Below are 57,671 nucleotides of genomic sequence, written 5' to 3'. Positions count from 1 at the left end.
GCCTCGACGCCCATGAACGCACCCGTGCCCGCCCTTGCCCTCGAGACACCGGAGATCGACATCAGCGACGATCCGCAGTGGTATCGCGATGCCGTGATCTACCAGCTCAACGTCAAGGCGTTTTTCGATACCAACGACGACGGCGTCGGCGACTTCAAGGGCGTGACGGCCAAGCTCGACTACGTCAAGGATCTGGGCGTCAACACGATCTGGCTGATGCCGTTCTATCCGTCGCCGCTGCGGGACGACGGCTACGACATTGCCGGATACGACGATGTGCATCCGCAGTACGGCACGCTGGCCGACTTCCGCGAAATGATGGCCGAGGCGCACAAGCGCGGCCTGCGCGTCATCACCGAACTGGTCATCAACCACACGTCCGACCAGCACCCCTGGTTTCAAGCCGCGCGCAATGCGCCGCCCGGCTCGCCCGAGCGCAACTTCTACGTGTGGAGCGACACCGACCAGATCTATCAAGGTACCCGGATCATCTTCACCGACACGGAGAAGTCGAACTGGACCTGGGACCCGGTCGCCAAGCAGTTCTTCTGGCACCGTTTCTTCAGCCACCAGCCCGACCTCAACTTCGACAACCCGGCGGTGATGGAGGCGGTGCTGAAGACCATGCGCTTCTGGCTCGACATGGGGGTCGACGGGTTCCGGCTCGACGCCATTCCCTACTTGGTGGAGCGTGACGGCACCAGCAACGAAAACCTGCCCGAGACGCACGCGGTCATCAAGCAGCTGCGCGCGGCAATCGACGCCGAATACAAGAATCGCTTCTTGCTGGCCGAAGCGAACATGTGGCCCGAAGACGTGCGCGAATATTTCGGCGACGGCGACGAATGCCACATGGCGTACCACTTCCCGTTGATGCCGCGCATGTACATGGCGATCGCGCAGGAAGACCGGCATCCGATCGTCGAAATCATGCAGCAGACGCCGGAGATTCCGGAAGGCTGCCAGTGGGCCATCTTTCTGCGCAACCACGACGAGCTCACGCTCGAAATGGTGACCAGCAAAGAGCGCGACTACATGTACACGATGTACGCCGCCGACATGCGCGCGCGCATCAACCTGGGCATTCGGCGCCGCCTCGCGCCACTGATGGAAAACGACATCGATCGCGTCAAGCTCATGAACGGCATGTTGCTGTCGATGCCGGGCTCGCCGATCATTTATTACGGCGATGAAATCGGCATGGGCGACAACGTGTTCGTCGGCGACCGCAACGGCGTGCGCACCCCGATGCAATGGAGCCCCGACCGCAATGCCGGTTTCTCGCGTGCCGACCCGCAGCGGCTGTATCTGCAGCCGATCATGGACGCGATGTACGGATACGAAGCGCTCAACGTCGAGGCGCAGGCGCGCGATAGCAGCTCGCTGCTCAACTGGACCAAGCGCATGCTGGCGGTGCGCAAGACCAGCTTCGCCTTCGGCCGCGGCAAGCGCATTTTTTTGAAGCCGGGCAACCGCAAGATCCTCGCGTACCTGAGCGTCCACGAAGACGAAACGCTGTTGCACGTGTTCAACCTGTCGCGCGCTGCGCAGCCGGTCGAGCTCGATCTGTCGGCCTATAAAACGCGCGTGCCGGTCGAGATGCTCGGCCGCACCTCGTTCCCGCCCATCGGCGAGCTGCCTTACATGCTCACGCTGCCGTCGTTCGGCTTCTACTGGTTCCGTCTGGCGAGCGATGCCGCGATGCCGAGCTGGCACCAGGAAGAGGTGGCGCTGCAAGACCGGCCGACGCTCGTGCTGTTCGACGGCTGGACCAGCTTTTTCCGGGAGCGCGTGATGCCGTGGCGCATGGGCATGGCCGACCGCATGCGCGTGCAGTTCGAGACCGACACGCTGCCGCGTCACATCGAAATCCAGCGCTGGTATGCGACCAAAGGTACCGCCGTGTCGCGCGCCAGGCTGGCCGACTACGCTGTCTGGGAGATGCCGGGGTCCAGCTGGATGCTGCCCATCCTGAAGCTCGACGGACCGCCGGACGACGACACTTATTTCATGCCGCTCGCGCTGGCATGGGAAGACACTGAAGAAGAACGCGTCATGCGCCTGACGCCGGCCGCACTCGCCAAGATCCGGCAACAGGCCAATGTCGGCGTCATGGCCGATGCGTTCTACGACGAGCCTTTCTGTCGCGCTTTGGTGCAGGCGATCGAGGTCGGCAAGGAACTGACCACCGTCGGCGGCAAGATGAAGTTCAGCGCTACCGCCGCCTTCAAGGCTGCCAACATCGACGTGCGCGAGATGCCGGTGTCGCGCCCGAGTGCGATGAGCAGCAATACCGTCGTCACGCTGGACGACACCCTGTTCCTGAAGGGCTATCGCCGGCTGCGCGAGGGTGTGAACCCCGAGCTTGAGATGGGTCGTTTCCTGACCGATGTCGTGCACTACCCGAACTGCGTTCCCGTGCTCGGCGCACTTGAATATTTCGGCACCGATGGCCGCGTGATGACGCTGGCGCTGGTGCAGTCGCATGTGCAGAACCAGGGCGACGGCTGGGACTACACGCTCGGCTATCTCGAACGCTATCTGGAAGAGTTGCGTACCGCGGGCGCTGCAGCCGGCGAGGAGCTATCGACGGTCAAGGCGCATGGTGGTTTCCTGGCACTGGCTGCGATGCTGGGCAAGCGCACGGCTGAGCTGCACCTGGCATTGGCCACGCGCACCGGCGATGCAGCCTTCGATCCCGAGCCGCTGGCGGCGGCGGACGTGGCCGGCTATCGCGACCGCGCCGTCGCCGAATCGAACGGCACCCAGGCCTTGCTGCGCGAACGCATCGGGCAGCTGCCGGCATCGGTTCAGGTGTATGCGCAGGCATTCCTGTCGAGCGGTGCGGCCCTGCACACACGGCTCGCTGCAGCGCACGGTGCCTCGCAGGTCGGCGGTATCAAGACGCGCTACCACGGCGACTACCACCTGGGGCAGGTGCTGGTCACGGCCAACGACTTCGTCATCATCGATTTCGAGGGCGAGCCGGCCCGCACCTTCCAGGAGCGGCGCGCCAAGGGCTCGCCACTGCGCGACGTGGCCGGCATGCTGCGGTCGTTCAACTACGCACGCTGGTCGGCACTGCGCCGCATCGCGCAGACCGCTGAAGAGCTGGAGCGGCTCGAGCCCGACGCCAAGGCCTGGGAATCCGCAACGCGCGATGCCTTTTTGCAATCGTATACGGCGACCCTGTCCGGCAAGGGCGCGGCATCGATCGATATCGAATTGCTGCGCCTGTTCGAAATCGAAAAGGCGCTGTACGAGCTGCGCTACGAACTCAACAATCGCATCGACTGGGCTCAGGTTCCGCTGCAAGGCGTGCTGGCACTGATCGACTCGAACGCCGCGCGCTGAGGCGCGTTCGTTCCTTCACTGGAGACACATCATGGAAAGCTTCGGCATCCAACTCGAACCCTTGCGCGCCGTACTGTTTCAGGTCGGTGCCTTCATCCCGCGACTGTTGATCGCCATCGTGGTGATCATCGGTGGCTGGCTCATCGCCAAGGTGGTGCGGCTGGTCGTCACCAAGGCGTTGCGCGCCATCAACTTCAACGTGCTCACGGAGCGCGCGGGGCTCGACAACTTCTTGCGGCAGGGCGGCGTGGCGAGCGACACCACTGCCATCTTCGGCATCCTGGCGTACTGGCTCGTCATCCTCGCGGCGCTGCTGATCGCCTTCAACGGCCTCGGCCTGACCTACATCACCGACTTGTTGGGGCGCGTGGTCTGGTTCGTGCCCAACGTGTTCGTCGCGCTGCTGGTGCTGGCCTTCGGCTCGTACTTCGCCAAGTTCGTCGGCGACACGGTGCTCGCCTATTGCCGCAACATCAAGCTGCAGGACGCGGCCTTCGTCGCCAAGCTGGCGCAGTACGCCATCATGGTTTTCGTGGTGCTTATCGCGCTTGACCAGGTCAGGGTCGGCGGCGACATCGTGCGGCAGAGTTTCCTGGTGATTCTGGGCGGCATCGTTTTTGCACTGGCACTGGCCTTTGGCCTCGGCGGCAAGGACTGGGCGGCCGAACGCATCGAGCAGTGGTGGCCGCGTGACAAGAAAAACATCAAGGACTCCGTGGACGACAAGCTCCGATGAAAAGCACTGAAACGACCAGAGCATGAAGCGCAGACACGCCATGCCTTTCGGCGCGACGGTGTTGGCCGAGGGCGGAGTTTCGTTTCGCCTGTGGGCGCCGTCGATGACACCTGTGGTGCTGGTGCGTGAGCCGCAGGCCGGTCATACAGAGGCGCCGGTCGAGCATCCGATGCTGCTGGAAACCGATGGGTTCCACTGTGTCACCGTGCCCGAGGCGAGTGCCGGCGACCTCTACCGCTTTCGCATGCCCGATGGATTGCGCGCGCCCGATCCGGCATCGCGCTACAACCCGAACGATGTGCACGGCGCCAGCCAGGTCATCGACACGGGGGCCTATGAATGGCGCGACGAAGCTTGGCGCGGCCGCCCCTGGTCGGAAGCGGTGATCTACGAACTGCATATCGGCACGTTCACGCCCGAAGGCACTTTCACGGCGGCCACTGCGCGACTTGCGGCACTCGCCGAACTGGGCGTGACGACGATCGAGGTGATGCCGCTCGCCGACTTCCCCGGCCTGCGCAACTGGGGCTACGACGGCGTGCTGCAGTACGCACCCGATGCGACCTACGGCAAACCTGACGAGCTCAAGGCGTTCGTCGACGCAGCTCACGGGTTCGGCCTGATGGTGCTCATCGACGTGGTCTACAACCACTTCGGGCCTGAAGGCAATTACCTGCATGCGTACTGCCCGCAGTTCTTCAATCCGGCACACCAGACGCCATGGGGCGCCGCCATCAACTACGACGGCGAAGCATCGCGCACGGTACGCGACTTCTTCGTCCACAACGCGCTTTACTGGGTCGAGGAATATCACTTCGACGGTCTGCGCATGGACGCCATCCACGCCATCCGCGACGACTCGCCACAGCACATCATTCGCGAAGTGACAGAGACCTTGCGCGTCGGTCCGGGGCGCACGCGGCATATTCACGTGGTGCTCGAAAACGAACTCAACGAAGCGTCGTTTCTAGAGCGTGACGACGGTGGCCGCCCGCGCGACGGCACGGCCCAGTGGAACGACGATCTGCACCACGCGGCCCACGTGCTGACCACCGGTGAAACCGATGGCTACTACGGCGACTACGCCGATGTGCCGGTCGCACAATTCGGCCGCGCGCTGGCGGAAGGCTTCGTCTACCAAGGCCAGCCTTCGCCTTACCGCGAAGGCGAGACGCGGGGCGAGTCGTCGATGCATTTGCCGTCGGCCGCCTTCGTGTCGTTCTTGCAGACGCACGACCAAGTCGGCAACCGCGCTTTCGGCGAGCGCATTCATGCACTCGGCGACGAGGTCTTGCTGCACGCTGCTTATGCCTGCGTGCTGTTGTCGCCGCATGCACCGATGCTTTTCATGGGCGAGGAGTACGCAGCGTCGACGCCGTTCCAATACTTCTGCGACTTCGGGCCTGAGCTGGCCGAAGCCGTGTCGAACGGTCGGCGCGAGGAGTTCGGCCGCTTCGCGACCTTCTCGACCGATGAAGCCCGCGCGCGCATTCCCGATCCGAACGCCGAGTCGACGTTCCTCGCGTCGAAGCTTCGATGGGACGAGCGCGAGATCGAACCGCATGCGCGGTGGCTGCGCTTCATCGGTGATTTGCTGGCCGTGCGACAGAGTGCGGTCGTGCCGCATCTGACGGGCCTGCGCGGTGCCGGCACCTTTTCGTGCGATGGAGATGGCGGGATTCTTCGAGTCGTCTGGCAGCTCGACGGCGGGCTTGCAGCGGCCACCACGCTTTATGTGCTGGCCAACTTCGGCCGCGACAGCGCTGACGGCATCGTCATGCCGCGCGGCCACATGATCTACAGGTCGGACGCAGAGCCGACCGGCGACGCCACCTTGCGCCTTGCGCGCGGTGGCGTTCTAGTCACCCTCGAGGAGCCTTCGAATGTCTAGTCCCCGCGCGCACAGTGATATCGAGGCCGTGCAACGCCTCTGCGCGCACTTCGGTATCTCGACCGACTATCACGACGTCTGGGGCAATCACCATCGCGTCGCGCGAGAGCATCTCGTGGGCTTGCTCGCGGAGTTCGATGTGGTGCTCGACGACACGCTCGATGCGACAGCGGCACTCGATGCAGCTCAACGTGGGGACTGGTCCGAGACGCTTCCGCCGGTGCTGGCCATGCAGGCGGGCGCCGCCGAATGGTCCATCGCGCTGCGCCTGCCGGCGACCGCGCACCACGTGCGCTGGCGGCTCGAAGAAGAGGGCGGCGCAGTGCACGGCGGCGAGATCGATGCGCGCGCGTTGCCCGATACCGCCTATGCGGAGCTCGATGGCATCGGCTGGTACGAACGTCGGCTGACGATGACGCTGCGTCTGCCCGCGGGCTACCACCGTTTCAGCATCGAGGGCGCCACCGCGCCGCATGGCGGAGCCGTCGCAGGCACTTCGACTGGCAAGCCAAGCGGGCCCTATGTTCACGCCACGACACTCGTCATCAGCGCGCCCGAGCACTGTCATCGGCCGGTCGCACTGCAAGGCGACGGCCGCATCTGGGGGCCAGCGGTGCAGCTCTATTCGCTGCGCTCCCAGCACAACTGGGGCATCGGTGACTTCGGCGATCTGGCGCAACTGGTCGGCATCATGGCCGAGCGCGGCGCCGACATCATCGGCCTGAGCCCGCTGCATGCGCTGTTCTCGCACAACCCCGCGCATACCAGCCCGTACAGCCCGTCGTCGCGGCAGCAGATCAATGTGCTGTACATCGACGTACAGGCGGTCGATGAGTTCAACGCGTGCGATCCGGCGCGGCGCCTGCTGCGCTCGGCCAGTTTCCAGTCACGCCTCGCCGACCTGCGAGCGACATCTCTGGTCGACTATCCCGGCGTGGCTGCCGCCAAGTTCGAAGTGCTCGAACTCCTGTTCGCGCACTTTCGCGCGCAGCATGTATCGGCCGACGGTAAGAGCGCTTCGACCGATTCGCGCAGCACGCGTGGCGAAGCCTTCTTTGCCTTTGTCGAAGAGCGAGGCGAGGCCTTGCGTCGGCATGCGCTGTTCGAGGCGTTGCAAGCGCACTTTCATCTGATCGACGACTCGATCTGGGGCTGGCCGGTGTGGCCCGATGCCTACCGCGACCCGGCTTCGCCCGAGGTCGCCGCATTCGCCTCGGAGCATGCCGATCGCGTGCTGTTCCATCTCTACCTGCAATGGGTCGCCGTCGAGCAACTGGTGCGGGTGAACTCGCGTTGCAAGGCGCTCGGACTCGGCATCGGCCTCTTCCTGGATCTTGCTGTGTCTGTCGATCGCGGTGGCTCCGATGTGTGGGGCGAGCCGTCGGCTTTCGGTGCTGGCGCCAGCGTCGGCGCGCCGCCGGACGAGTTCAATCCGAACGGCCAGAGCTGGGGCTTGCCGCCCTTGCGGCCAGACCATCTGCGCGCCAGCGGCTACCGCATCTTCATCGAGACCTTGCGCGCCAACATGCGCGGTGCGGGCGCCTTGCGTATCGACCACGTGATGGGGCTGATGCGCCTGTTTTGGGTGCCCCAAGGACGCACCGCACGCGATGGCGCTTATGTGCACTACGCGCTGCACGAGATGATGGCGATCGTCGCGCTCGAGAGCCAACGCAACCATTGCATGGTGGTGGGCGAAGACCTCGGCACCGTGGCCGACGAGATGCGCGCAGCGCTGTCCCGGTCCGAAGTGCATTCGTATCGCCTCTTGTACTTCGAGCGCTGGCCCAACGGCGACTTCAAAGCGCCTGCCGAGTACCCGCGTCATGCGCTGGTCGCCGTCAGCACGCACGACCTGGCCACGCTGGCCGGCTGGTGGTCGAGCCACGACCTGCGCCTGCGCTGGCAACTCGGCTTGTTCCCCGATGAGCAAACCTTCGAAAAGCAATTGCTCGATCGTGCGCAGGAGCGCGTGCGCCTGCTGCTGGCGGTGCAGCATGCCGGGCTGCTGACGGGCGAGCAGGTGGCCGAGGCGACCGGCAGCCAGACCTTGCCTTCGCTCGCGGTGCAGGCCGTGCACCTGTACCTGGCGATGGCGCCCTCGGCGCTGATGCTGGTCCAGCTCGAAGACGCTCTGGGTTCGGTCGAGCAGGCCAACCTGCCCGGCACGACCGACCAGCAGCCGAACTGGCGTCGCAAGCTGCCGATCGATCTCGATGCCGTCGGTGCCGATGGCGATGCGCGCAAGCTGTTCGACGCGATGGCCCAGGTGCGACCGCGTGCAGCCGTGGCGGGTTCCGCGATGGCCGCGGGCGTGCAGACACGCGTGCCGCGCGCCACTTACCGGCTCCAGTTCCACAAGGATTTCGGCTTCGACGATGCGGTCCGCATCCTTCCGTATCTCGCGCAGCTCGGCGTGAGCCATGTGTACTGCTCGCCGATCCAGCGGGCACGCGCCGGCAGCATGCACGGCTACGACGTGGTGGCGCACGACGAAGTCAACCCGGAGATCGGCGGTGCCGAAGGCTTCGCGCGATTCATCGGCGCCTTGCGGCAGCACGGTCTCGGGCAATTGCTCGACATGGTGCCCAACCACATGGGCGTGCTGGGCGCCGACAACGCATGGTGGCTCGACGTGCTCGAGAACGGCCAGGCGTCGCACTTCGCGCAACACTTCGACATCGACTGGCAACCGCTCAACATCGAGCTCACCGGCAAGGTGCTGCTGCCTGTGCTGGGCGGCCACTACGGCGAGGTGCTGCAGAACGGCGAGATCGCGCTGCGCTTCGACGCTGCCGAGGGCAGCCTGGCGCTCAACTATTTCGAGCATCGATTTCCGCTGGCGCCCGAGAGCTATACCGACGTGTTGCTGGCTGCATCGCGACACGTCGAAGACGCCGATGTCGCAGCGGGTGCCGCGAGCATCGCGTCGGCCTTTGGCCATCTGCCGGGTCGCAATGAAACCGAGCCGCAGGCGCGCGCCGAGCGTGCGCGCGACAAGGAGCTGCTGAAGGCGCGTCTGGCGCGTCTGTGCACCAGGTCGCCAGCGCTGACCGAAGCCATCGCAGCGTCGGTCGACACGGTGAACAGCGATGACACTCGCGATCGGTTGCACGCGTTGATCGAAGCGCAGGCCTATCGCCTGGCTTACTGGCGCGTTGCGGCGGACGAGATCAACTACCGTCGCTTCTTCGACATCAACGATCTGGCCGCGTTGCGCATGGAGCGCGACGAGGTGTTCGAGGACACGCAATCATTCGCTCTCGACCTGGCCGCAGCCGGCGTGGTGGACGGGCTGCGTATCGACCATCCCGATGGTCTGTACGACCCGGCCCGCTACTTCCTGCAATTGCAGCAAGGCTATGCGCGGAGGGCGCGCCTGACGTTGCCCGATGTCGATGTGCAGGGTCGACCGGCGCGCCCGCTCTATGTCGTCGCGGAGAAGATCGCGGCGGCCAACGAAGAGGTGCCGGAGAGCTGGCATGTGCACGGGACCACGGGCTACCGCTTTGCCAACGTCGCCAACGGCGTGCTGGTCGATGCCGCGGCGGGGCCTGAGGTCGAACGCATCTGGCGCGACTTCAGCGGTGTCGATGCGTGCTTCGAGGCGCTCTCGCATGTCGGCAAGCGCGACGTGATTCGCACCGCGCTGGCGTCCGAACTCAACGTGCTCGCGACAGAGTTGGTGCGCCTCGCGCGCGCCGATCGCAGCACGCGCGACTACACGCTCAACGCGCTACGCCGCGCACTCGCCGAGGTCGCGGTGTGCCTGCCGGTGTACCGCACGTACTTCGTGCACAGCGCTTCGGAGCAAGACCAGCACTTCATCGCGCGCGCGGTGGAAGAGGCGCGGCGGCAGAGCCAGGATTCGGACTTGTCGGTGTTCGACTTCGTGCACCAGAGTCTGCTGGGCGAAGCCGTGCCACTGGCATCGGATGATTTGCAAGGGCGCGTGCGCCACTTCGCGCGGCGCTTCCAGCAGTTCAGCGCGCCGGTGTCGGCCAAGGGGGTCGAAGACACGGCCTTCTACCGTTACTTTCCGCTGAGTTCGCTGAACGAAGTGGGCGGCGAGCCGGGCACCTTCGGCATGACGGTGACCGAGTTTCACAGCGCCAGTGCCGACCGCGCGCTGCGCTGGCCGCACACCATGCTGGCGACGTCCACGCACGACAACAAGCGCTCCGAAGACGTGCGCAACCGCATCGACGTTCTTTCGGAAATGCCGGCTGCGTGGCAAGCCGCGTTGACGCGATGGTCGGAGATGAACCAGCGCGTGCGCGACCGGCTTGAAGCCGAAGGCGCGCCGAGCGATTCACCTTCGCGTGCCGACGAATACCTGCTCTACCAAACCCTGCTCGGCACGCTGCCACCTGGTGGACTCGACGATGAAACGCTCGCGCCGTATGTCGAGCGCATCGTGCAATACCTGTTAAAGGCGGCGCGAGAGTCGAAATCGCACACGCGATGGACCGCGCCCGACGAGGCCTACGAAGCGGCGCTCGAAGGCTTCATACGCGGACTGCTGGCCGGCGTGCAGGGCAACGTGTTCCTGCGCGATTTGCAGGGTTTTGGCGATACCGTGGCCTGGCTCGGCGCGTGGAACAGCATCACGCTGATGTTGCTCAAGTACGGCTCGCCGGGCGTTCCCGATCTGTACCAGGGCAACGAGTTGATGGACCTGAGCCTGGTCGATCCGGACAACCGCCGACCGGTCGACTACGACTGCCGGCAACGCTGGCTGCAACAGCTCGATGACTTGCCGCAAGGGCGGGGCATGGCCGATGAAGTGGGCTCGCTGGCACGCGCACCGCACGATGGCCGGGCCAAGCTGTGGGTGGTGCGGCGCCTCCTGGCATTGCGTCGCGACAAGTCTGCTTTGTTCCGCGACGGCGGGTATGCCGCGCTCGGCATCGACGGCCCGAAGTCCGAGCATGCATTGGCGTTCGAGCGGCGGCTCGACGACGATGTGCTCATCGTCGCGGCGGTGCGCCGATTCGCAGGGCTCACTGCGACGACCGGGCCGGACAGCGGCGTACCTGCATTGCCGGGTGGCGAGTTCTGGCAGGGCACGGTGCTTCGTCTGCCGAATGCGCCCGAAGGCAGCGCGTGGGAAAACTTGTTGACCGGCGAACGCCTGGTCGTCGAGCAAGGCGCGCTGCAGCTCTCATCGTTGTTCGGCAAGTTCCCCGGTGCGGCGCTCGTGCCGTGGTCGAATCGTTCGGCCTGAAGCGTCGATGCTTCAGGAGATGCCGGGCGTCACAGCAAGTCGCTTGGCACGAACCAGGAGAAGAACAGCAGCTTGAGCCGCACGATCATGCTGGCCTCGGGCTCGTCGTTCAAGACGTCGCCCGTGCCGTCGGTGCTGAACCACTGAACCTGATCGGTGCCGGGCTTCAGCGCCAGCCGGTACACCCCCTGTGCTTCATCGATCTGAAACGCTTCGATGAGCTGGTGCGCCAGCTCGAAGCTTTGCACCCGAACGCCTAACTCGGTGTTGAGGCGGGCCGAACGCGGATCGAAATTCATCGAGCCGACCAGCACCGATTCGCGATCGATCAGCGCGAGCTTTGCGTGCAGACGGCCTCGCGATTGTGCGAACGTCTTGCGCAAGTTGAGGCTGCGCTTGATCTGCACCGAGCTGACTTCGTACAGCTCGACGCCGAGCTTGAGCATCGCGACCCGATAGTTGTTGTAGTTGATGTTGACCAGTGGCTCGTCGGTGTCGGCAAGCGAATTGGTCCCCACTGTCATGTTGACGCCGCGCCCGCGCAGCCGCCGCATCTGATCGAGGCCGGCATCGCCGGGAATGAAGTACGGCGAGATCACCACGATGTCGGATTTGGCGGTGTCGAAGAGCGTGTGCGTGCGGTCGGCCAGCGTCTGCGGCGAGCTGAAGCGGCCGGTGATGGAACTGCCGCTGCCTTCGTCGAGCGCCTTCAATGGACTGTCGGCGGCCGCGGTCGCGCTGGCACGGATGAGTTCGATGCGGCCTTGCGCCAAGGCGGCGCCGATGGGCGCATCGCCGAACATGTCGGCGTCGGGCACGGGCGCCGGTTCTGGTGCCGAAGTCGGCGCAGTCAGCACGTCGAAGTTGGCGCGCAGCTGTTCTCGCGAGGCGTGTGGCACGACGATGCGCGCCAACGAATAGACCACCTCGCTGTTCCAGTAGGTGTCGAAGAGCGCCGACAGTTCGGTCACGACCGACCCGGCCATCATCAGGTCGAGGTCGATGAAGTTGTCGCCGGCACCGCGCAGGAAGTATTCGTCGGCGAGATTGCGACCGCCCGCGATCGCCATCGCGCCGTCGGCCACGAAGAGCTTGTTGTGCATGCGGTGGTTGAGTCGTCGGAACTCGCTGGCAAAGCTGATCCAGCGCGTCGCCATGCTCTCGCGGCCGGAGGCGAACGGGTTGAACAGGCGCACTTCGACATTCGGGTAAGACGCCAGGCCGAGGAGCATCGGATCGAGGCCGCCCGTGTAGAAATCGTCCAGCAGCAAGCGCACCCGCACACCGCGCAAGGCGGCGTTGCGCAGTTCTCGCAAGATCAATTTGCCGGTCTTGTCGTTGCCGAGCAGGTAGTACTGCAGGTCGAGCGACGACTGTGCGCGGCGGATGAGCTGCAGCCGCGCATCGAGGGCGAACTCGGGTTGCGGCAGGGCACGAATGCCCGACAGCGCGGTGCTCCCGTCGGGAGGCTCGGCACGGTAGGGCGCGGTGAGGCGCCCCAGTTCGGTCGTGGTCGATGCCGCGATTGCATGCACCGGTGGCGCGGTCGAAGGTGCGGGCAAACCGGCACAGGCGTTGAGCAGCAGCACGGCCAGGGCGAATGACCAGCGCCAGAGGGACGAGCCGCAGTGAAAGACGATGCGCATGCAGTTCCGGCGGTTGAAGACAATCAAGACGATGAGGGGGTCGGGATCGCAGTGGCCCGGGAACCGGAGCATATGCGGGTGTAGACACCTGCAGCAAAATCGATCCGATGAAACGACACATCCTGAAGGTCGCCGCTTTCCAGTCGATCGCTGCGCTGTTGGCGCAAGGGCTCGTGAGTGTGCCTGCCGGTGCCCAGACCGCGACGGATACGGCGCCCACGCTGTCCACGTTGCCCGCAATCACCGTGTCGACGCCCCGTGGCGCTGCCTCGCCTTTCGATGTCGCCGGCTCCGTCGACCGGGTCGAAGGCAGCGATCTGCGCAACGACAAGCTGCAGGTCAACCTCTCTGAAAGTCTGGGCGCGGTGCCCGGCCTGCTGGTGCAGAACCGCCAGAACTATGCGCAAGACCTGCAGTTGTCCATACGCGGCTTCGGTGCCCGATCGACCTTCGGCGTGCGTGGGGTGCGCATCTACGTCGACGGCGTTCCGGCCACGTTGCCGGACGGGCAAGGCCAGACGTCGAACATCGACATCGGCTCGGTCGATCGCGTCGAGGTGCTGCGCGGACCTTTCTCGGCGCTCTACGGCAACTCGTCGGGCGGCGTGATGCAGGTGTTCACCGAAAACGGAGCGGGACCACCCAAGCTCAGCTATTCGTTTGCCGCTGGCGCCTACGGTGCGTTGCGCCAAAGCACGATGGTCAGCGGCTCGTCCGGCGCCGTCGATTACTTGCTGAGCGGCAGCCACTTCAGCATCAATGGTTACCGCGCGCACAGCGCCGCGCAACGCGACATCGTCAACGGCAAGCTGGGCATCGCGCTGGACAACGGCGACAAGCTCACGCTGGTGGTCAACAGCGTCCACTTGAAGGCGCAAGACGCACTCGGCCTCACGGCGGACCAGTACGCGATGGCTCCCCGCAGCGCGCCACTCGCGGTGCAATACGACACGCGCAAGACGGTCGATCAGACCCAGGCCGGCCTGACCTACGAGCGGCGTATCGACGCGTCGCAAACGTTGCGTCTGATGGTCTACACGGGCGAGCGAAAGACGACGCAGTTTCAGGCGATCCCGCCATCGGCTCAATTGAATCCGCTGCAGTCGGGCGGCGTGATCAATCTGGCACGCGACTACGGCGGCATCGACTTGCGCTGGTCTGCCAAGCTGCAACTGGCTGACCGTCCCTTCGACATCGTCGCGGGCCTGGCGTACGACAGCCTGCGCGAATGGCGTACGGGCTATGAAAACTACATCGGTCGCATCACGGCGCCCATCCTCGGCGTGCAGGGCCGGCTGCGTCGAAACGAGCGCAACACGGTGTGGAACCTGGACCCCTACGCGCAGGCGACGTGGCAGTTCGCCGAGCGCTGGACGCTCGAAGCCGGCGTGCGACGCAGTGCGGTGCACTTCGATTCGCAAGACCGCTACATCATCGGCGCCAACGGCAATGACAGCGGCAGCGCCCGGTACGAAAAGACCTTGCCTGTCGTGTCACTGCGCTACGAGGTGACACCGGATGTGGCGGTGTACACCTCGGCCGGTCGCGGTTTCGAGACGCCGACGCTCAACGAGCTGTCGTACCGCGCTGGCGGCGCCAGCGGACTCAACTTCGCGTTGCAGCCGGCCGTCAACGACAGCTTGGAAGTAGGGGCCAAGGCCAAGGTCGGCGGTGGGTTGCTGACCGCCGCGTTGTTCCGCACCGGCACGCGCGACGAAATCGTCACCAACACCAACATCGGCGGTCGGGCCACCTTTCAGAATGCGGGGCGTACCCGCCGCGATGGGTTCGAGTTGGGGTGGCAACACGAGACCGCGAACTATTGGCGCACGCAGCTCGCCTACACCTTGCTCGACGCGCGTTACCGGGATCAGTTCTGCTCGCCGTCACCTTGTGCCGCGAACAACACCGTGGCGGCCGGCAATCGAATACCTGGCATCGCGAGGCAGTCGGTCTTCGCGTCGTTCGGCTGGGCGCCTCCGGAGGGCTGGCATGCCGGTGCGGAGCTGCGGGCACTGAGCCGCATCCAGGCCAACGATGTCAACAACGCGCGCGCGCCAGGCTACATGCTGGCCGCACTCGAAGCGGGCTATGCGAAGCGGCTCGAGCATTGGGAGTTGAACGCCTTCGCGCGCGTCGACAACCTGTTCAACCGACGCTATGTCGGCTCGGTCATCGTGAACGAAGGCAATGCGCGGTACTACGAACCGGCGCCCGGGCGTAACTGGACGGTGGGCGCGGGCGCTTCCTATCACTTCTGAGGCGATGCGCGCCGGCTTGCAAAGTCGGCAATGGGCTGCGAGTTGCAGGGACAAGGCGGCTGAGAGTCCCGCACACCAGCGCCACAGGCTAGGCTGCAACGCGAGCTCGCATTCCAGAGCCGTCAATGACCGCCGTGACTTACCGAGCCTGACGTTCCAACTTTTTAAAGACCTTCTATGCCAGACGACGAACGCTGTTGCGGAACCGGTACCTGCATCATCGATGCGCGGGGCCACTGCTGGTGCGGCCAACAATGGGACGGAGAAAAAATGTGCCGTCCCAGCCAGCTCGGAGCACCCTCTGGCACGCCCGAAGCGCCGCAAAAGCAGCTGGGCACCCAAGCAGAATCCCCTTGACCGCAACTGTCCCTCGGGGCCCGACCCGTTGGGCCCAGGTGCTTGGCTACGGCGGCTTGATGCCGTTCGCCGGGCTCGCGTTTGCGGTCTGGCTGCTGGAGCCGACCGACCGTGCCCGCAGCCTTTCAGCTCTGGTGGCCTACGGCGCTTCCATCCTCGGTTTTTTGGGTGCCGTCCACTGGGGCCTTGTCATGCGCGATGCGTCGGGTGGTCGGTCGACCGGTTCGCTCGTGTGGGGCGTGACACCCGCTCTGGTCGCCTGGATCGCGTTGCTGATTGACCCGGCAACGGGTCTCTGGGTGGTCGTCGCCGGACTTTGGGCATGTTTTGCGGTGGACCGAGTGACGTACCCCGATTTCGGAGTTCGCGGCTGGCTGCCGATGCGTCTGGTGCTGACTGTGGTCGCGAGTCTTTGCTGCGCTGCAGGTGCGATAAGGGTGATGCAATGAATGCGCTGCAACAAATTGCGCTGCGACCGAACACCAGGACCTGGCGCCGACCTTCCGCGACAGGGTCTACGTGATCCCGAGCCCTGATGCCGCCATGACAGGCCTCAACGATGCAGATATCTCGCGCATCGTTGAAATGGCCTGGGAAGATCGCACCGCATTCGAGGCGATCGCGCTGCAGTTCGGTCTGAACGACTCGGCGGTCGTCGCCCTCATGAGGCGTCAGTTGAAGCCCGGCTCGTTCAGGACCTGGCGCAAACGAATGGCCGGCCGGGTGACCAAACATGCGGCGCTGCGCAGCGCCGAAGTGCAGCGCCACCGCGCGACCCACACGCGGCAGTAGCGAGCGTCGCCCGCCTTACAGGCCAGCGGCTGCCCGCAGCTTGGGCGCGATGCTGGTGTTTTCCCAGGTGAACTCGGGCTCTTCACGGCCGAAGTGGCCGTAGGCGGCAGTCTTCTGGTAAATCGGGCGGAGCAGGTCGAGCATCTGGATGATCCCCTTGGGACGCAGGTCGAAATGCTCGCGCACCAGGGCGGCGATCTTCTCGTCGGAGATCAGGCCAGTGCCTTCGGTGTAGACCGTGATGTTCATCGGCTCGGCCACGCCGATCGCATAGGCCACCTGGATCTGGCACTGCCGCGCGATGCCGGCGGCCACGATGTTCTTGGCCACGTAACGCGCGGCGTAGGCGGCCGAGCGGTCGACCTTCGACGGGTCCTTGCCCGAGAACGCGCCGCCGCCGTGCGGGCAGGCGCCGCCGTAGGTGTCGACGATGATCTTTCGCCCTGTAAGGCCGCAATCGCCTTGCGGACCGCCGATGACAAAGCGGCCGGTCGGGTTGATCAGGTAGCGGGTGTTCTTCAGCCATTCCTTCGGTAGCACCGGCTTGATGATCTCTTCGATGATGGCTTCGGTGAACGAGGCCTTCATCTTGGTTTGCGTCTCGCTCTGGTCAGGATGGTGCTGGGTGGAAAGCACCACGGTGTCGATACTGTGCGGCTTGCCATCGAGGTAGCGCATGGTCACCTGGCTCTTGGCATCGGGGCGCAGGAAAGGCAGACGGCCGTCCTTGCGCAATTGCGCCTGGCGTTCCACGAGGCGGTGTGCGTAGTAGATGGGCGCGGGCATCAGCTCGGGCGTCTCGTCGCAGGCGTAGCCGAACATCAGGCCCTGGTCGCCGGCGCCGGTGTTCAGGTGGTCGTCCGATGCGTGGTCGACGCCTTGCGCGATGTCGTTGGACTGCTTGTCGTAGCAGACCATCACGGCGCAACCCTTGTAGTCGATGCCGTACTCGGTGTTGTCGTAGCCGATGCGCTTGATGGTGTCGCGCGCCACCTGGATGTAGTCGACGTGCGCGTTGGTGGTGATCTCGCCGGCGAGCACCACCAGGCCGGTGTTGGTCAGCGTTTCAGCGGCGACCCGGCTGCGCGGGTCCTGCTCGAAAATCGCATCGAGGATCGCGTCAGAAATCTGGTCGGCAACCTTGTCGGGATGGCCTTCGGAGACGGATTCGGAAGTGAAGAGAAAGTCATTCGCCATTTTTTGAAACTCCATCAAAGTTGAAAAGGCGCGTTGCCGATTCCTTTGGGATCTCTGGCGAACGCTTTAGCAGAATGCCGATATGGCAATGCACAATCGCCCGGCGCTTGTGCGTGTCGCCCTGCAAGTAGTTCCATTAACTCAGCGACAATTTGCATTCTATTCGAGCTGCGCCGGGTGCGCATCGCCTGTGAATTCCATGTGCCGATGCGCATGCTTCGTGTTTCAAAACCCCCCTCGTTTTCGATGATCACTCTGTTCCGCCTGCTCGCCCGCGTGCCGCTGCCATGGATGCATCGGATCGGCGCGGGGCTGGGCTGGCTGGTGTATGCGTGCTCTCCGACGTACCGCCGTCGCATCAAGGCCAACGCCGAGGCGGCGGGATTCACGCGTGCGCAATACCGGCCGGCCATCGGCGCGGCCGGCAAGATGGTCGCGGAGCTACCGTGGCTCTGGCTGCGACCACCCGGCGTCAGTGTGCTGACGCGTGTGCGCTGGTTCAATGAAGACGTGTTCGAGCAGGCACTCGCCACGGGGCGCGGCGTCATTCTCGCGACGCCCCATGTCGGCAGCTGGGAGATGATCGGTCAGGCCATCGCGGAGCGCTTCGCACCGGAGCACGGGCCGCTCACCGTGCTGTACCGCCCGGCGCGCAAGGCCTGGCTTGCGGACCTCACCGCAGGGTCGCGCGACCGGCCCGGCCTGAAGGCGCTGCCCACCACGCTGGCCGGCGTGCGCGGCCTGATGCGCGTGATGCGCAGCGGCGGCTACACCGGCTTGTTGCCCGACCAGGTCCCACCGCAAGGGCAGGGCGTGTGGGCGCCGTTCTTTGGCCGGCCGGCCTACACCATGACCTTGCTGGCCCGCCTTGCGCAGCAGACCGGCGCGCAGGTCCTCATGACCTGGTGCGAACGGCTGCCCGATGCGCGTTTTGTGATCCACTTCGAGGCAGTCGATGCGCCCGCGCTGCACGACGCCGGCGCGACACCCGAGGCCGCCGCCACTGCAATGAATGAGACCTTGATGCGACTGATCGAACGACTGCCCGGACAGTACCTTTGGGGCTATGGCCGCTACAAGCGACCGAGGGACGAAGCGTGAGCCTGGGTGCCAAGCTCGGCATCGGCTTCATGCGCATGCTGGCGCACTTGCCGCTGCCATTGATTCGCGGTTTCGGTGCCGCCATGGGCGTCTTGCTGCACACCGTCGCGCGACCGCGGCGGCACGTGGTCGACGTCAACCTGAAGCTCTGCTTTCCGGACTGGACGCCGCAACGCCGCCGCCGCGTGGCGCGCGAAACCTTCGTGCATGTGGCACAGGCCTGGCTCGATCGCAGCTGGCTGTGGCATGCGCCGCTCGCAGTGGTCCAGGCGCGGTTGAATCTGCACGGCGCCTTGAGCGAGCTCGAAGGCGAGGCGCCGACCATCGTGTTCGCGCCGCACTTCTGTGGGCTCGATGCGGGCGGCACGGCGCTGTCGATCGGCGTTCCGCGCCCATGGACCTCGATCTTCACGCCGCAGCGCAATCCGCTTATCAACGACTGGCTGGAAGTGGGCCGCACGCGCTTTCATCGCGAGGTGCGGGTGTTCGATCGCACCTCGGGCGTGAAGCCGATCGTGAGCGGCTTGCGCAAGGGCGGTTTGTTGTACCTGCTGCCCGACATGAATTTTGGGCCGCAGGAGTCGATCTTCGTGCCGTTTTACGGGGTGCCGGCGGCCACTGTGCCGTCGCTGTCGCGCTTCGCCCGGCTGGGTCGCGCGAAGATCGTGCCGGTGCTCTCGCGGATGACGAAGACCGGCTACGACATCGAAGTGCTCCCATCGTGGCAGAACTTTCCGACCGACGATGTGGAGGCCGATACCGCCTTGATGAACAAGCGTCTCGAAGGCTACATAGACACCATGCCGTCGCAGTATTACTGGGTACACCGACGTTTCAAGACGCGGCCTGACGGCGAGCCCGCGGTCTATTGACCGCTGGGTGGCCGGCTATCGATTCAGGAAAGTCTCGATCTCCCGTGCCACCAGCGCGGGCTGCTCGTGGACGATCCAGTGGGTCGCGTTCGGCACCTTCTTGACCGTCAGATTCGGCACGTAGTCTTCAAGCCCATCGAGCAGGCCCGGCAGCAGCGCGGCATCGTCGAGCGCCCAGAAGACGAAGGTCGGCACATCCACGGTGAAGCGCTCGCGCGGGAGCACGGGAATGCTGTCGATCCAACCCCCTGCCGCATCAGGCAAAGGCGGCTTCATCGGTGTCACGCGGTACAGGTTGCAAGCACCGGTCAGTCCGGCGCTCCACACCTCGCGGTACTGGTCCTTGACCGCTTCTGTGAGCCAGCCGAAGCCGTCCGGGCCTGCCTTCATCAAAGTGAAGAACGGCCACATGCGCTTGAAGTCGTCGGCTGCCAGCAAAACCTCGGCATCGGGACGCGACAGGAAGTGCATGTAGGCACTGGCCTTCTGCTGCGCCGGGTTGTCACGCAACTCCCGCATGAAGGTTCCGGGATGCGGCGAATTGATGATGACCAGCTTGCCGACCTGCGCCGGAAAGGCGTTGCCGTAACCCCATGCGAACGCGCCGCCCCAGTCGTGAGCGACCAGCGCGGCCATGCTGCCGTCTGCGCTTTCGGTGGCGACAAGTTGCTGGATGTCCTGGATCAACAGATGCGCCTTGTAGCTGGCCACGTCGGTCGGTGCGCTGGACTTTTCGAAGCCACGCAGATTGGGCGCGACACAGCGATAACCACCGTGCGCATCGCTCGAAAAATACGCGAGCAACTCGTCCCAGATGAACGCTGCCTCCGGGAAGCCGTGCAGAAATACCATCAAGGGCCGTCCCGGCTTGCCGGCGGCCCGGCAGCTCAGCGTGGTGCCGTTGGGCAAGGTGCGTTGAAAGGTCTCGATCATCAGTTCGTCTCCTGTTGTTTTGACTCAGTCTGGATCGGCGGGCGCCTCTTTCGCCGCCGGCTCGGGCACTTCAGGATGGGCCCAACGCCAGATCAACTCGGCCGCCTCGCCGACGCCCTGTTTTTTCAGGGCGGAGAACAGTTTGACCTCGCCGCCGCCGCTCTGCAGTCGCGCAATCGACAGCGCCTTGGCGCCTTCGGAGCGGGTCAGCTTGTCGGACTTGGTGAGCAGCACGAGAAACTTCAGCCCTTCCGCCACGCGGGGCCGGATCACGTCGAGCAGGATCTCGTCGAGCTCGGTCAGGCCATGTCGCGGGTCGCACATCAGCACGACGCCGCGCAGCGTTTCGCGCGTCATGAGGTAGTTGCCCATCACGCGTTGCCATCGCAGCTTGGCTTCTTTGGGCACGGCTGCGTAGCCGTAGCCGGGCAAGTCGGCCAGCACGGCATCGTCGACCTTTTGCTTGCCGAGGCCGAAGAGGTTGATGTGCTGGGTGCGGCCCGGCGTCTTCGAGGCGAAGGCCAGCCGCGTTTGCTGCGTCAGCGTGTTGATGGCAGTGGACTTGCCCGCGTTGGAGCGCCCGACGAAAGCGAATTCCGGGAGGTCGAGCGGCGGTAAGTGTTCCAGTTGCGGTGCACTGGTCAAGAAATGGGCGGTGTGCAGCCAGCCGAGCGCGATGCGTTCGCGTTCTGCTGTAGCGGGGTCCGGGCCGGGCCGGGTGTGGGCCGGCTTCGGCAAAGGGGTGGTCATCTGTTGGCTTTCGGAACGGGGCGCCATTGTAGAATCGCGCGGTTTTGCGCCATAAATTCGAGCCCCCGATATGAAGTTTGTTGCCCATTTTCTGCTTGCAGCCCTCATGGGCATCGCCGTCAGTCCGAGCTTCGCTGCAGATGAGCCCGCAGCCGCGCCGGCCAAGCCAGCCAAGCCGGATCTGGTCAAAGGCGAGGCGGCGTTCGCTGCCAAGGCCTGCGCTTCGTGCCATAACGCGGACGGTAACTCGGCGGTGCCGGCCAACCCCAAGCTGGCGCAACAACACCCGGAGTATTTGTACAAGCAGTTGGTCGAGTTCAAGGCCGGCAAGCGCAAGAACGCGGTCATGCAGGGAATGGCCGCCACGTTGAGCGACGGTGAAATGCGCGACATCGCGTGGTTCATGGGCTCCATAAAAATGAAGCCAGGCTTCGCTAAAGACAAGGCCACGGTCGCACTTGGAGAAAAGATCTATCGCGGCGGCATCGCCGATCGCCAGATCCCAGCTTGTGCCGGTTGCCACAGTCCCGATGGCGCGGGTATTCCCGCACAGTACCCGCGGCTCGGAGGCCAGCACGCCGACTACATCGCGACCGAACTCACCATGTTTCGCGATAACGTCCGCACGAACAGTATCCAGATGACGGGTGTCGCTGCCAAGCTCAACGACCGCGAGATCAAGGCTGTGTCCGATTACATCGCCGGATTGCGCTGAACTCGCCCATAGGTTGGCTCACTGCGTGTAGCCGCCCACCCCCTGACCGGGGGCAGCACCAGCGGCCCGGCTAAGCCGGTTCCGCGGTGCTTCACGAACAGAAGCGCATGACACGCAGTAGTCGTTTTTGAACTAACCGCCAATAAATCAGACCAACAGGCGGGCTTATCCAGGGGGATGGCCCGCTTTTTTGCTCTCATGTCCATCTCCACCCACGGTCTTCGTGTTCGTCGCGGCCCGCAATCGCTTCGCGCGGCGGTGGAACTGTTTTCGTCGATGCGGTTCGCGATCTCTTTGCTGACCATCATCTGCATCGCATCGATCATCGGCACGGTGCTGAAGCAACACGAACCGATCGGCAATTACATCAACCAGTTCGGCCCGTTTTGGTCCGAGCTTTTTCATGCCGCCAAGCTCGATTCGATTTACAGCGCTTGGTGGTTTTTACTGATCCTGCTTTTTCTGGTGATCAGCACGTCGTTGTGCATCGGGCGCAACACGCCGCGTATCGCGGCCGACCTCAAGACTTTCAAGGAAGACATCCGCGCGCAGAGCCTGAAGGCTTTCGGCCAGCGCGCCGAAACGGTGCTGGCTGAAACGCCGGAGGCCGCGGCCAATCGCATAGGGCAGTTGCTCGCGGGCGGCGGCTGGAAGGTGAAGCTGCAGCGGCGGGACTTGTCGGCGAGCGCCGCCAACGGCTCGCCGGATGCTTCAGGCTGGATGGTCGCTGCGCGCGCCGGCGGCGCCCACAAGCTCGGCTACATCGCGGCCCACAGCGCCATCGTCTTGATATGCCTTGGCGGCCTGCTCGATGGCGACCTCGTGGTGCGTGCGCAGACCTGGTTCAACGGCAAGAGCGTGTTCACCGGCGGCGGCATGATCGCCGACGTCGCGCCAGAGCATCGCCTGTCTGCCAGCAATCCGACCTTTCGCGGCAACATCCTGGTGCCCGAGGGCGGCCGATCGAGTGTCGCGATCCTGAACCAGTCCGACGGTGTATTGCTGCAGGAGCTGCCGTTCTCGATCGAACTCAAGAAGTTCATCGTCGACTACTACTCGACCGGCATGCCCAAGCTCTTTGCCAGCGAAGTGGTGCTGCACGACCGCGAAACGGGCAAGGAGACGCCGGCGCGCATCGAAGTGAACCACCCGGCGAGCTACAAGGGCGTCGAGATCTACCAGTCGAGCTTCGACGATGGCGGATCGAGCGTGAAGCTCAAGGCGGTGCCGATGGCGGCCGCCGCCAAGCCTTTCGAGGTCGAAGGCGTGATCGGCGGGCCGTCCGTCGACATCACCAACGGGGCCGACAAGCTCACGCTCGAGTTTGCCGCGCTGCGGGTTATCAACGTCGAGAACTTTGCCGACCCGCAGGCCAACGGCGCGGTCGACGTGCGCAAGGTCGACCTTCGGCACGATTTCGAGTCGCGCCTGGGTGCCGCGAACAAAACCGACAAGCCCAAGACGCTGCGCAACATCGGCCCGAGCATCGGCTACAAGCTGCGCGACGCAGCGGGGCAGGCACGCGAGTACCAGAACTACATGATCCCGGTCGACACGGGCGACGGCCAGCCGGTGTTCTTGCTCGGCATGCGCGAACGGCCCGAAGATCAGTTCCGTTACCTGCGCGTGCCGGCCGACGATCAAGGCTCGATGGATGGCTTCGTGCGCATGCGAAGCGCGCTGGCCGACCCGGCCCTGCGGGCCCGCGCCATCGATCGCTACATCGCGCGCGCCGCCGATCCGAAGCGGCCAGAACTCGGCGAGCAGCTGCGTACCTCGGCGACGCGCGCGCTGGCCTTGTTCTCCGGCGCTGAACGAGCACGCTCCGACGCGGTGAGCGCCGGCGGCTGGCAGGCCATCGCCGAGTTCATGGAGGTCAATGTGCCGAAGGCCGAGCGCGAGCGGGCCGGCGCGGTGCTGGTACGCATCCTGAACGACGTGCTGTTCGAGGTGCTCAACCTGAGCCGCGAAACGGCGGGCCTCGCTGCCTTGCCGCCCGATGACAAGTCGCAGGCTTTCCTGACGCAATCGGTGCTGGCGATAAGCGACGCGCACTTCTATCCGGCGCCGGTCGCGATGATGATGACGGACTTCAAGCAGGTGCAGGCGAGCGTGTTCCAGGTGGCGCGCGCGCCGGGCAAGAACGTGGTCTATCTCGGCTGCCTGTTGCTCATCACCGGCATTTTTGCGATGCTGTACGTGCGCGAGCGTCGGCTCTGGATCTGGCTTTCGCCGAAACGCGCCGAGGGTGACGTGGTGTCGGGCACCGACGCATCGATGGCCTTTTCGGTGAACCGCAAAACGCTCGACAGCGACCGTGAGTTCGAGCATCTGAAGCACAAGTTGCTGGCCTTCTCGAAGCAGAATCCGGTTTCTCCAGTTTCCCCAGTTTCCCCAGTTTCTCCAGTTTCCCCAGACTCCCCCCAGACTCCCTGACAACGCGGGTATCCAGGACAAAGCGCATGAACACGACGACCCTCACTCTCAACGACAGCTGGCGGTCGCGCCGCGATACCTTCGATTGGGTGTTTGCCGCGCTGGTGCTGGCCGGCGGGCTCTTCGCGTTCACGCGCTACGGCGCCTCGATGGACTATTACGAAAAGCCTATCCTGCTGGCCGCCATGGTCGCCGGCGTGTCGCTCGGCTGGTTCTGGCGGCCGCTGCGGGTGTTGGCCCTGGTCGTCGCCTTCGCGTCGCTGTTGGCGATCAGCTCGTACCAGGGTGACCTCGGGCGTGCCGATTCGGTGTTCTGGCTCAAGTACTTCCTGTCGAGCCAGTCGGCCATCCTGTGGATGAGTGTGCTGTTCTTCATGAGCACGACCTTTTACTGGCTCGGCTTGTTCGGTGGCCGTCAAGGCAACGCACTCGAACTCATCGGTTCTCGCATTGCCTGGGCCGGCGTCACCATGGCGCTGATCGGCACCATGGTTCGCTGGTACGAGAGCCACCTGCTCGGCCCCGACATCGGCCACATCCCTGTCAGCAACCTGTACGAAGTCTTCGTGCTGTTCAGCTGGCTGACGACCAGCTTCTATCTCTACTTCGAATCGACCTACAAGACCCGCTCGATGGGCGCCTTCGTGATGCTGGTGGTCAGTGCGGCGGTCGGCTTTTTACTCTGGTACACGCTGGTCAAAGGCGCACATGAGATCCAGCCGCTGGTGCCGGCGCTGCAAAGCTGGTGGATGAAGTTGCACGTGCCCGCCAACTTCATCGGCTACGGCACTTTCTCGCTGGCCGCGATGGTCGCTTTTGCCTACCTCATCAAGGAACAGGCGCAAGAAAAACGCTGGTACAAGCTCACGCCCATCTGGCTGCTGGGTGTGGCGCTCTGCTTCGTGCCGGTGGCGTTTCGCCAGCGTGTGCAGGAAGCCGGCGGCAGTTACTGGGTGGTGTATGCGGGCATCTCGGCGCTGATCGCCGCCGGCATTTTGCTGGGTCGCAAGCGCATCGCCGCACGGTTGCCGTCGAACGAGGTGCTGGACGATGTCATGTACAAGTCCATCACCGTGGGCTTCGCCTTTTTCACGATCGCGACGGTGCTCGGCGCGCTGTGGGCGGCGGACGCCTGGGGCGGCTACTGGAGTTGGGACCCGAAGGAAACCTGGGCGCTGATCGTCTGGCTCAACTACGCGGCCTGGCTGCACATGCGGCTCGTCAAGGGTTTGCGCGGCACGGTGGCGGCCTGGTGGGCGCTGGGTGGCCTGGCGGTGACCACCTTCGCGTTCCTGGGCGTCAACATGTTCCTGAGCGGGTTGCACAGCTACGGGACCTTGTAGGGTCGATTCAGCGTCCATCGAATCCGGGCAAGCGACTTGCGCGTAACCAAAGCAGGGTCGCGCACGAACTAACTTTGCAACAACGATTCCGCGAAAGGTTTCCATGTCGATCGGTTCACGTCAAGATGGCTTCATTCACTCGTCTTCCAGCGAGATCACCCCACGCAGCATCTACGAGGGCCGGCGCGACCTCTTGAAGCTGATGGCTGGCGGCGCCGCTGGTGCGGCACTGGCCGGTTGGGCTTCGCGCGAAGCGATGGCGGAAACATCCGGTCCCGGCAAGCTTGCCAAATTGCCCGGCGGAAAATCTGCCGTGGCGGGGGCGATGTCGACCGAAAAGGTGAGCGACTACAAAGACGCCACCACGTACAACAATTACTACGAGTTCGGTACCGACAAGGCCGATCCTGCAAAGAACGCCGGCACGCTCAAGACCCATCCGTGGACGGTGGAGGTCGAAGGCCTGGTCAAAAAGCCGGGCAAGTACGGCATCGAAGACCTCATCAAGATGAGCGCGCAGGAAGAGCGGATATATCGCCTGCGTTGCGTCGAGGGCTGGTCGATGGTCATCCCCTGGGTCGGCTATTCGCTGGCTGAACTCATCAAGAGGGTCGAGCCGCAGAGCAACGCGAAGTACGTCGAGTTCGTGACGCTCGACGATCCGAAGACCATGCCCTTCGTCGGCTCGCGCATTCTCGATTGGCCGTATGCCGAAGGCCTGCGCATGGACGAAGCGATGCACCCGCTGACGTTGCTCGCCTTTGGCATGTACGGCGAAGTCCTACCGAACCAGAACGGCGCGCCGGTGCGCATCGTGGTGCCATGGAAGTACGGCTTCAAGTCGGCCAAGTCGATCGTCAAGATCCGCTTCGTCGAAAAGGAGCCGAGCACTGCCTGGAACAAGTCGGCGGCGAATGAATATGGCTTCTACTCGAACGTGAATCCGAACGTCGACCATCCACGCTGGAGCCAGGCGACCGAACGCCGCATCGGTGACGGCGGCGGCCTGTTCGCCAAGCGCCGCAAGACAGAAATGTTCAATGGCTACGAAGCCCAGGTCGGCCAGCTCTACGCCGGCATGGACTTGAAGAAGTTTTTCTAGCCATGGCAACGTCCGGGCCTGTGCTGGTGTTCAACAAGCTGTTGCTGCACAAGGCGGCGAAGCCGATCATCTTCTTGATCTGCCTGCTGCCATTCATTCGGCTGGGCTACGGTGCTTTCACCGACGGACTTGGCGCCAATCCGGCGGAATTCCTGATCCGTGCGGCGGGCGACTGGACGCTGCGCTTTGTCTGCATCGTGCTGGCGGTCACACCACTGCGTGTGATGACCAAGCTAAGCGGCTTGGCACGATTCCGCCGCATGCTCGGGCTCTTTGCCTACTTCTACGTCGTGTTCCACCTGTTGAGTTACAGCTGGTTCGACATGGGTTTCGACATCGCAGACATCGCGAAAGACATTGCCAAGCGGCCGTTCATTCTGGTGGGCTTTGCGGCCTTCGTGCTGCTCACGCCACTCGCGGCAACATCGTTCAATCGGGCTATCAAGGCGATGGGCGCCAAGCGCTGGCAGATGCTGCACAAGCTGGTCTATGTAATCGCCGGGCTCGGGCTGCTGCACTTCTTCTGGATGCGTGCGGGCAAGAACAACTTCAACGAAGTATTCGTCTACGTCGCGATCGTTGCAGCACTCCTCGGCTGGCGCGTCTGGTACTTTTTCAGCAAGAAAAAGAAGATGCAATCGTCACCGGTGGTGCGTCCTCAGCCTTCGCGGGGAAGCTCGCTGCGGAGCTGATCCTCGAGAGTTTCGCGACGGCGGATCAACGTGGCGCGGGCGCCGCTGACCATCACTTCGGCGGCGCGGCCTCGCGTGTTGTAGTTGCTCGACATACTCATGCAATACGCGCCTGAAGAGAGCACTGCGAGCAGATCGCCGGCTTGCACGTTGAGCGACCGGTCCCGGCCGATCCAGTCGCCGCTTTCGCAGATCGGACCGACCACGTCGTAAATCGTCCCCTCATCCGATCCACCAGATCGCATCTGCAGCGGCACGATATTCTGAAACGCCTGGTACATCGCAGGACGCGGCAGGTCGTTCATCGCCGCATCGATGATGCAGAAGTTCTTGTCTTCACCCGGCTTGACGTAGAGCACTTCTGTCACGCACACCCCGGCGTTGCCCACCAGTGAACGACCGGGTTCGATGATCAGCTTGCGATTGCCGAAACCGCGCGCATCGAGCCGGGCCAGCAACTGCTTCCACAGCGCATCGGCAGCCGGTGGCACTTCGCCGTTGTAGTCGATGCCCAAGCCACCACCAAAGTCCAGATGACGGATTGGTACGCCCGCGGCCTCGATGGCTTCGACCAGATCAAGGATGCGTTCGCACGCATCCAGGTAAGGAGACATCTCGGTGATCTGCGACCCGATGTGGCAATCGATTCCTACGACGTCCAGTCCTGGCAGCTTCGCCGCATGGCGGTATGCGTGCAGTGCACGGTCGTGCGCGATGCCGAACTTGTTCCCCTTGAGACCCGTAGAGATATACGGATGCGTCTTAGGGTCGACGTTCGGGTTGATGCGAATGCTGATGCGGGCTCGTTGGTTGCTAGTCGATGCCACCTCGTTCAACACGTCGAGTTCGGCTTCGCTTTCAACGTTGAAGCAACCGATGCCGGCGTCGAGCGCCTGCTTCATCTCTGCGCGCGTCTTGCCGACACCCGAAAAAATGATGCGGGCCGGATCGGCACCGACCGCCAGTGCACGCGAGAGCTCGCCGCCCGACACGATGTCGAAGCCACAACCGGCTTCGGCAAAGACGCGCAGCACGCCGAGCGACGAATTGGCCTTCATCGCATAACAGATCAGCGCGTCCCTGCCGTCGAAGCCGCGTTGATAAGCGCCGAGCGCATCGAGCATCCACTGCTTCGAATAGACGAAAAGAGGCGTGCCGTGTTCGCGCGCCAGCGCAGCGAGCGACATGGCCTCAATTTGCAGTATGTCGTCTCGTCGCGCGATGTGGGGATGGCCTGGAAGCGTCGCGGTTTCCTGGAGCTCTGACGTCACTTGGTGGTCTCGCTTGTTTCAGGCGATCCGGGCGTGGTCGTCGTGGCTCGTGTTCCGGTTGCGCCCGGAGTTGCCTCGGTGCCGCGCGGTTCTGGCGTTGCCGGCGTTGCAATCGGGGCATCCGTCGAGCCAGGCAAGCGTGGCGTCAAAAGGTCGGGCAGGGTTGCGCGATTCTTGGCTGCCGCATCCTTGGAAAGATAGAGCGGTCCGCGCTGACCGCAGCCGCTCAGCACGACGAGGGATGCCGCGCACAATACAGCAGCGAACATCGACGCGCGAGCCGTATGGCGGCCTCTGCAGACCCTGTGCAGGTCGCGGCCGTGGTCGCTCACTAGAATTTGGAGAACATTCAACATGGCGAAATTGTAATGACCGACCTCGAATATCTGGACCGCGCTGAATCCGCGCTCGCCGCCATCGAGCAAGCTTGCGATCGTATCAACGACGCGACCGATGCGGACATCGACAACCAGCGTGTCGGGGGAATGATCACGATCACTTTTCCCAACGCAAGCCAGTTGATCGTGAACCTGCAAGCGCCGTTGAAAGAGATCTGGCTCGCGGCGCGGTCGGGCGGTTACCACTATCGTCACGATGGCGCGGCTTGGGTCGACACCAAGACCGGCAGAGAGTTGTTCTCGCAATTTTCAGAAGAAGCCAGCACGCAAGCGGGGCTGTCGCTCGAGTTCACCGCCGACTAACTTCCGATCGAACGAACCCAGCCTAGTTCCGGAACAGATCCAGGATTCGATTGCGCTCTTCGGGTGGCGGCGTCGGCGCAACGGGCGCGCCGGTGAGCGCCTCGGCTGGCACCACCGGCGCCGTGTCCAGACCCAGGCTCGCCACACCACGGCCTGGCGCGTAGTCGTCGAAGTACCACTCGCCACCGACGTTGACCACGCCCGATGGCGGGGGAAGCTCGGCCACCGGGACGCCCTTGAGGGCAGTCTCCATATACGAGATCCAGATCGGCAGACTCAGCCCGCCGCCCGTCTCGCGGTCGCCGAGCATGCGAGGCGTGTCGTAACCCATCCAGGCGATGGCTGCCATGGTCGGTTGGAAGCCGGCAAACCAGGCATCGAGCGAATCGTTGGTGGTACCGGTCTTGCCATAAATGTCGGTGCGCTTGAGCGTCGCCTGTGCCTTGGCCGCGGTCCCGCCGCTGGCCACTGACTGCAGCAGGCTGTCGATCATCCAGGCATTGCGCTGAGGAATTGCGCGGATGGTTTCGTTCAAAAGCGGCGGCTGCTTTTCGACGAGCACCTTGTCCTTGTGATCGGTGACTCGGGTCACGAGATACGGGTTGACACGATAGCCGCCATTGGCGAACACCGAATACGCCGTCGCCATCTGCATCGGTGTGACCGAACCGGCGCCGAGCGCCATCGGCAAATAAGCCGGATGCTTTTCGCGGTCGAAGCCGAAGTTGGTGATCCAGTCTTGCGCATAGTGAGTGCCAATCGACTGCAGGATGCGGATCGAGACCAGATTCTTCGACTTCATCAGCGCCCGGCGCATCGACATCGGCCCTTCGAAGCCGCCGTCGTAGTTCTTGGGCTCCCACGGCTGACCGCCTGTGGTGCCGGCATCGAAGAAGAGCGGGGCGTCGTTGATGACGGTCGCCGGCGAGAAGCCTTTTTCGAGCGCCGCCGAGTAGATGAAGGGCTTGAAGCTGGAGCCCGGCTGTCGCCATGCCTGGGTGACGTGGTTGAACTTGTTCTTGTTGAAGTCGAAGCCCCCGACCATCGCCTTGATCGCGCCATCGCGCGGATCGAGCGCGACGAACGCGCCTTCGACCTCTGGCAGCTGGGTGATTTCCCAAGTGTTCTTGGGGGTCTTGGCAACACGGATCACTGCACCACGGCGAATCTTGATGTTGGGGGGTGCCTTGTCGGACAGTCCGGATTGCGGCAGCTTCAGGCCTTCGCCGGTGATCTGAACCGCCTCGCCATCGGCGCGCACCGCATTGACTTCTTTCGGCGAAGCTTTGAGCACGACCACCGAAAGCAAGTCGCCGTTGTCCGGATGGTCGCTGAGCGCGTCGTCGATAGCTTCGTCGAATTCCTTCGGGTCGGCCGGCAAGTCGACGAATTTCTCGGGGCCGCGGTAGATCTGGCGGCGCTCGAAATCCATGATGCCTTTGCGCAGCGCTTTGTAAGCGGCTGCCTGGTCAGCGGCCACGAGCGAGGTGTAGACCTTGAGGCCGCGTGTGTAGGTGCTGTCTCCGTATTGCGCGTACATCAGCTGACGCACGGTCTCGGCCACATATTCGGCGTGCAGCCGGGTCGTGTCCTGCCCGTCGCGAAGCTGGAGGTCTTCTTTCTTTGCCACTGCCGCCTGCTCGGCTGTGATGAATCCTGCTTCCTGCATGCGGTCGATCACGTACAGCTGTCGGCCGCGCGCGCGAGACGGATTGTTGACGGGGTTGTTGGCGCCCGGCGCCTTGGGTAACCCTGCCAGCATGGCGGCCTGCGCGATAGAAATATCTTGCAGCGGCTTGCCGAAGTAAGCCTCCGAGGCGGCCGCGAAGCCGTAGGCGCGGTTGCCCAGATAGATCTGGTTCAGATAGATCTCGAAGATCTGGTCCTTGCTCAGCATGTGCTCGAGCTTGAAGGTCAGCAAGATCTCATAGATCTTGCGGGTGAGCGTCTTTTCTGAGCTCAAGTAGACGTTGCGCGCCACCTGCATCGTGATCGTGGAGGCGCCCTGGCTTTTCACGCGGTTGACGTTGGCCAGCCCGGCGCGAACCACGCCCTTGTAGTCGACGCCGCCATGTTCATAGAAGCGGGCATCTTCGGCCGCGAGGACTGCGTCTTTCATCACCTTCGGGATGGTGGCGATCGGGGTAAGGTTCCGGCGTTCTTCGCCGAATTCGCCGATCAGCGTGCCTTCCGAAGAGAAGACTCTCAGCGGCAACTTGGGTCGATAGTCAGAGAGCTCGGAAATGTCTGGAAGGTTGGGATATGCCACCGCCAACGCGACGGCGATCACACACAGAATCGACACCACTGCGGCAACAGCAAGCCCCAATGTCCAGAAAATGATCCGCAAAAGCCAGGTCAGCCATACCGACCTTTTAGGAGTTGGAGCAGGCTTGCGGGGCCCGTCGGGGCGTGTTGAGTCGGGCATTGAGCGGGATGGAGTCACCGCGCATTATAAAAAGTGAAATGCGCCGTATTGAAAGCGCCGCGGCGCATAAAGTCGGCCGCGAAAATTCGTGACCTTTGTTGCAGGTCTCGTGACCTTTTGACAACGGATGCGCGCTCTACACCTTCTTCAGCTTTGTTGCCGGTGATTGTTGCTGATAGCATGCAACCACTCGCAAATATTTCCAATCGTTACAACCGACAGGACCGTAACTTGACCGACTTGGGATCGCTTTTTCGCCGGCAGCCTGCGCCACTGCTTGGCTTGGACGTCAGTTCGTCCAGCGTCAAGCTGGTAGAACTCGGTCGCGATGCCACCGGGAAACTGGTGCTGGAACGTTGCGCCATCGAACCGCTGGAACGCGGATGGATCACCGACGGCAACGTCGAGAAGTTCGACGAAGTTGCTGAAGCCGTGCGCCGCGTGGTCCGTAAAAGCGGCACCCGCACTAAAAACGTCGCACTGGCTTTGCCGCCTTCTGCCGTGATCACCAAGAAGATCGTACTTCCGGGCGGTATGAGCGAGCAGGAACTCGAACTGCAGGTCGAGTCCGAAGCTAACCAATACATTCCCTTTTCCCTAGACGAAGTTAGTCTTGACTTCTGCGTGATGGGGCAGAGCGCCAACTCCACGGGAGACGTCGAGGTGCTCATCGCGGCATCCCGCAAGGAGAAAGTACAGGATCGTCAGGGTCTGGCAGAAGCTGCCGGCCTGAAAGCAATGATCCTGGATGTCGAGTCTTATGCTTCTCGCCTTGCAACTGCAAGGTTGATCGAGCAGTTGCCCGGTCAAGGCCGCGACGCCGTCGTCGCGCTGTTCGAAGTCGGCGCGTTCACTACCAGCATGCAGGTGCTTCGGAATCAGGAAGTGCTGTATGACCGGGATCAGGCTTTCGGCGGCGCTCAACTCACTCAATTGATCGTGCGGCAATACGGTTTTTCGGCAGAAGAGGCTGAAACCAAAAAGCGCAGCGGCGATCTGCCTGACGACTACGGTTCCGGCGTGCTCCGGCCTTTCGTGGCCAGCATTGCGCAGGAAATTGCGCGGGCGCTTCAATTCTTTTTCACCAGTACGCCGCACAACCGTGTCGACTACGTACTTTTGGCCGGCGGTTCGGCTGCTTTGCCCGGCTTGACCAGTGCCGTCACCCGTCAAACTTCGTTTGCATGTTCGTTGGTCAATCCCTTCGACGGCATGGAAATCGGCGCAAATATCAGGGAGAAGAAGGTGCGTCGTGAAGCGCCCTCCTACCTGACTTCTTGCGGTTTGGCGATGCGGAGGTTCTTGCAGTGATTTTGATCAACCTGCTTCCGCACCGCGAAGCGGCTCGCAAACGCCGGAAAGAGACCTTCTACGCCTCGCTGGGCGCGGCTGCTTTGCTCGGCGTGCTGCTTGCCGGCGGCGCCTACGTTTGGTACCAAACGCAAATTTCGGGTCAGCAGTCCAAGAACACGTATCTTCATTCCGAGATCACCAAGCTCGAAAGCGAGATCAAGGAAATCTCGACGCTCCAATCTGAAATCGCAGCACTGCGCGCGCGGCAGACCGCCGTAGAAGATTTGCAGGGCGATCGCAATCTGCCGGTGCATCTGCTCAACGAATTGGTCCGCCAGTTACCGGATGGGGTTTACCTCACCAGCATGAAGCAGGACAACCAGACGGTGACGTTGCAAGGCATGGCGCAGTCGAACGAACGCGTCTCTGAACTGCTGCGCAACCTGGGCAACAACAGCCCCTGGCTTGTCAAGCCGGAACTGGTCGAAATCACGTCCGCCAGCGTGAACCTCACACCGCGCGACCAGCGTCGGGTGGCTAACTTCACCATGCGCATCGGCGTCAAGCGACCGACCGATGTGGAAAAGGGCGCACCTGGCGCACCAGTGGCATCGGCCGCTGCAAAGGGGTAGGAAGCCATGGCAACACGACGCCCCACACGCAATATCGATTTCGCCGCTTCCATGCGGCGGTTCGGTGATCAGTTTCGCGGACTGAACCCTAACGATCCTTCGATGTGGCCATTAGCGCCACGCTTCGCGCTGTTCATTGCGGTGGTCATCGCCGTGCTTGCGGCGCTCTGGTTCGTCTGGCTGACAAACTCAAATGACGAGTTGGAGGCAGAGCGCGCGAAGGAAGTGGCTCTGCGCGTCGACTTTCAAAAGAAGGTCGCACTGGCAGCAAACCTCGACCTTCTTAAAAAGCAGCGCGAGCAGGTCCAGCAATACGTGACGTTGCTTGAGAAGCAGCTGCCCAGCAAAGCTGAAATGGACGCTTTGTTGTCGGACATCAACCAAGCCGGATTAGGTCGAAGTCTTCAGTTTGAGCTGTTCCGCCCTGGGCAAATCGTAGTGAAGGACTATTACGCTGAACTGCCTATCGCGCTGAAGGTGACCGGGCGCTATCACGATATGGGCGCCTTTGCCGCCGACGTCGCCAACCTGTCTCGCATCGTGACGCTGAACAATCTGGCGATAACGCCGCAGAAAGATGGCGGGCTCACCATGGACGCCACTGCGCGTACGTTCCGCTACCTGGATCCTGACGAGCAGGCTTCCCAACGCGCTGCCGCCGCAGCTGCAGCAAAGGTCAAGAAATGAGCGCGCGTGCCTTGCTATGCATAGGTGCCGCGGCGTTTGCGCTTACGGCATGCGGCAACTCCGACCGGGACGATCTTCAGCGCTGGATGGCGGAGCAGCGCGCGCAGGTCAAGCCGACCGTGCCGCCGATTTCCGAGCCCAAGAAATTCACCCCGCAGGCCTACACAGAGGCGGCTTCGTTCGAGCCTTTTAATATACAGAAGCTGACGCAGGCTTTGCGTCGCGATTCGAGCCAGCCGAGCAGCTCGGGCTTGATCGCACCGGAGCTCTCCCGTCGGAAAGAATCGCTTGAAGCGTTTCCGCTGGATTCGATGGCGATGGTCGGTAGCCTGACCCGCAATGGGCAGCCGGTTGCGCTCGTGAGCGTTGACAAGCTGCTTTACCAGGTGCGTGTGGGCAATCACCTTGGCCTTAACTACGGCCGCATTACCAATATCAGTGAAACCGAACTCGGCCTGCGTGAAATCGTGCAGGACGCCGCCGGTGAGTGGATCGAACGCGTGGCGAAGTTGCAGTTGCAAGAGAAGGCAAAATGAACCGACAAAAAACAGTGCTTGCTCGGTGGCTGCGCGCCACCAGCGTGACCCTCGTGGCGCTTGGAGTGGCTGCCATCGCGCAAGCGCAAAACGCTATTGAATCGATCACAAGTTCGGTCCAGTCGGGCACGGAAGTCATCCGCATCGATTTGACCCAGCCGCTGTCGGCGGTGCCAACCGGCTTCGTCATCCAGGCGCCTGCGCGCATTGCGCTTGATTTCCCGGGCATCACCAATGCCATCGGTCGTTCCACTGTCGATGTCAACCAGGGTAACTTGCGTTCTGTGAACGTTGTCCAGGCAGGCGATCGGACGCGTCTGGTTATGAACCTCAAGCAGGCGACCGCATACAAGACCGAGATCCAGGGCAAGTCCCTGATCGTGTCGCTCGAGCCGGTGGCAGGTACCGCATTGGTTGCTTCGACCCAGTCGTCGTTCGCTGAGAACCGCAACCGCGACATGGTGCCGCTGCGTGATGTCGATTTCCGGCTCGGCGCCGACAACACAGGGCGTGTGATCGTCGATCTGGCGAACAACCAGGTCGGCGTCGACATCAAGCAGCAAGGCAAGAACCTGGTGGTCGAATTCACCAAGTCGACGTTGCCTGAAGGCCTTCGCCGTCGCCTCGACGTGTCCGACTTCGGTACGCCGGTACAACTCATCACCACCCAACAAGCCGGCGATCGTGTTCGCATGGTCATCGAGCCGCGCGGCGAGTGGGAGCACAGCGCCTACCAGAGCGAGAACCAATTTGTCGTCGAAGTGCGTCCCCGCAAGGTCGACCCGACGAAGCTGACGCAAGGTGTGGGCTACAACGGCGAAAAACTGTCGCTGAACTTCCAGAACATCGAAATTCGCTCGCTACTCCAGGTTATCGCGGACTTCACGAACTTCAATATCGTGACGTCGGATTCGGTGACCGGCGCCCTGACGCTGCGTCTGAAAGACGTGCCTTGGGACCAAGCCCTCGAAATCATCATGCAGGCCAAGAACCTGGGCATGCGCAAGAACGGCACCGTGCTCTGGATCGCGCCGAAAGACGAAATCAACGCCAAGGAGAAGGTGGAGTTCGAAGCCAAGGCGGCGATCGAAAATCTCGAACCGTTGCGCACGCAATCGTTCCAGCTGAACTACACCAAAGCGGTGGACTTGCAAGGACAGATCACCGGTTCGGGGTCGGCAAGCGGCGGTTCTGGTTCTAGCAGCGCGCGCCTGTTGACAGCGCGCGGCAGCGTGATTGCCGAGCCGCGTACCAATCAGCTGTTCGTGACCGATATTCCGGCGCGGTTGGCTCAGGTCGCTGAAATGATCACCAAGCTGGACATTCCGGTTCGCCAAGTTCTGATCGAAGCACGGATCGTCGAAGCATCCGACACCTTCGGCAAATCGCTTGGAGTGCGGCTCGGTGGTGGCATCGGTGGCGGCGTTGTCGGATCAAACAACGGCAATCGCGTTTTCGGCAACCTCGGCGTGGGGCCGACCGTGACGCCTGCGACCGCGACCACTGCTGGCAGCGCGCTCACTACGTTCACCAATTCGAACTTCATCAATTTGCCCGCGACCAGCCCCAGCGGTACTGGCAATGCACCCGGCACCTTCGCCATCTCCCTCTTCAACTCCAGCTTCTCCCGGATGCTGAACCTGGAAATCTCCGCGCTCGAAGCCGACGGCAAGGGCAAAGTGGTGTCCGCTCCCCGCGTCGTGACCGCCGATCAGACCAAGGCGCTGATCGAGCAAGGCACAGAACTGCCATATCAAGTGGCGACGTCCAGCGGTGCGACCTCGATCGCTTTCCGAAAGGCGAACTTGAAGCTCGAAGTGACGCCGCAGATCACGCCGGAAGGCAACATCATCCTGACGCTCGACGTCAACAAGGACACGGTCGGACAGGCGACGACCGCCGGTTTCGCGATCAACACCAAGCACGTGCAGACGTCGGTGCTGGTTGAGAACGGCGGCACTGTGGTGATCGGTGGTATCTTCGAACTCACCGAATCCAACGATGAATCGCGCGTACCGGTGCTCGGTGAAGTGCCCTACCTTGGCGCACTGTTCCGTACGCGCAATCGCGTTGCAAACAAGACCGAAATGCTCGTCTTTATCACCCCGAAGATGATTACCGACCGCAACGCCGCGCGCTGATCGCGCGCAGCGTCAGCCGACCCGCGTGGCGGTCGCATTCGTCGGTCTGCCCGGCGCCGGAAAATCCGCAGTAGGACGGCGCCTGGGTCAGCGCTTGCAGCTCCCTTTCGTCGACACAGACCAGGTTATCGAGCACCGCATCGGCTGCTCGATTCGCGAATTTTTCGATCGTGAAGGCGAAGTCGCTTTTCGGGACATCGAACAACAGGCGATTGCCGATCTGGCTGCGAACGCACACGGCGTGCTGGCCACGGGCGGTGGTGCTGTGCTCCGCGAAGCCAATCGAACGCAGCTGCGCGATCATTTTCACGTCATCTATTTGCGTTCTTCGCCCGAGGATTTGTTTCGCAGACTGAGACACGACGTCAAACGCCCTTTGCTGCAGGTTGCCGATCCGCTGGGACGGCTCCGTGAATTGCATGACGCGCGCGACCCCCTGTATCGAGACACCGCGCACGATGTCGTGGACACGGGCAGACCATCGGTTGCAATGCTGGTCAACATCATCGTGATGCAGCTGGAACTTGCCGGCATCGTCATCCCGGAGCCCCAGCCTCAGATCGCGCCGCCGCTTTGACGCGTTGCCGTCACCTCTACACTCGGGGCCATGCCACAGACAGCACTTCGTGACCGTGTCGAGATCGATCTCGGCGACCGCAGCTACCCCATCCTGATTGCTGCCGATCTGCTCGACGAACCCGATGCGTTCGACGCAGCGCCCGTCGCTTCGATGGCGTTGATCGTCACCAATACGACGGTTGCGCCGCTGTATGCCGCCGCCTTGAAAACGACGCTCTCGAAGCGCTACTGCAGGGTCGAGACGCTCGTATTGCCTGATGGCGAAGTGCACAAGGATTGGGCGACGCTCAATCTCATCTTCGACACGTTGCTCGGGCACGGCGCCGATCGCAAGACCGTGCTGTTCGCGCTCGGCGGTGGTGTCGTCGGCGACATGACCGGCTTTGCCGCAGCGAGCTACATGCGCGGCGTGCCGTTTGTCCAGGTGCCGACGACGTTGCTGGCGCAGGTCGATTCGTCGGTGGGTGGCAAGACTGCCATCAACCATCCGCTCGGCAAGAACATGATCGGCGCGTTCTACCAGCCGCATCTGGTGCTCTGCGACCTTGCCACACTGCAAACGCTACCACCGCGCGAACTGAGCGCCGGGTTGGCGGAGGTGATCAAGTACGGTCCGATCTACGACATGGTGTTCTTCGACTGGATCGAGGCCAACGTCGATGCGCTGGTTGCGCTGGAGCCGGCCGCGCTGGCTCATGCGGTCAAGCGCAGTTGCGAGATCAAGGCCGAAGTGGTGGCGCAGGACGAGCGTGAAACAGGCCTTCGGGCAATTCTCAATTTCGGTCACACCTTCGGTCATGCGATCGAGTCCGGTCTGGGATACGGCGAGTGGCTTCATGGCGAAGCGGTTGGTTGCGGCATGGTGATGGCAGCCCATCTTTCTCACAAATTGGGAGGCGTCGACGCAGCGTTCGTCGCGCGACTCACCCGCTTGATTCTGCGAGCCGGCTTGCCGATCACAGGGCCGGCCCTGGGGGCAGAGCGCTACCTCGAACTGATGCGCGTCGACAAGAAATCGGAAGCCGGCGAGATCCGGTTCGTGGTCATCGACACGCCCGGCTCAGCCAAAGTGGCCGCTGCGCCTGAAGCCATGGTGCGCGAGGTGCTTGCTCAATGTTGCGAGGCCTGATCGCGCCTTACGCCTGCGACCCGGCGCAGTCGCGTGGCCGGCTGCATGACGAGCCACCAGCGCCCACGCGCGATGACTTTCAGCGTGACCGCGACCGCATCGTGCACTCCACCGCGTTCAGGCGGCTGGTCTACAAAACACAGGTGTTCCTGAACCACGAGGGCGATCTCTTTCGCACCCGCCTCACGCACTCGCTCGAAGTCGCGCAATTGGGACGCTCCATCGCGCGTGCACTCCAATTGAACGAAGACCTTGTCGAAGCGATCGCGCTGGCGCACGACCTTGGCCACACGCCCTTCGGCCATGCTGGTCAGGACGCGCTCAACGACTGTATGCGGACGCATGGCGGCTTCGAGCACAACCTGCAAAGCCTGCGCATGGTCGACACGCTCGAACATCGCTATCCGCAGTACGACGGGCTCAACCTCAGCTTCGAGACACGCGAGGGCATCCTCAAGCACTGCTCGCGCGCCAACGCCGAACGCATCGAAGCCGAAGAGCCCAATGGTGTGGCCCGGCGCTTTCTTGACGGCACACAACCCGCGCTTGAAGCGCAACTCTGCAATCTGGCCGACGAGATCGCCTACAACGCGCACGACATCGACGACGGAGTCCGCTCGGGACTGATCACCGTCGAAAGCCTGGCCGAGGTCGAACTGTTCGAGCGGTATCGGCGAGAAGCGCTGCAAGAACATCCGCAACTGCACGGACGGCGCGTGCTGTACGAGACGATTCGACGGATGCTTAGCGCGCAGGTCTACGACGTCATCGACGCAACCAAAGCTGCGCTCGCTGCTGCGACACCGGCCGATGCGGACGCCGTGCGTCGCGCTTCACCGTTGGTGCGGTTCAGTGAGCCGATGCGTGCGCAATCGATTCAACTCAAGCGGTTTTTGTTCGCTAACTTGTATCGTCATGCGCAGGTGACTGCGACCTCGGAGCGCGCCCAGGCGGTGGTACGCGGACTGTTCGCGGCCTACCTCGATCGCGCGGACGACATGCCTGAATCGTTCGCCGCCCGTACCGATCGCCATCGTGCCGTGGCGGACTACATCGCCGGCATGACCGATCGCTTCGCGATGCGCGAGCACGAGCGCCTGACCGGACAGCGATGGATGGCGTAGCGCCCGCCAACGTTCCGACGGCGCGCATACCTGCAGCAGCGTTCGCGGTGATCGCGGCCGGTGTGGGCGCAGCGCTTCATCTCGGCAAGCTTCCGCCGGCAGTGCCCGCGCTTCAGGCCACGTTCGGCATAGGTCTTGTGGAAGCAGGCTTTATGTTGTCTTCGGTGCAAGCTGCCGGCATGACTTTGGGGCTGCTGGTCGGGTTAGCCGCCGACACGATCGGACTGCGACGCAGCATGCTGATCGGGTTGCTCGTCGTCACTCTTGCCAGCATCGGCGGCGGCTGCGTGACGCCGGGGCCGTACGCGCTGCCGTTGCTTATGGTGCTGCGCGCATTGGAAGGCATCGGCTTTCTGCTGACGGTGATGCCCGCGCCTGGGCTCATTCGGGCCGTCGTCCCTGCCGGCCTAGAGAAGTTGGCGATGGGTTTTTGGGGCGCCTACATGCCGTTGGGGGTCGCTCTCGCGTTGCTGCTAGGTCCGATGCTTATCGCGTCGATGGGATGGCAAGGCTGGTGGTGGGCTTTGTCCGCCGTTTCAGCATGTGCTTGTGTCTGGGTTTGGCGGTCGGTGCCGGCCGATCGCGCGATCGCTGCGGTCGGCGCGCAAGGCGGCCCACGTTGGACGTCGCGGCTCGGCGAAACCTTGCGCGCCGCAGGCCCGCGCCGCGTTTCGCTCGCCTTCGCCGTGTACTCGTCGCAGTGGATCGCGGTCATCGGTTTCCTGCCGGCGATCTATGCAGAAGTCGGCGTGCCGGCGGGTTGGAACGCGGTGCTGACTGCTCTGGCGGCAGCGATGAACATCATCGGCAATCTGGTCGGCGGACGTCTGCTGCAGCGGGGCGTCGAGCCCGCGTTCGTGTTGCGATTTGGCTTCGGAACCATGGCGGTCGCCGGCATCGTGGCGTTTGCCCAATGGGGCCACGGCGTCGACGCAGTGGTGTTGCCGCCGGCAGTTCGGTATGCGGCGGTGTGCCTCTTTTCGCTCAGCGGTGGGGTGGTGCCGGCGACGCTTTTCATGCTTGCCGTGCGAGTGGCGCCCAGCCCCACGACGATTTCCACGACGGTTGGCATGATGCAGCAGGCGTCGGCGCTCGGCCAGTTTCTTGCACCGCCCGTCGTGGCCTGGTTGGCGCATCGCGTCGGGGGATGGCAATGGACGTGGGCCGTCACGTTGGCGTGTTCGGTGGTGGGCATCGTGCTGGCGGCCAGGCTAGGCAGCCCACGCACTTCGATGGGTGCGGCGTGAGCGTCCCATGGGTACCCATCATCGTGACATGAGCATCGCTGCCACAATCCCAGGGACGCAGGCAGAGGCCGATACGCGACACTGGCTCGAGCGGGCTGTCATCGGGCTCAACTTGTGTCCTTTCGCGAAGGCGGTGCACGTCAAGGGGCAGATCCGGTACGTCGTTTATTCGGCAGGAAACGACGATGCCGGCTTGATGGAAGCGCTGATGCGCGAGGCGGCGGAGCTGGCGAAATGCGCGCCCTCCGAGCGGGACACCACACTTTTGATCGCACCCAACACCTTGGTGAATTTTTTGGACTTCAACGATTTCACGCAGCGTGCCGAGCGCCGACTGGCGCGGGCCGGTTTCGACGGCGAGCTTCAGCTCGCGAGCTTTCATCCGCTCTTCGAGTTCGCGGGGGCTGCGCCGGACGACATCGCCAACGCCACCAATCGCGCGCCGTATCCGACGCTGCATCTGCTACGTGAAGAGAGCGTGAGTCGCGCCGTCGATGCCTTTCCCGAGGCGGACGCCATCTTCGAGCGAAACATTGAAACGCTGACAACGCTTGGGGCTGAAGGATGGGCTGCGCTCGATGTCGGCCCGGGAGGCTCATTCCGATGAGCACCTTTGTCAAAGCCGCTGGTGCGCACAAGACAGCGAAGGTCGGGAAAGCAGCGAAGGCCGAAGCGGATGTGCTTCAAGAGCTGCGCCCTGGGCAATCGATCGAGTTGCTGAAAGAGCTCCACATCCTGACCCGCGAAGGCCGGCTGAACCAGGATTCGCGGCGCAAGCTCAAGCAGGTGTATCACCTGTTCCAGTTCATTGAAAAACTGCTGCGGGAGTTGCCGGATGGCGGCGCGCATGCAACGCTGGCAGACCATGGTGCCGGCAAGTCTTACTTGGGTTTCATCGTCTACGACCTTTTCTTCAAGGCGCTTGGCGACGGTCACGTGTATGGCATCGAGACGCGTGCGGAGCTTGTTGAAAAGTCACGCGTGCTGGCCGCTCAGCTCGGCTTCGGACGCATGTCTTTTCTCAACCTGACTGTGGCCGAGTCGACCGAATCTCTTGCGTTGCCCGACCGCATCGATATGGTGACCGCGCTGCATGCGTGCGACACCGCGACCGACGATGCCATCGCCTTCGGACTGGCCAAACAAGCGGCCTTCATGGTGCTGGTGCCGTGCTGTCAGGCCGAGGTGGCCGCATGCCTTCGCGAAACGAAAGCGCTGTCGCTCTCGCGCACGCCGCTCGCCGAGCTCTGGCGCCACCCGCTTCACACACGCGAGATCGGCAGCCAGCTCACCAACGTGCTGCGCTGCCTGCTGCTGGAAGCCCATGGCTATCAGGTCACCGTGACCGAATTGGTCGGCTGGGAACACAGCATGAAGAACGAACTGATCATCGCGCGCCGCACCGGCCAATTCAAAGCCAGTGCAGCGGAGCGATTGAAGGGATTGCTGGGCGAGTTCGGCCTGTCGTCGTTGCTCGAAACTCGTTTTCGGCTGCCCTGAACGCGCGCTATGGCACGGCTGCCTCGACTCACGCTGGCGGACCTTCCGCACCACGTGATCCAGCGTGGCAACAACCGGCAGCCCATCTTTACGGACCGCATCGATCGCGAGCGACTGCTCGCACTCGTGGCGGAGGCTGCCCCGCGATTGGGCGTGGCGTTGCATGCGTACGTGTTGATGGACAACCACTTTCATTTGCTGCTCACGCCTTCGACCGTCAGCGGTCTGCCACAGCTGATGCAGGCTGTGGGCAGAGGCTATGTGCGTTGGTTCAACAACCGGCATGGCCGCAGCGGCACCTTGTGGGAAGGCCGATATCGGTCGACCGTCATTCAGCCCGAGCTTTGGCTGATGAGATGCATGGCCTACATGGACCTCAATCCATTGCGTTCGGGTGCGGCGATCGACGTCGCCGAATTTGCCTGGTCGAGCTACGGGCATTACGCTGGCCAACGGCATGACAAAGCGCTCACTCCGCCTCCGCAATACTGGTTGCTGGGCAACACGCCTTTTGCACGCGAGGCGGGTTATGTGGAACTGGTACGGCGGGGAATTTCGGCCTCCGAAGCCATGTCATTGACCGATGCTGCGTTACAAGGATGGGCATTGGGCGATGCGACGTTCGCCGAATCGTTACAGAAGACAACAGAGCGCCGTGTGATCAAGGCGAAGGCAGGCCGACCACTGCGCGAACCCCCACCTTAGAAGCGCCCGCGATGCATTCCCAGTATTGACCTGGATGCTATTATTTTTGATATGTCCCTTATTTAACTCGACAACACTTGTTTTTGAATAAATAGGAATCTGACCCCAAATAAAGTGTTTGGCATTGTTTGTGCATCGCAATATCCTCGACATCCCTGCGAAAAAAAATGAAGGAGCGCCCATGACCACGGACGACGAAATCAAGCATCTCGAACAACACGGTCTGTATTCGGCCTCGAATGAGCACGACGCCTGCGGCCTCGGCTTCGTCGCCCATATCAAGGGCGAAAAGCGCCACGACATCGTGACGCAGGCGCTCAAGATCCTCGAGAACATCGACCATCGCGGCGCAGTCGGTGCAGACAAGCTGATGGGCGATGGCGCTGGCATCCTGATCCAGATTCCCGATGCGCTGTACCGCGAGGAGATGAGCAAGCTGGGCGTGACGTTGCCACCGTATGGCGAATATGGCGTCGGCATGATCTTCTTGCCGAAAGAGCATGCGTCGCGCATGGCCTGCGAGCAGGAGATGGAGCGTGCCATCAAGGCCGAAGGCCAAGTGCTATTGGGCTGGCGCGATGTGCCGGTCAACCGCGAAATGCCGATGTCGCCGGCGGTCAAGAAGACCGAACCGATACTGCGGCAGGTGTTTATCGGTCGTGGCAACGACGTCATCGTGCAGGACGCGCTGGAGCGGAAGCTCTACGTGATCCGCAAGACCGCGAGCGCCAACATCCAGAACCTGGCGCTCAAGCACAGCACCGAGTACTACGTGCCGAGCATGTCGAGTCGCACCGTGGTCTACAAGGGCCTGCTTCTGGCCGACCAGGTCGGCACCTACTATTTCGACTTGCTCGACGAGCGCTGCATCTCGGCCATCGGCCTGGTACATCAGCGCTTTTCTACCAACACTTTCCCGAAGTGGCCCCTGGCGCATCCATATCGCTACGTGGCGCACAACGGCGAAATCAACACGGTGCGCGGCAACTACAACTGGATGAAGGCGCGCGAAGGCGTGATGGCCTCGCCGGTGCTCGGCCCTGACTTGAAGAAGCTTTATCCGATCAGCTTTGCCGGTCAGTCGGACACCGCCACCTTCGACAACTGCCTCGAGCTGATGACGATGGCCGGCTATCCGATCAGCCAGGCCGTGATGATGATGATTCCGGAGCCGTGGGAACAGCACACGACGATGGACGAGCGGCGTCGCGCGTTCTACGAATACCACGCCGCGATGATGGAGCCGTGGGACGGCCCGGCATCGATCGTCTTCACCGACGGCCGCCAGATCGGCGCCACGCTCGACCGCAACGGTCTGCGTCCATCCCGCTACTGCGTGACCGACGACGACCTGGTCATCATGGCCAGCGAGTCGGGCGTGCTGCCGATTCCCGAGCACAAGATCCTGCGCAAATGGCGCCTGCAGCCGGGCAAGATGTTTCTGATCGACCTGGAACAGGGTCGCATGATCGACGACGACGAGCTCAAGGCCTACGTCGTCAACACCAAGCCGTACAAGCAGTGGATCGAGAACCTGCGTATCAAGCTCGACAGCGTCGGCTCGACCACGACACCGGTGGAGATTCCTGTTAGCGCGGTATCGCTACTCGACCGTCAGCAGGCCTTTGGCTACACCCAGGAAGACATCAAGTTCCTGATGAGCCCGATGGCCCAGGCCGGCGAGGAGGCCATCGGCTCCATGGGCAACGACAGCCCGCTGGCGGTGCTCTCCAACAAGAACAAGCCGCTGTACAACTACTTCCGGCAGATGTTCGCGCAGGTGACGAACCCGCCGATCGACCCGATTCGCGAAGCCATCGTCATGTCGCTGGTGTCATTTGTAGGCCCCAAGCCCAACCTGCTGGACATCAACCAGGTCAACCCGCCGATGCGGCTGGAGGTGAGCCAGCCGATTCTCGACTTCGCCGACATGGCCAAGCTGCGCGACATCGAGCGGCACACCAAGGGCAAGTTCAAGAGCACGACACTCGACATTACCTACCCGGCCGATTGGGGGCGCGAAGGCGTCGAGGCCAAGCTCGCATCGCTCTGCGCCGAAGCGGTCGACGCGATTAAAAGCGGCAGCAATATTCTGATCGTCAGCGACCGCGCGGTCAGCCTGACGCAGGTTGCTATTCCTGCCTTGCTGGCGTCCAGCGCGATCCATCAGCACCTGGTTCGCGAAGGCTTGCGCACGACCGCCGGCCTGGTGGTCGAAACCGGCAGCGCCCGCGAAGTGCATCACTTCGGCGTGCTGGCCGGCTACGGTGCCGAAGCCGTGCACCCGTACCTCGCGATGGAAACGCTTGCGGCGATGCACGCTGATCTGCCAGGTGACCTGTCCGCAGAGAAGGCTGTTTACAACTACGTGAAGGCGATCGGCAAAGGCCTGTCGAAGATCATGTCCAAGATGGGCGTGAGCACTTACATGAGCTACTGCGGTGCGCAGTTGTTCGAGGCCATCGGCCTGAACAGCGACACGATCGGCAAGTATTTCACCGGCACTGCGAGCCGCGTCGAAGGCATTGGCGTCTTCGAGATTGCGGAAGAAGCGCTGCGCATGCATGCCGCCGCGTTCGGCGACGATCCGGTGCTGGAAAGCATGCTGGATGCCGGCGGCGAATACGCCTGGCGCACGCGCGGCGAAGAACACATGTGGAGCCCCGACGCGATCGCCAAGCTGCAGCACAGCACGCGTGCCAACAACTGGAGCACGTACAAGGAATACGCGCAGATCATCAACGACCAGAGCCGTCGCCACATGACTTTGCGCGGCCTGTTCGAGTTCAAGCTCGATCCGTCCAAAGCGATTCCGGTGGAAGAGGTCGAATCGGCGGCCGACATCGTCAAGCGCTTTGCCACCGGCGCGATGTCGCTGGGCTCTATTTCGACCGAAGCTCATTCGACGCTGGCCGTCGCCATGAACCGCATCGGCGGCAAGAGCAACACGGGCGAGGGTGGTGAAGATCCGAACCGCTATCGCAACGAGCTCAAGGGCATCCCGATCAAGCTGGGTGACACGCTGAAAAGCGTGATCGGTGAGGCCAACGTCGAAGTCGACTTGCCGCTGCAAGCCAACGATTCGCTGCGCTCGAAGATCAAGCAGGTGGCATCGGGCCGCTTCGGCGTCACGGCGGAATACCTGACTTCGGCCGATCAGATTCAGATCAAGATGGCGCAAGGTGCCAAGCCGGGCGAGGGCGGCCAGTTGCCCGGCGGAAAGGTGACCGAGTACATCGGCAAGCAGCGGTATTCGGTGCCGGGCGTGGGCCTGATCTCGCCGCCGCCGCATCACGATATCTATTCCATCGAAGATCTGGCGCAGCTGATTCACGACCTGAAAAACGTCGCACCGCACGCCACGATCAGCACCAAGCTCGTGAGCGAAGTGGGCGTGGGCACGGTCGCGACCGGCGTGACCAAGTGCAAGAGCGATCACATCGTGATTGCCGGGCACGACGGCGGCACCGGCGCATCGCCGTGGTCATCGATCAAGCATGCAGGCGGCCCGTGGGAAATCGGCCTGGCCGAAACCCAGCAGACGCTGGTGCTGAATCGCCTGCGCGGCCGGGTGCGGGTGCAGGCCGATGGCCAGATGAAGACCGGTCGCGACGTCGCGATCGGCGCGCTGCTGGGTGCCGATGAGTTCGGTTTTGCCACCGCGCCGCTGATCGTCGAAGGCTGCATCATGATGCGCAAGTGCCACCTGAACACCTGTCCGGTGGGCGTGGCCACGCAAGATCCGGTGCTGCGCAGGAAGTTCTCTGGCAAGCCTGAACACGTCGTCAACTACTTCTTCTTCGTCGCAGAAGAGATGCGCCAGATTATGGCGCAACTGGGCATGCGCACGGTCAACGAAATGATCGGCCGCGCCGACCTGCTCGACATGAAAAAGGGCATCGCTCACTGGAAGGCCAGCGGCCTCGATTTCAGTCGGCTGTTCGCGCTGCCGAACGTGCCGGCCGACGTGCCGCGTTTCCATGTCGAGAACCAGGACCACGGGCTGGAGCACAACCTCGACACCAAGCTCATCGAGAAGTCGCGTGCGGCCATCGACAAGGGCGAGAAGGTGCAGTTCATCGAGGTGGTTCGCAACGTCAACCGCACGGTTGGCGCCAAGCTGTCGGGCGCGCTGACGCGGGTGCATCCTGAAGGGTTGCCGGACGATTCGATCCGCATTCAGCTCGAAGGCACGGGCGGGCAATCGTTTGGCGCGTTCCTGGCGCGCGGCATCACGCTGTACCTCATCGGCGATGCCAACGACTACACCGGCAAGGGCTTGTCGGGCGGACGCATCGTGGTGCGGCCAAGTCTCGATTTCCGCGGCGAAGCGGTGCGTAACACCATCGTCGGCAATACGGTGATGTACGGCGCCACGACCGGCGAGGCCTACTTTTGCGGCGTGGGTGGCGAACGCTTCGCGGTGCGGCTTTCGGGCGCGACCGCAGTGGTCGAAGGCACTGGCGACCACGGCTGCGAGTACATGACTGGCGGCACGGTGGCGGTGCTCGGCAAGACCGGCCGCAACTTCGCGGCCGGCATGAGCGGCGGTGTGGCTTTCGTCTATGACGAAGACGGCCAGTTCGCTTCGCGCTGCAACATGGCGATGGTCACGCTCGAAAAGGTGCTGACCACCGCCGAGCAGACCGCGACCATCAAGCGCTCGATCTGGCACAACGGCATCACCGACGAAGCGCAACTGCGCAAGCTGCTCGAAGAGCACCACCGCTGGACCGGCAGCAAGCGCGCGCGCGAACTGCTCGACGACTGGCCGATGGCGCGCAGCAAGTTCGTGAAAGTGTTCCCGAACGAATACAAGCGCGCGCTCGGCGAGATCCACGACCGGAAGTTGGAACTCGCCAGCAGCGGCAACAACGCGCAGGCGGGGCTCGAATCCAAGGCGGTTCGCACGCCGGCCGCGGTCTGACGCGCAAGCACACAGACCACGACACGATCCATAAAAAAGACAGGACAGCACGATGGGAAAGATCACTGGCTTCATGGAGCATGAGCGCATCGAAGAGGGCTACAAGCCCATCGACGAGCGCGTCAAGCACTACAAGGAATTCGTCGTCGCCCTCACGCCCGACGAGGCCAAGGTGCAAGGCGCTCGCTGCATGGACTGCGGTACGCCGTTCTGCAATAGCGGCTGCCCGGTCAACAACGTCATTCCGGACTTCAACGATCTGGTGTACCGCAACGACTGGAAAAACGCCTTTGCGGTGCTCGACTCGACCAACAACTTCCCCGAGTTCACTGGCCGCATTTGCCCCGCGCCGTGCGAGGCCGCCTGCGTGTTGAATGTGAACGACGACCCGATCGGCATCAAATCCATCGAGCACGCCATCATCGATCGCGCATGGGACGAAGGCTGGGTCAAGCCGCGTGTGGCCAAGCACAGGACCGGCAAGAAGGTTGCCGTGGTTGGCGCCGGCCCGGCCGGACTGGCTGCGGCGCAGCAGTTGGCACGCGTTGGCCATGACGTGACGCTCTTCGAGAAGAACGACCGCATCGGCGGCCTGCTGCGCTATGGCATTCCGGACTTCAAGATGGAGAAGACGCACATCGATCGCCGCGTCGAACAGATGAAGGCCGAGGGCGTGACCTTCCGCACCAGCGTCGTCATTGGCGCTGCGAAGGAGCCGATGGGCAAGGGCTCGAAGGTTGTCAACCTGGCCAAGGAAACCGTCACGCCCGAGCAGCTCGACAAGGAGTTCGACGCGGTGCTGTTGACCGGTGGATCAGAGCAGTCGCGCGATTTGCCGGTGCCCGGCCGCGAACTGGACGGTATTTATTTCGCGATGGAATTCCTGCCGCAACAAAACCGGGTCAATGCGGGTGACAAGGTCAAAGGTCAGCTGCGGGCCGATGGCAAGCACGTCATCGTGATCGGCGGCGGCGACACCGGCTCAGATTGCGTCGGCACCAGCAATCGTCATGGCGCGGTGAGCGTGACGCAATTCGAAGTCATGCCACAGCCGCCGGAGGAAGAAAACCGGCCGATGACGTGGCCTTATTGGCCGATCAAGCTGCGCACCAGCTCCAGCCACCAGGAAGGGTGCGAGCGCGAGTTCGCTATCTCGACCAAGGAATTCATCGGCGAAAAAGGAAAGATCACCGGTCTCAAGACCGTCCGCGTGGAATGGAAGGACGGCAAGATGGTCGAAGTCGCGGGCAGCGAACAGATTCTGAAAGCCGATCTTGTATTGCTGGCGATGGGCTTCGTCAATCCGGTGGCCAATGTGCTCGACGCCTTCGGTATCGAAAAAGACGGACGCGGCAATGCCAAGGCCACGGTCGATTTCACGGGCGGCTACGCCACTAACGTGCCCAAGGTGTTCGCTGCAGGCGACATGCGGCGCGGGCAGTCGCTCGTGGTGTGGGCGATTCGCGAGGGTCGCCAGGCGGCAAGATCGGTCGATGAATTCTTGATGGGGTTCAGCGACTTGCCACGTTGAAGTCATTGCTCTCGCTGTAGCTGCAGTACAACGGTTGTCCCCTTATCATGGGGGAAACCCCACGCCGGAATGTCTGAAGAGACGCCCGGCTTTTTTTATTAAATGGACCCTGTTCCGCCCCCTCTCGTCGAATTCCGCGAAGTCGTCTTCGGCTACGGCACGCGTCCGATTCTCGATGGCGTCTCTTTCGAGGTGCCACGCGGCAAGGTCACGGCATTGATGGGGGCTTCGGGCGGTGGCAAGACCACGGTGCTCAGGCTGATCGGTGGTCAGTTGCGGGCCCAGCGCGGCCAAGTGCTGCTCGATGGCAAGGACGTCGGCTTGATGAAAGCCGATGCGTTGTATGCGGCGCGGCGACGCATGGGCATGCTGTTTCAGTTCGGCGCACTTTTTACTGACATGAGCGTGTTCGACAACGTCGCCTTCCCGATCCGCGAACACACGCGGCTCACAGAGGCGTTGATCCGCGACATCGTGCTGATGAAGCTCGACGCGGTCGGCCTCCGTGGCGCGCGAGATTTGATGCCGAGCGAGGTGTCCGGCGGGATGGCTCGGCGCGTGGCGCTGGCCCGCGCTATCGCTCTGGATCCCGAACTGGTGATGTACGACGAGCCGTTTGCCGGTCTCGACCCGATTTCGCTCGGCACCGCGGCGCGCCTGATTCGGAGTCTGAACGACACTTTGGGGCTGACCAGCATCGTCGTGTCGCACGACCTCGACGAGACGTTTCGCATCGCCGACCACGTGATCGTGCTGGCCAACGGCAAGATCGCCGCGCAGGGCAGTCCGAGCGACGTTCGCCAGAGCGCCGATTCGCTGGTGCACCAGTTCGTCAACGCGCTGCCCGAGGGTCCGGTGCATTTTCACTATCCCGGTGTCAGTGTCGAAGAAGACTTCGGCCAGGTGAAGGGCGAACCGCTATGAGTTGGTGGAAACCTTCCGACATCGGTTTTGCGGTGCGCAGCAAGCTGGCGAACTTGGGCTACGGTGCGCGGCTCTTCCTGCGCCTGCTGTTCCAGGGCGCGCGCAGCCTTCGTCGCTTCGGCCTCGTTCGCGACCAGATCCACTTTCTCGGTAACTATTCGCTGGCCATCATCGGCGTGTCCGGCTTGTTCGTCGGCTTCGTATTGGGCCTACAGGGCTACTACACGCTGCAGCGCTACGGCTCCTCCGAGGCGCTCGGATTGCTGGTCGCCTTGTCGCTGGTACGCGAGCTCGGTCCGGTGATCGCCGCACTGCTTTTCGCGGGCCGCGCCGGCACGTCGCTTACGGCTGAAATTGGTCTCATGAAGGCGGGCGAACAACTGAGCGCGATGGAAATGATGGCGGTCGATCCGGTGCAGCGCATCCTGGCGCCGCGCTTCTGGGCGGGCGTGATCACCATGCCGTTGCTCGCCGCGGTATTCAGTGCCGTCGGTGTCGGCGGCGGCTATGTGGTGGGCGTGCTGATGCTCGGCGTCGACCCGGGTGCTTTCTGGGGCCAGATGCAGGGCGGCATCGATGTCTGGCGTGACGTCGGTAACGGCGTGATCAAGAGCATCGTTTTCGGCTTCACGGTCACCTTCATCGCGCTGCTGCAAGGCTTCGAGGCGCAGCCCACGCCTGAAGGCGTCTCGCGCGCCACCACCCGCACCGTGGTGGTGGCTTCGCTGGCCGTCCTCGGGCTCGATTTTCTGCTGACGGCAATGATGTTCAGCATCTAGTAGGACTACATCAATGCAACGCTCTAACAAAGATATATGGGTCGGGCTCTTCGTGCTGATCGGCGCAGCGGCGCTGCTCTTTCTTGCACTGCAATCGGCTAACTTGCTGAGCCTTAACTTTCAAAAGACATACAGCGTCACGGCCCGCTTCGACAATATCGGTGGCCTCAAACCACAAACGGCGGTCAAGAGTGCCGGGGTAGTGGTCGGGCGCGTCGAATCGATCACGTTCGACGACAAGAACTTTCAGGCAAGCGTGACGCTTGGGTTACAGACCCGCTACAGTTTCCCGAAAGACAGTTCCCTCAAGATTTTGACGAGCGGTCTGCTGGGTGAGCAATACATCGGGATTCAGGCCGGCGCAGACGAGAAAAATCTCCAGGCAGGCGACACGATCACCGACACGCAGTCGGCCGTCGTGCTCGAGAACCTGATCAGCCAGTTTTTGTTCAGCAAGGCGGCAGATGGAAACACATCGCCAGCAGCTCCAGCGACCCAAGCGACTCCAAATAAAAAATGAAAACTACGATTCAACCGCGAAACGCTACGACAAATGCGGCGCGCTTCGCCCAATGGGCGATTGCTGCCGTCGTGCTTGCGTCGACGTTCGGTTGTGCGACTGTCAGCGGCCAGGCGCCGAATCCGATCGACCCACTCGAGCCGTTCAACCGAAGCGTTTTCCGTTTTAACGAAGGCGTCGACCGCGCTGTGCTCCGCCCTGTTGCGACGGCTTACCGCGACACACTTCCGCTGATGGTGCGCACCGGTGTCAGCAACTTCTTCGGCAATCTCGGAGACGTCTGGAGCCTGGCAAATAACGTGATGCAGCTCAAGCTGCAAAACAGCGCCGAGACTTTCATGCGTCTTAACGTCAACACCATCTTTGGTCTGGGTGGCTTGCTCGACATCGCCTCGGAAGCCGGCATCGAGCGTCATCGCGAAGATTTTGGGCAGACACTTGGGCGCTGGGGTGTTCCGACGGGGCCCTATGTGGTTTTGCCGTTGCTTGGCCCGTCGACGGTCCGCGATACCGCCGCGTTGCCTGTCGATCACTATGGTGATGTGCTGTCGGTCGTGCATGACATTGGCGCACGAAACTCGCTCTACGCCTTGAGAGTCGTCGACGAGCGCGCCACTTTCTTGCGAGCCGGTCAGATGCTCGACGAAATAGCGCTCGACAAGTATTCGTTTACGCGGGACGCGTTCATGCAGCATCGTCGCAGTGAAGTCTCGGGTGGCGGCGCCTCGGGCGGTGATGGCGAGTAGGCCGAAAAATGGCCACTGGCAATTCCTTTGTGCTTTGCATCCGTTTACAAGCAATGGCGATTGCCCTGGGGAACCCTGTAGTCGGCGCCTCGCTCCAAACCGTTTCGACAGCTACACAGTTATTTTGCACAGACTGAATCAAATGAAATCCACCACCATATTGCAGCGCAGAACTCTTGGGCAATTCGTGCTGGCCGGCGCGCTGCTGCTGGGCGGCGCATTGGTTGCCGTATCGTCCGCTCGGGCCGCGGATGAGTCGCCCGATGCGCTTGTCAAGCGCATTACCGCCGACGTCCTCGACACGATCAAAGCGGACACGTCGATCAAGGCGGGCGACACACGCAAGATCATGGCGCTGGTCGACAGCAAGATCATGCCGAATCTCGACTTCCAGCGCATGACCTCGTCGGCGGTCGGACCGGCTTGGCGTCAAGCCACCCCTGAGCAGCAAAAGCGGCTGCAGGATGAGTTCAAGTTGCTGCTGGTCCGTACTTACGCTGGCGCGTTGGACCAGGTGAGCGATCAAACCGTGACGATTCGCCCGTACCGTGGCTCGCCGGACGACAAGGAAGCACTGGTGCGTACCGAAGTGCGTGGCCGTGGCGATCCGGTTCAACTCGACTACCGCCTGGTGCGCACGCCGGGCGATGGCAGCGGCTGGAAGGTCTACAACCTGAATGTTTTGGGCGTCTGGCTGGTGGATACGTACCGCACCCAGTTCGCCGAGCAGATCAACAGCAAGGGCATCGACGGTTTGATCGCGACGCTGGCGGCACGCAACAAGACCGACGCCAAGAGCTGATATCGCCACCGCTTCAAACACATGATGCTTGTCCTGCCCTCCAAGTTGACCCAAGAAGAGGCGCCTGCGTGCATGCGCATGCTGCAGCAGGGCATGGCAGGGCAGTCGGAGCCCGGCACGGCGACAGTCATCGATGCCAGTGCGCTGTCGCATTTCGACTCGTCGGCGATCGCGGTGCTGCTCGAATGCCGTCGTGAAGCCAGCGCGCTCGGGCGCGGTTTTGCCGTCAAGGGGCTCTCGTCCCGCTTGCGTGAACTGGCCTCGCTCTACGGCGTTGCCGGCCTGTTGCCTGCCGCTCCCTGAAGTGGTGCCTGTGGTCGATTAAGCGCCGTGCTGCCCCTACGGCGCCCCAGAATCGCGCCGACCCGTAAAATCATGGGCTCCCCATGCCAGCGATCTCCTTTCAATCGGTCTCCAAGACCTACCCTCCCTCCCGTCTACAGCGCGCTCAAGGCAAACCCGGCTTGCGCGCGGTCGACGATGTTAATTTCCAGATCGAAGAGGGCGAATTCTTCGGCCTCCTGGGCCCGAACGGTGCGGGCAAGACGACGCTGATCAGCATGCTCGCCGGGCTTTCGCGCCCGACGACAGGCAGCATCAGCGTCCGCGGCTTCGACGTGCAACGCGACTTTGCCGATGCGCGACGTCAGCTCGGCGTCGTGCCGCAAGAACTCGTCTTCGACCCGTTCTTCAATGTGCGAGAGTCGTTGCGCATTCAGTCGGGCTACTTCGGCATCAAGAACAACGACGCCTGGATCGACGAGCTGTTGCAGAGTCTTGGTCTGGCCGACAAGGCGACCGCAAACATGCGCCAGCTCTCAGGCGGTATGAAGCGTCGCGTGCTGGTGGCTCAGGCGCTGGTGCACAAGCCTTCCGTGATCGTGCTGGACGAGCCCACCGCCGGTGTCGATGTCGAGCTGCGCCAGACGCTCTGGCAGTTCATCGCCAAGCTCAACAAGCAGGGCAGCACTGTGCTGCTCACCACGCACTACCTCGAAGAAGCCGAAGCGCTATGCAATCGCATCGCGATGCTGAAACAGGGCCGTGTGATTGCGCTCGATCGCACCAGCGCACTTCTCAGTTCGGCGGCCAGCAACGTGCTGCGTTTCAAGACGGATGCGTCGCTGCCTTGGGCCATCGCCCAACACGCCCGCATCACGGGGCGCATCGTGCAGTTGCCTGCGCAAAACGCGCACGAAGTGGAACAACTGCTGACCGCGATCCGCGAAGCCGGCGTGGCGGTGGAAGACGTCGAGATGCGCAAGGCCGATCTTGAAGACGTGTTCATCGACCTGATGGCGGGCGAGCAGGCGCCGTTGGAGGTGGCGCGATGATCGCCGTCACCGGTTGGCACGCGTTGCTATACAAGGAGGTGCTGCGCTTCTGGAAGGTTGGATTCCAGACGGTCGGGGCGCCTGTTCTCACCGCGGTGCTTTACCTCATGGTGTTCGGCCACGTGCTTGAAAACCACGTTAAGGTTTATGGCTCCGTCAGCTACACCGCGTTCCTGATTCCGGGTCTGGTGATGATGAGCGTGCTGCAAAACGCGTTCGCCAACAGTTCGTCGTCGATCATCCAGAGCAAGATTATGGGCAGCATGGTGTTCGTGTTGCTGACGCCGCTGTCGCACTGGGGCTGGTTTTTTGCTTACGTCGGTTCGTCGATCATCCGCGGCTTGGCAGTGGGGCTCGGCGTTTTCATCGTGACCATCTTCTTCGCCATGCCGCAGTTCGCAGCGCCAGTGTGGATCCTCGTGTTCGCGTTTTTAGGCTCGGCGATGCTCGGAACACTCGGTTTGATCGCTGGCCTGTGGGCCGAGAAGTTCGATCAAATGGCTGTGTTCCAGAACTTCCTCATCATGCCGATGACCTTTTTGTCGGGAGTGTTTTATTCAATCGGATCGCTGCCGCCGTTCTGGCAGGCCGTCAGTCACCTCAATCCGTTTTTCTACATGATCGACGGCTTCCGCTACGGCTTTTTCGGCGTGAGCGATGCGTCGCCTTGGCTCAGCTTCGGCATTGTCGGAGTCGCTTGGCTCGTCGTGAGCGCGATCGCCGTCAATCTGCTGCGCATTGGTTACAAAATTCGGGGCTGAGCAAGATGACATCCGATGAACTTCAATCGATCATTCAATCAGGCTTGCCGTGTGAGCACATCGCGCTGGAAGGTGACGGCCGTCACTGGTATGCCACCATCGTGTCGGCGGAATTCGAGGGCAAGCGCGCCATCCAGCGACATCAGCGCGTCTACGCCACCCTCGGTGCGAAAATGCACACCGACGAAGTGCACGCACTGTCGATGAAGACTTTCACGCCGACCGAATGGGCGGCGTCGCAAACATAGCGGCTGGCTTTTGACGGCCATCCAATGGCCCTGATTTTTTCGCTGGATTCTCGATGGACAAACTTCTTATTCGCGGTGGGCGCACGCTCCAGGGCGAAGTGCTTATTTCCGGCGCCAAGAATGCCGCGCTGCCCGAACTGTGCGCGGCGCTGTTGACCGACCAGCCCGTGACGCTTCGCAATGTCCCGCGCCTGCAAGATGTGTCGACCATGCTTAAGCTGGTCCGTAACATGGGCGTCGCGGCCGAGCGCGACGACAACGGCATGGTGCGGCTCGACGCGAGCGATCTGACCAATCCGGAAGCGCCGTACGAACTGGTCAAAACCATGCGCGCCTCGGTGCTGGCGCTCGGCCCGCTGCTGGCGCGCTTCGGTCACGCCAAGGTGTCGCTGCCGGGCGGCTGCGCCATCGGATCGCGTCCAGTCGACCAGCACATCAAGGGCCTGCAGGCGATGGGCGCCGAGATCGTCGTCGAGCACGGTTACATGATCGCGCGGCTGCCGGAGGGCCGTACGCGGCTGCGTGGCGCCAGCATCCTGACCGACATGGTGACGGTGACCGGCACCGAAAATTTCTTGATGGCTGCAGCCCTGGCCGAGGGCGAAACGCTGCTCGAAAATGCGGCGCAAGAACCCGAGATCGTCGACCTTGCTGAAATGCTCATCAAGATGGGCGCGAAGATCGAAGGCCACGGCACCAGCCACATCCGTGTTCAGGGCGTCGCCAAACTGCATGGCTGCGAACACGCGGTGGTGGCCGACCGCATCGAGGCCGGCACGTTCCTCTGTGCGGTGGCGGCTACCGGCGGCAATGTGCTGCTGCGCCATGCACGCGCCGAGCACATGGACGCGGTGATCGACAAGCTGCGCGAGGCGGGCTGCAAGGTGACTTCGGAAGCGGGCGGCGTGCGCATCAGCTCCCAGGGGCCGGCGCACGCGCACCTTACGGCGCAGAGCTTCAGCACCACCGAGTACCCGGGCTTTCCGACCGACATGCAGGCGCAGTTCATGGCACTCAACGTGATCGCCAAAGGCGCCTCGATGGTCACGGAAACCATCTTCGAAAACCGCTTCATGCATGTGAACGAGATGGTTCGTCTCGGCGCGACCATTCACGTCGAAGGCAAGGTTGCGATGGTCGAGGGTGTAAAGCAACTTTCGGGTGCCACGGTGATGGCGACCGATCTGCGAGCCTCGGCCAGTTTGGTCATCGCCGGTCTGGTTGCCGATGGCGAGACACTCATCGACCGCATTTACCACCTCGACCGCGGCTACGACCGCATGGAAACCAAGCTGCGTGGCCTGGGTGCAGATATCGAGCGTCTGGCAGGAGCGTCTGCTTGATCACGCTGGCCTTATCGAAAGGGCGCATTTTCGACGAGACGCTGCCCATGCTGGCCGCGGCCGGGATCGAGGTCACCGAAGACCCCGAAAAATCACGCAAGCTGATCCTCGCGACCAACCAGCCCGATGTGCGCGTGGTGCTTGTCCGGCCGTCCGATGTGCCTACTTATGTGCAATGGGGCGGTGCCGATATCGGGGTCACCGGGCTCGACACCATGATCGAGCACGGCAACGCCGGCTTGTATCTGCCGCTCGACCTGAAGATCGCCGCCTGCCGCATGAGCGTGGCGGCACGCGCCGACTTCGACTACGCCCATGCAGTGCGACAAGGCGCGCGCCTGAAGATCGCCACCAAGTTCGTCGGCATCGCGCGCGACT

The 57,671-nt window shown here is 62.8% G+C and carries 48 protein-coding genes (1 of these 48 only partly in view); 40 read left to right on the top strand and 8 right to left on the bottom strand.

The window, feature by feature from the left end:
- The first annotated feature begins 12 nt into the window (after positions 1-12).
- From treS to QN397_RS02210, 4 genes are read left to right on the top strand one after another with little or no spacing between them, the layout of a single operon-like run.
- Complete coding sequence (gene treS / locus QN397_RS02225; RefSeq protein ID WP_323494721.1) at positions 13-3,354, top strand: maltose alpha-D-glucosyltransferase; 3,342 nt, start codon at positions 13-15, stop codon at positions 3,352-3,354.
- Positions 3,355-3,385: 31 nt separating this feature from the next.
- Entirely contained in the window at positions 3,386-4,090 is a 705-nt protein-coding gene (locus QN397_RS02220) for a mechanosensitive ion channel family protein (RefSeq protein ID WP_323494720.1), read from the top strand.
- A gap of 22 nt (positions 4,091-4,112) precedes the next feature.
- Positions 4,113-5,981 (top strand): malto-oligosyltrehalose trehalohydrolase, encoded by a 1,869-nt coding sequence (treZ, locus tag QN397_RS02215; protein WP_323494719.1) that lies wholly within the window; start codon positions 4,113-4,115, stop codon positions 5,979-5,981.
- Positions 5,974-11,208: a malto-oligosyltrehalose synthase gene (locus QN397_RS02210; protein ID WP_323499924.1), complete on the top strand. Its 5,235-nt coding sequence runs from the start codon at positions 5,974-5,976 to the stop codon at positions 11,206-11,208. Before treZ ends, QN397_RS02210 begins: the two co-directional genes overlap by 8 nt.
- Positions 11,209-11,237: 29 nt before the next feature.
- Here the strand turns inward: QN397_RS02210 and QN397_RS02205 are convergent, their stop codons facing one another.
- Positions 11,238-12,854 carry a phospholipase D family protein gene (locus QN397_RS02205; RefSeq protein ID WP_323499923.1) on the bottom strand — a complete coding sequence of 539 codons (1,617 nt, stop codon included), beginning with the start codon at positions 12,852-12,854 and terminating at the stop codon, positions 11,238-11,240.
- A gap of 107 nt (positions 12,855-12,961) precedes the next feature.
- Between QN397_RS02205 and QN397_RS02200 the strand changes: the two genes are divergently transcribed.
- The 3 genes from QN397_RS02200 to QN397_RS02190 all read left to right on the top strand — a co-directional run bounded on the left by QN397_RS02200 (position 12,962) and on the right by QN397_RS02190 (position 16,264).
- The gene (locus QN397_RS02200) at positions 12,962-15,115 is read left to right on the top strand and encodes a TonB-dependent receptor (RefSeq protein WP_323499922.1); all 2,154 of its coding nucleotides are present in this window, start codon (positions 12,962-12,964) and stop codon (positions 15,113-15,115) included.
- Between the two features lie 353 nt (positions 15,116-15,468).
- On the top strand, positions 15,469-15,921 hold the full coding sequence (locus tag QN397_RS02195) for a DUF3429 domain-containing protein (RefSeq protein ID WP_323494715.1): 453 nt from the start codon (positions 15,469-15,471) through the stop codon (positions 15,919-15,921).
- 94 nt (positions 15,922-16,015) lie between these two features.
- Entirely contained in the window at positions 16,016-16,264 is a 249-nt protein-coding gene (locus QN397_RS02190) for a TIGR03643 family protein (protein WP_323494714.1), read from the top strand.
- Between the two features lie 15 nt (positions 16,265-16,279).
- Here QN397_RS02190 and metK read toward each other — a convergent pair whose 3' ends face one another.
- Positions 16,280-17,461 (bottom strand): methionine adenosyltransferase, encoded by a 1,182-nt coding sequence (gene metK / locus QN397_RS02185; RefSeq protein WP_187054503.1) that lies wholly within the window; start codon positions 17,459-17,461, stop codon positions 16,280-16,282.
- Positions 17,462-17,475: 14 nt separating this feature from the next.
- Positions 17,476-17,715 (bottom strand): hypothetical protein, encoded by a 240-nt coding sequence (locus QN397_RS02180; RefSeq protein ID WP_323494712.1) that lies wholly within the window; start codon positions 17,713-17,715, stop codon positions 17,476-17,478.
- Here QN397_RS02180 and QN397_RS02175 point away from each other — a divergent pair.
- Together QN397_RS02175 and QN397_RS02170 are read left to right on the top strand one after the other, a co-directional pair.
- Complete coding sequence (locus QN397_RS02175; RefSeq protein ID WP_323494711.1) at positions 17,708-18,562, top strand: lysophospholipid acyltransferase family protein; 855 nt, start codon at positions 17,708-17,710, stop codon at positions 18,560-18,562. The genes QN397_RS02180 and QN397_RS02175 overlap by 8 nt on opposite strands.
- Positions 18,559-19,434 carry a lipid A biosynthesis acyltransferase gene (locus QN397_RS02170; RefSeq protein ID WP_323494710.1) on the top strand — a complete coding sequence of 292 codons (876 nt, stop codon included), beginning with the start codon at positions 18,559-18,561 and terminating at the stop codon, positions 19,432-19,434. The genes QN397_RS02175 and QN397_RS02170 overlap by 4 nt, the downstream gene beginning before the upstream one ends.
- A 15-nt stretch (positions 19,435-19,449) precedes the next feature.
- On the opposite strand, the gene QN397_RS02165 is transcribed toward QN397_RS02170, so the two are convergent.
- Both QN397_RS02165 and yihA read right to left on the bottom strand, forming a co-directional pair.
- The gene (locus QN397_RS02165) at positions 19,450-20,367 is read right to left on the bottom strand and encodes an alpha/beta hydrolase (RefSeq protein WP_323499921.1); all 918 of its coding nucleotides are present in this window, start codon (positions 20,365-20,367) and stop codon (positions 19,450-19,452) included.
- Positions 20,368-20,391: 24 nt separating this feature from the next.
- Entirely contained in the window at positions 20,392-21,117 is a 726-nt protein-coding gene (gene yihA, locus QN397_RS02160; RefSeq protein WP_323494708.1) for a ribosome biogenesis GTP-binding protein YihA/YsxC, read from the bottom strand.
- Between the two features lie 70 nt (positions 21,118-21,187).
- On the opposite strand from yihA, the gene QN397_RS02155 reads away from it, so the two are divergent.
- The 5 genes from QN397_RS02155 (at position 21,188) to QN397_RS02135 (ending at position 27,405) form a co-directional block, all read left to right on the top strand.
- Positions 21,188-21,832: a c-type cytochrome gene (locus tag QN397_RS02155; RefSeq protein ID WP_323494707.1), complete on the top strand. Its 645-nt coding sequence runs from the start codon at positions 21,188-21,190 to the stop codon at positions 21,830-21,832.
- 198 nt (positions 21,833-22,030) lie between these two features.
- Positions 22,031-24,268, top strand: coding sequence for a cytochrome c biogenesis protein ResB (locus QN397_RS02150; RefSeq protein WP_323499920.1), 2,238 nt, complete (start codon positions 22,031-22,033; stop codon positions 24,266-24,268).
- A gap of 26 nt (positions 24,269-24,294) precedes the next feature.
- On the top strand, positions 24,295-25,611 hold the full coding sequence (gene ccsB / locus QN397_RS02145; RefSeq protein WP_323494705.1) for a c-type cytochrome biogenesis protein CcsB: 1,317 nt from the start codon (positions 24,295-24,297) through the stop codon (positions 25,609-25,611).
- Positions 25,612-25,714: 103 nt separating this feature from the next.
- Positions 25,715-26,713 carry a protein-methionine-sulfoxide reductase catalytic subunit MsrP gene (gene msrP / locus QN397_RS02140; protein WP_323499919.1) on the top strand — a complete coding sequence of 333 codons (999 nt, stop codon included), beginning with the start codon at positions 25,715-25,717 and terminating at the stop codon, positions 26,711-26,713.
- A 2-nt stretch (positions 26,714-26,715) separates the two neighbouring features.
- Positions 26,716-27,405, top strand: coding sequence for a protein-methionine-sulfoxide reductase heme-binding subunit MsrQ (locus tag QN397_RS02135; RefSeq protein WP_323499918.1), 690 nt, complete (start codon positions 26,716-26,718; stop codon positions 27,403-27,405).
- Here the strand turns inward: QN397_RS02135 and lysA are convergent.
- Positions 27,372-28,592 carry a diaminopimelate decarboxylase gene (gene lysA, locus QN397_RS02130; RefSeq protein WP_323499917.1) on the bottom strand — a complete coding sequence of 407 codons (1,221 nt, stop codon included), beginning with the start codon at positions 28,590-28,592 and terminating at the stop codon, positions 27,372-27,374. The genes QN397_RS02135 and lysA overlap by 34 nt on opposite strands.
- Before the next feature lie 80 nt (positions 28,593-28,672).
- The gene (lptM, locus tag QN397_RS02125; protein ID WP_323494701.1) at positions 28,673-28,945 is read right to left on the bottom strand and encodes an LPS translocon maturation chaperone LptM; all 273 of its coding nucleotides are present in this window, start codon (positions 28,943-28,945) and stop codon (positions 28,673-28,675) included.
- A 99-nt stretch (positions 28,946-29,044) separates the two neighbouring features.
- Between lptM and cyaY the strand changes: the two genes are divergently transcribed.
- Positions 29,045-29,377, top strand: a complete 333-nt coding sequence (gene cyaY / locus QN397_RS02120; protein ID WP_323499916.1) for an iron donor protein CyaY — start codon at positions 29,045-29,047, stop codon at positions 29,375-29,377.
- A gap of 22 nt (positions 29,378-29,399) precedes the next feature.
- Here the strand turns inward: cyaY and QN397_RS02115 are convergent, their stop codons facing one another.
- Positions 29,400-31,805, bottom strand: coding sequence for a penicillin-binding protein 1A (locus QN397_RS02115; RefSeq protein ID WP_323499915.1), 2,406 nt, complete (start codon positions 31,803-31,805; stop codon positions 29,400-29,402).
- Between the two features lie 231 nt (positions 31,806-32,036).
- Here QN397_RS02115 and QN397_RS02110 point away from each other — a divergent pair, with 231 nt between their 5' ends.
- From QN397_RS02110 to hisG, 25 genes are all read left to right on the top strand, one after another.
- Positions 32,037-33,116, top strand: a complete 1,080-nt coding sequence (locus QN397_RS02110) for a pilus assembly protein PilM (RefSeq protein WP_187054894.1) — start codon at positions 32,037-32,039, stop codon at positions 33,114-33,116.
- On the top strand, positions 33,113-33,730 hold the full coding sequence (locus QN397_RS02105; protein ID WP_323494698.1) for a PilN domain-containing protein: 618 nt from the start codon (positions 33,113-33,115) through the stop codon (positions 33,728-33,730). The genes QN397_RS02110 and QN397_RS02105 overlap by 4 nt, the downstream gene beginning before the upstream one ends.
- A 6-nt stretch (positions 33,731-33,736) precedes the next feature.
- Positions 33,737-34,417: a type 4a pilus biogenesis protein PilO gene (locus tag QN397_RS02100; protein WP_323494697.1), complete on the top strand. Its 681-nt coding sequence runs from the start codon at positions 33,737-33,739 to the stop codon at positions 34,415-34,417.
- A complete protein-coding gene (locus QN397_RS02095) occupies positions 34,414-34,953 on the top strand; it encodes a pilus assembly protein PilP (protein WP_323494696.1) in 540 nt (179 codons plus the stop codon). Before QN397_RS02100 ends, QN397_RS02095 begins: the two co-directional genes overlap by 4 nt.
- Entirely contained in the window at positions 34,950-37,094 is a 2,145-nt protein-coding gene (pilQ, locus tag QN397_RS02090; protein WP_323494695.1) for a type IV pilus secretin PilQ, read from the top strand. Before QN397_RS02095 ends, pilQ begins: the two co-directional genes overlap by 4 nt.
- 25 nt (positions 37,095-37,119) lie before the next feature.
- The gene (locus QN397_RS02085; RefSeq protein WP_323499914.1) at positions 37,120-37,671 is read left to right on the top strand and encodes a shikimate kinase; all 552 of its coding nucleotides are present in this window, start codon (positions 37,120-37,122) and stop codon (positions 37,669-37,671) included.
- Between the two features lie 30 nt (positions 37,672-37,701).
- Complete coding sequence (gene aroB / locus QN397_RS02080; RefSeq protein ID WP_323499913.1) at positions 37,702-38,802, top strand: 3-dehydroquinate synthase; 1,101 nt, start codon at positions 37,702-37,704, stop codon at positions 38,800-38,802.
- Positions 38,787-39,926: a deoxyguanosinetriphosphate triphosphohydrolase gene (locus QN397_RS02075; protein WP_323499912.1), complete on the top strand. Its 1,140-nt coding sequence runs from the start codon at positions 38,787-38,789 to the stop codon at positions 39,924-39,926. The genes aroB and QN397_RS02075 overlap by 16 nt, the downstream gene beginning before the upstream one ends.
- Entirely contained in the window at positions 39,914-41,173 is a 1,260-nt protein-coding gene (locus QN397_RS02070; protein WP_323499911.1) for an MFS transporter, read from the top strand. Before QN397_RS02075 ends, QN397_RS02070 begins: the two co-directional genes overlap by 13 nt.
- A gap of 28 nt (positions 41,174-41,201) precedes the next feature.
- Positions 41,202-41,780: a DUF1415 domain-containing protein gene (locus QN397_RS02065; RefSeq protein WP_323499910.1), complete on the top strand. Its 579-nt coding sequence runs from the start codon at positions 41,202-41,204 to the stop codon at positions 41,778-41,780.
- Complete coding sequence (locus tag QN397_RS02060) at positions 41,777-42,673, top strand: SAM-dependent methyltransferase (protein ID WP_323499909.1); 897 nt, start codon at positions 41,777-41,779, stop codon at positions 42,671-42,673. The genes QN397_RS02065 and QN397_RS02060 overlap by 4 nt, the downstream gene beginning before the upstream one ends.
- Before the next feature lie 9 nt (positions 42,674-42,682).
- Positions 42,683-43,378, top strand: coding sequence for a transposase (locus QN397_RS02055; protein WP_323499908.1), 696 nt, complete (start codon positions 42,683-42,685; stop codon positions 43,376-43,378).
- Positions 43,379-43,559: 181 nt separating this feature from the next.
- Entirely contained in the window at positions 43,560-48,305 is a 4,746-nt protein-coding gene (locus tag QN397_RS02050) for a glutamate synthase-related protein (RefSeq protein ID WP_323499907.1), read from the top strand.
- 52 nt (positions 48,306-48,357) lie between these two features.
- Entirely contained in the window at positions 48,358-49,836 is a 1,479-nt protein-coding gene (locus tag QN397_RS02045; RefSeq protein WP_323494687.1) for a glutamate synthase subunit beta, read from the top strand.
- 102 nt (positions 49,837-49,938) lie between these two features.
- Positions 49,939-50,760, top strand: a complete 822-nt coding sequence (locus tag QN397_RS02040; RefSeq protein WP_323494686.1) for an ABC transporter ATP-binding protein — start codon at positions 49,939-49,941, stop codon at positions 50,758-50,760.
- Positions 50,757-51,539: a lipid asymmetry maintenance ABC transporter permease subunit MlaE gene (mlaE, locus tag QN397_RS02035; RefSeq protein WP_323494685.1), complete on the top strand. Its 783-nt coding sequence runs from the start codon at positions 50,757-50,759 to the stop codon at positions 51,537-51,539. The genes QN397_RS02040 and mlaE overlap by 4 nt, the downstream gene beginning before the upstream one ends.
- A gap of 13 nt (positions 51,540-51,552) precedes the next feature.
- Positions 51,553-52,059: an outer membrane lipid asymmetry maintenance protein MlaD gene (mlaD, locus tag QN397_RS02030; RefSeq protein ID WP_323494684.1), complete on the top strand. Its 507-nt coding sequence runs from the start codon at positions 51,553-51,555 to the stop codon at positions 52,057-52,059.
- Complete coding sequence (locus QN397_RS02025) at positions 52,056-52,805, top strand: VacJ family lipoprotein (protein WP_323494683.1); 750 nt, start codon at positions 52,056-52,058, stop codon at positions 52,803-52,805. Before mlaD ends, QN397_RS02025 begins: the two co-directional genes overlap by 4 nt.
- 142 nt (positions 52,806-52,947) lie before the next feature.
- The gene (locus tag QN397_RS02020; protein ID WP_323494682.1) at positions 52,948-53,607 is read left to right on the top strand and encodes an ABC transporter substrate-binding protein; all 660 of its coding nucleotides are present in this window, start codon (positions 52,948-52,950) and stop codon (positions 53,605-53,607) included.
- A gap of 24 nt (positions 53,608-53,631) precedes the next feature.
- Positions 53,632-53,910, top strand: a complete 279-nt coding sequence (locus tag QN397_RS02015; protein WP_323495005.1) for an STAS domain-containing protein — start codon at positions 53,632-53,634, stop codon at positions 53,908-53,910.
- Positions 53,911-53,993: 83 nt separating this feature from the next.
- Positions 53,994-54,941: an ABC transporter ATP-binding protein gene (locus tag QN397_RS02010; RefSeq protein ID WP_323494681.1), complete on the top strand. Its 948-nt coding sequence runs from the start codon at positions 53,994-53,996 to the stop codon at positions 54,939-54,941.
- Positions 54,938-55,702 carry an ABC transporter permease gene (locus tag QN397_RS02005; RefSeq protein ID WP_323494680.1) on the top strand — a complete coding sequence of 255 codons (765 nt, stop codon included), beginning with the start codon at positions 54,938-54,940 and terminating at the stop codon, positions 55,700-55,702. The genes QN397_RS02010 and QN397_RS02005 overlap by 4 nt, the downstream gene beginning before the upstream one ends.
- A gap of 5 nt (positions 55,703-55,707) precedes the next feature.
- Complete coding sequence (locus QN397_RS02000; protein ID WP_323494679.1) at positions 55,708-55,950, top strand: BolA family protein; 243 nt, start codon at positions 55,708-55,710, stop codon at positions 55,948-55,950.
- Between the two features lie 53 nt (positions 55,951-56,003).
- Entirely contained in the window at positions 56,004-57,293 is a 1,290-nt protein-coding gene (gene murA / locus QN397_RS01995; RefSeq protein ID WP_323494678.1) for a UDP-N-acetylglucosamine 1-carboxyvinyltransferase, read from the top strand.
- A protein-coding gene (gene hisG / locus QN397_RS01990; protein ID WP_323494677.1) for an ATP phosphoribosyltransferase crosses the window boundary here: on the top strand, positions 57,290-57,671 show its 5' portion. 263 nt of this gene lie beyond the right edge of the window; only the first 382 of its 645 coding nucleotides appear in the window; its start codon is at positions 57,290-57,292; its stop codon lies off the right edge, out of view. Before murA ends, hisG begins: the two co-directional genes overlap by 4 nt.

The organism is Variovorax sp. RTB1, assembly GCF_035018765.1.
Lineage (GTDB): Bacteria > Pseudomonadota > Gammaproteobacteria > Burkholderiales > Burkholderiaceae_C > Variovorax.
This window is presented reverse-complemented; position numbering and strand designations above follow the sequence as displayed.

Excerpts from the sequence above, each read along its gene's own strand:
- treS (WP_323494721.1), top strand. The coding sequence starts at position 13 with ATGAACGCACCCGTGCCCGCCCTTGCCCTCGAGACACCGGAGATCGAC.
- QN397_RS02220 (WP_323494720.1), top strand. The coding sequence starts at position 3,386 with ATGGAAAGCTTCGGCATCCAACTCGAACCCTTGCGCGCCGTACTGTTT.
- treZ (WP_323494719.1), top strand. The coding sequence starts at position 4,113 with ATGAAGCGCAGACACGCCATGCCTTTCGGCGCGACGGTGTTGGCCGAG.
- QN397_RS02210 (WP_323499924.1), top strand. The coding sequence starts at position 5,974 with ATGTCTAGTCCCCGCGCGCACAGTGATATCGAGGCCGTGCAACGCCTC.
- QN397_RS02205 (WP_323499923.1), bottom strand. The coding sequence starts at position 12,854 with ATGCGCATCGTCTTTCACTGCGGCTCGTCCCTCTGGCGCTGGTCATTC.
- QN397_RS02200 (WP_323499922.1), top strand. The coding sequence starts at position 12,962 with ATGAAACGACACATCCTGAAGGTCGCCGCTTTCCAGTCGATCGCTGCG.
- QN397_RS02190 (WP_323494714.1), top strand. The coding sequence starts at position 16,016 with ATGACAGGCCTCAACGATGCAGATATCTCGCGCATCGTTGAAATGGCC.
- metK (WP_187054503.1), bottom strand. The coding sequence starts at position 17,461 with ATGGCGAATGACTTTCTCTTCACTTCCGAATCCGTCTCCGAAGGCCAT.
- QN397_RS02175 (WP_323494711.1), top strand. The coding sequence starts at position 17,708 with ATGATCACTCTGTTCCGCCTGCTCGCCCGCGTGCCGCTGCCATGGATG.
- QN397_RS02165 (WP_323499921.1), bottom strand. The coding sequence starts at position 20,367 with ATGATCGAGACCTTTCAACGCACCTTGCCCAACGGCACCACGCTGAGC.
- yihA (WP_323494708.1), bottom strand. The coding sequence starts at position 21,117 with ATGACCACCCCTTTGCCGAAGCCGGCCCACACCCGGCCCGGCCCGGAC.
- QN397_RS02155 (WP_323494707.1), top strand. The coding sequence starts at position 21,188 with ATGAAGTTTGTTGCCCATTTTCTGCTTGCAGCCCTCATGGGCATCGCC.
- QN397_RS02150 (WP_323499920.1), top strand. The coding sequence starts at position 22,031 with ATGTCCATCTCCACCCACGGTCTTCGTGTTCGTCGCGGCCCGCAATCG.
- ccsB (WP_323494705.1), top strand. The coding sequence starts at position 24,295 with ATGAACACGACGACCCTCACTCTCAACGACAGCTGGCGGTCGCGCCGC.
- msrP (WP_323499919.1), top strand. The coding sequence starts at position 25,715 with ATGTCGATCGGTTCACGTCAAGATGGCTTCATTCACTCGTCTTCCAGC.
- QN397_RS02135 (WP_323499918.1), top strand. The coding sequence starts at position 26,716 with ATGGCAACGTCCGGGCCTGTGCTGGTGTTCAACAAGCTGTTGCTGCAC.
- lysA (WP_323499917.1), bottom strand. The coding sequence starts at position 28,592 with ATGTCGCTCGCTGCGCTGGCGCGCGAACACGGCACGCCTCTTTTCGTC.
- lptM (WP_323494701.1), bottom strand. The coding sequence starts at position 28,945 with ATGTTCGCTGCTGTATTGTGCGCGGCATCCCTCGTCGTGCTGAGCGGC.
- cyaY (WP_323499916.1), top strand. The coding sequence starts at position 29,045 with ATGACCGACCTCGAATATCTGGACCGCGCTGAATCCGCGCTCGCCGCC.
- QN397_RS02115 (WP_323499915.1), bottom strand. The coding sequence starts at position 31,805 with ATGCCCGACTCAACACGCCCCGACGGGCCCCGCAAGCCTGCTCCAACT.
- QN397_RS02100 (WP_323494697.1), top strand. The coding sequence starts at position 33,737 with ATGGCAACACGACGCCCCACACGCAATATCGATTTCGCCGCTTCCATG.
- QN397_RS02095 (WP_323494696.1), top strand. The coding sequence starts at position 34,414 with ATGAGCGCGCGTGCCTTGCTATGCATAGGTGCCGCGGCGTTTGCGCTT.
- pilQ (WP_323494695.1), top strand. The coding sequence starts at position 34,950 with ATGAACCGACAAAAAACAGTGCTTGCTCGGTGGCTGCGCGCCACCAGC.
- aroB (WP_323499913.1), top strand. The coding sequence starts at position 37,702 with ATGCCACAGACAGCACTTCGTGACCGTGTCGAGATCGATCTCGGCGAC.
- QN397_RS02075 (WP_323499912.1), top strand. The coding sequence starts at position 38,787 with ATGTTGCGAGGCCTGATCGCGCCTTACGCCTGCGACCCGGCGCAGTCG.
- QN397_RS02070 (WP_323499911.1), top strand. The coding sequence starts at position 39,914 with ATGGATGGCGTAGCGCCCGCCAACGTTCCGACGGCGCGCATACCTGCA.
- QN397_RS02065 (WP_323499910.1), top strand. The coding sequence starts at position 41,202 with ATGAGCATCGCTGCCACAATCCCAGGGACGCAGGCAGAGGCCGATACG.
- QN397_RS02060 (WP_323499909.1), top strand. The coding sequence starts at position 41,777 with ATGAGCACCTTTGTCAAAGCCGCTGGTGCGCACAAGACAGCGAAGGTC.
- QN397_RS02055 (WP_323499908.1), top strand. The coding sequence starts at position 42,683 with ATGGCACGGCTGCCTCGACTCACGCTGGCGGACCTTCCGCACCACGTG.
- QN397_RS02050 (WP_323499907.1), top strand. The coding sequence starts at position 43,560 with ATGACCACGGACGACGAAATCAAGCATCTCGAACAACACGGTCTGTAT.
- QN397_RS02045 (WP_323494687.1), top strand. The coding sequence starts at position 48,358 with ATGGGAAAGATCACTGGCTTCATGGAGCATGAGCGCATCGAAGAGGGC.
- QN397_RS02040 (WP_323494686.1), top strand. The coding sequence starts at position 49,939 with ATGGACCCTGTTCCGCCCCCTCTCGTCGAATTCCGCGAAGTCGTCTTC.
- mlaE (WP_323494685.1), top strand. The coding sequence starts at position 50,757 with ATGAGTTGGTGGAAACCTTCCGACATCGGTTTTGCGGTGCGCAGCAAG.
- mlaD (WP_323494684.1), top strand. The coding sequence starts at position 51,553 with ATGCAACGCTCTAACAAAGATATATGGGTCGGGCTCTTCGTGCTGATC.
- QN397_RS02025 (WP_323494683.1), top strand. The coding sequence starts at position 52,056 with ATGAAAACTACGATTCAACCGCGAAACGCTACGACAAATGCGGCGCGC.
- QN397_RS02020 (WP_323494682.1), top strand. The coding sequence starts at position 52,948 with ATGAAATCCACCACCATATTGCAGCGCAGAACTCTTGGGCAATTCGTG.
- QN397_RS02015 (WP_323495005.1), top strand. The coding sequence starts at position 53,632 with ATGCTTGTCCTGCCCTCCAAGTTGACCCAAGAAGAGGCGCCTGCGTGC.
- QN397_RS02010 (WP_323494681.1), top strand. The coding sequence starts at position 53,994 with ATGCCAGCGATCTCCTTTCAATCGGTCTCCAAGACCTACCCTCCCTCC.
- QN397_RS02005 (WP_323494680.1), top strand. The coding sequence starts at position 54,938 with ATGATCGCCGTCACCGGTTGGCACGCGTTGCTATACAAGGAGGTGCTG.
- QN397_RS02000 (WP_323494679.1), top strand. The coding sequence starts at position 55,708 with ATGACATCCGATGAACTTCAATCGATCATTCAATCAGGCTTGCCGTGT.
- murA (WP_323494678.1), top strand. The coding sequence starts at position 56,004 with ATGGACAAACTTCTTATTCGCGGTGGGCGCACGCTCCAGGGCGAAGTG.